This window comes from Streptomyces malaysiensis subsp. malaysiensis (assembly GCF_040653035.1).
Taxonomy (GTDB): domain Bacteria; phylum Actinomycetota; class Actinomycetes; order Streptomycetales; family Streptomycetaceae; genus Streptomyces; species Streptomyces malaysiensis.
Window position 1 is genome coordinate 345,095 of the sequence record NZ_JBEZNG010000007.1, and the last position, 57,671, is coordinate 402,765.

The window sequence follows — 57,671 nt, forward strand, 5'->3', positions numbered from 1 at the left end:
ATGTTCTCGCCGATGCCGCGGTGCGTGGCCCCGGCGGCCCGGGCCCGGTCCCAGGGCTGATGCCCCTCGGGGCCGGTGTGGGAGTAGAAGTCGCGCGCCACCATGTCGTCGCTGTGCGCCTGCGCGGCCGCCGCCAGCCGCGGGTCCGGGGCGAGGGGTGCGAGCCGGGCGGCGGCGCGCTCGGCGTTGGTGAGGGCGATGACCTCGGAGGTCAGGCGCAGCAGCCCGTCCGGGGTGAACGGCCGGGCCCACACCGCCGTCCAGTAGACGTCCCCGGTGGTGGGGCCGTCGGCGCGGCCGATCCCCAGGTGGACGAGGGCCGGGTCGTGGAACGGGCCCCGGCGCTCGGCGCCTTCGAGGCAGTAGTCCACGAACTCCCGCGGGGTGCGCGGCCCGGAGACGATGTGCTCGGCGACAGTCAGCGGGGTGTATCCGTGCGCGGCGATCCGGTGGAAGAGCGATGTCCCGTCCGGGCTCTCCAGCGCCAGTGCGCCATGGGCGGCCATGGCCCGGGCGTGCGCCTCGGCGGCCGCGGTCAGCCGTCCGTCGAGGGCCACGGGGGCGGCCCCGGCCCGTGCCCGCGCCGCGTTCACCACCTCGAGGGCCTGCCGGGCCGCCCCGTCGGCGGGTGCCGGGGCGGGAGGCGGGGGCGCGGCGGAGGCTCCGTCGTCGGTGACGTCGACGCCGAAGTCCCGGGCCACACCGGCGAGTCCATCGGCGTAGCCCTGGCCGATCGCCCGCACCTTCCAGCCGCCGCCCCGGCGGTAGATCTCGGCGAGCAGCAGCACCGTCTCCTGGGACGGGCCCGGAGGGGCGAACCGGGCCAGCGGCGCTCCCCTGTCGTCCAGGACGCTCAGCACGGGCGCCGGGAGCCGTCCGAGCGGGGTGCCCGGATCGGCGGGGCTGATGACGAGGGTGACCCGGGCGGCGCCGGGCCGCAGCCCCCGCGGCCGCAGGGTGACGGTGTCGCCGTCCAGCCGGGCGCCGGGCGCGGTGGGCTGGTTGAAGAAGACGAAGTCGCCGTCATCCGCGACCTTTCCGTCCTCGCCGGTGATCAGCGCGGACAGGTCGAACGGGCCGGGCACCCGGATGGTCAGCGCGCCGTCCGGCAGCGCCTGGTTCCCGCCGGGCACCAACTCGCCCATGTCCGCTCCTCACCGCCGCGTTCATGGAGACGAACGCGTCATGTGGGCAACGCCCGGGCTCCCCCGGCGGTTCCGCCGGTGCGCGGGCGCGGCCGTCAGACCGGCACCGCGACGTACTTGTACTCCAGGAACTCGTCGATGCCGACGCGGCCGCCCTCACGGCCGAGCCCGGACTGCTTGACGCCGCCGAAGGGGGCCGCGGGGTTGGAGACCAGACCGGTGTTGAGGCCGACCATGCCGACCTCGAGCCGCTCGCTCACCCGCAGCGAGCGGCCCAGGTCCTGGGTGAACACATAGCCCACCAGGCCCCATTCGGTGTGGTTGGCGGTGGCGACGACCTCGTCCTCGTCGTCGAAGGTGAGGACGGCCGCCACCGGTCCGAAGATCTCGGTCTCCATCAGCCGGCTGGCCGGGGAGACGCCGGTGAGCACTGTGGGCGGGTAGAAGCAGCCGGGGCCGTCGGGGGCGCTGCCGCCGACCAGGACCTCGGCGCCGCGCGCCACGGCGTCCGCGACCAGTTCCTCGACCTTGGTACGGCCGGCCCGGTCGATGAGCGGCCCCACGTCGACACCGGGCCGGCTGCCGGGGCCGACCTCCAGCGCGCCCATGCGGCGGGCGAGCCGGTCGGCGAACTCGGCCGCGACGGAGGAGTGGACGAAGAACCGGTTGGCCGCCGTGCACGCCTCGCCCATGTTGCGCATCTTGGCGGTCATGGCGCCCTCGACCGCGGTGTCGAGGTCCGCGTCCTCGAAGACGATGAAGGGGGCGTTGCCGCCCAGTTCCATGGAGGTGCGGACCACCGCGGGCGCGCACTGGGCCAGCAGCGTGCGGCCGACCTGGGTGGAGCCGGTGAAGGAGAGCTTGCGGACATGTCCGCCGGTCAGCAGCGGCTCGACGACCTCGCCCGCACGGGAGGTGGTGACCACGTTGAGCACCCCGGCCGGAAGCCCCGCTTCCGCCAGGATGCCGGCGAGCGCGAGGCTGGACAGCGGGGTCTGCGGGGCGGGCTTGAGCACCATGGTGCAGCCCGCGGCGATCGCCGGGCCGATCTTGCGGGTGCCCATGGCCAGCGGGAAGTTCCACGGCGTGATGAGCAGACAGGGGCCGACCGGGCGGCGCATCAGCAGCATGCGGTTCCGGCCGTCCGGCAGCGTGGCGAACCCGCCCTCGATGCGCACGGCCTCCTCGGAGAACCAGCGGAAGAACTCCGCGGCGTAGGCCGCCTCCCCCCTCGCCTCGGCCAGCGGCTTGCCCATCTCGGCCGTCATCAGCGCGGCGAGCGCGTCGGCCCGCTCCGTGATCAGCTCATAGGCGCGGCGCAGGATCTCGCTGCGTACGCGGGGCGCGGTGGCCGCCCACTTCTCCTGGGCGTCCTCGGCGGCGGCCAGGGCCCGCTGCCCGTCGGCCGGGGCGGCGTCGGCGACCTCGCACAGCACCTCACCGGTGGCCGGGTCGTCGACCGGCATGGTCCGGCCGCCGGCCGCGTCGGACCATGACCCGGCGATGTGGAGCTGCTTGGGCACCGCGGCGAGGACCTCGGCGGCCGAGGGGTACGAGGGGGTGGGCATAGGGGCAATCTCCTTCGTGACCGCCGCCGGTCCGAGCGGTTTCGGACCGGCGGGCGGATCGGGCTCCCGTGTGGGCGGATATGCGGTGCGCGTCAGGAGTCCGCTGTGCCGGCGGTGACGGCGGCGGACCAGGCGCGCAGACCCTCGTCGATCGCCGCTTCGTCGACGACGAGGGCGGGGATCATCCGGACCACATGGTTCCAGGCCCCGCACAGGAGCAGCAACAGCCCTTCGTCCACGGCGGCGCGCTGCACCCGGGCCGCGGTCGCCGGGTCCGGCTCGCCCTCCTCGGTGACGAACTCGCTGGCCAGCATGAGGCCGAGGCCGCGCACATCGCCGATGGCGGGGGTCTTGGCGGCCACCTCCTCCAGGCCGCCGCGCAGCCGCGCCCCCATGGCCTCGGCGTTGGCGACGAGGTTCTCCTCGCGGACCACGTCGAGGGTGGCGACGGCCGCCGCGCAGGCCACCGCGTTGGCGCCGTAGGTGCCGCCCTGGGAGCCGGGCCACGCCTTGCTCATCAGCTCCTCGGAGGCGGCGATGCCGGACAGCGGGAAGCCGCTGGCCAGCCCCTTGGCGGTGACCAGGATGTCGGGCTGGACGCCGAAGTGGTCATGGCCCCAGAACCGTCCGGTGCGGCCCACCCCGGTCTGCACCTCGTCCAGGATCAGCAGGAAGCCATGGCGGTCGGCCCGCTCCCGCAGACCCTGGAGGAAGCCCTCGGTGGCGGGCACATAGCCGCCCTCGCCGAGCACCGGTTCGACGATGATCGCGGCGGTGTCGTCGGGCGGGGAGATGGTCTGGAGGACGTAGTCCAACTCCCGCAGGGCGAACCGGGTCGCGGTCTCCTCGTCCCAGCCGTACCGGTAGGCCGTGGGGAACGGGGTCACCACGACACCGCTCATCAGCGGCGAGAAGCCGGAGCGGAAACGCGTTCCGGAGGTGGTCATGGAGGCGGCGGCCACGGTGCGGCCGTGGAATCCGCCGTGGCAGACCAGGACGTTGGGCCGGCCGGTGGCCTGGCGGGCCAGGCGCAGGGCCGACTCCACGGCCTCGCTGCCGGAGTTGGTGAAGAACAGACTGTCGAGGCCGGCGGGAAGCACCTCGCCCAGCTTCTCGACCAGCCGCCGCAGCGGCGGGTGCATGACGGTCGTGTACTGGCCGTGGATGAGGGTGCCCACCTGCTCCTGGGCGGCGGCTACGACCCGCGGATGGCAGTGCCCGGTGCTGGTGACGCCGATGCCCGCGGTGAAGTCGAGGTATCGCCGCCCGTCCTCGCCGTCGACATGGACGCCCTCTCCCCGGACGGCGACCACCGGAGTGGCCTGACGGAGCTGCGGCGACAGATTGGTCATGTTCTCTCCCACACCCACGGATCGGCGATGCGCTCGGACACTTCGAGGGTGATGGGGCGAACCCGGTCAGGACAATGATCACTGTGTCGCGGGGTGGTGATCGCTATGGACGATCTGTCAACGACGCCGGGCGCGGAGTGTGTCAAGAGGCCGGCCGGGATCGTGGTTGCGCACCGGGCGTCGGCTTGCCAGAGTGAGGCGTATGAACGGCTCCGGCGGCAATGCGTACGACGCTGCCGGGCGGCCGCCGGCCCGGCCCGCCGGGCCCCCGACGGCCCCTTCCCGGCCCGCCGGCCTCCCGCGGGTCCCGGGGCGGCCGCCGCTCAGCCTGGCCGAGGTGCTGCGGCTTCCGGTACTGGCCGCCGGGGCGCCGGAGGTGGTGTCCGGCCATGGGCAGCTGTCCCGGCCGGTCCGCTGGGTCCACATCACCGAACTGCTCGACCCGGCGTCCTTCCTCAAGGGCGGGGAGCTGGTGCTGACCACCGGGATGCCGCTGCCCGAGGACCCGTCGCTGGTCCGCCGGTATGTGGACGAGCTCGCGGACATCGGCGCCGCCGGGCTGGTCATCGAGCTGGTGCGGCGCTACCACCGGCCGCCGTCCGAGCTGGTACGAGCGTGTCTGGCACGGGACTTCCCGCTCGTCCTGCTCTCCCGGACCGTGAACTTCGTGGAGGTCACCCAGGTGCTCCACTCCCTGATCGTCGGCAGTCAGGTGGAGAGCCTGCGCCGGGCCCAGGACGTCCATGACACCTTCACCGCGCTGACCCTGCGCGGCGCCGGGCCCGACGAGGTGGTGGGCATGGCGGCCGAGCTGAGCGGGCACCCCGTGGTGCTGGAGAACCTGGTGCACCAGGCCGTGATCTGCGGTTCGCCGGGAGGCGGCGTGGAGGGGGCGCTGACCGGCTGGGAGCGGCGGTCGCGTGCCACGCCCTCCCCCGACCGGACCGGGCTGAGCGGTCCGGAGGACTGGCTGGTGGCCGCGGTGGAGTACCGGGGCGAGCGGTGGGGGCGGCTGCTGATGCTCCCGGACGGGGCCGGGGACCCGGCGGTCGGCCCGGAGGACGCGATGGTCCTGGAGCGTACCGCCACGGCCCTGACCATCGCCCGGCTCACCCATCACACCCGCTGGGAGCGGCGGGCCCAGCGCACCCTGCTGCTGGACCTGGTGGAGCAGCGCTGCCGCTCCAGGGGCGAGGCCCGGGCCAGGGCCGAGGCGCTGGGCGTGCCGGTGGCGGGCCGCCGGCTGATGGTGGTGCTGGTCAGCCCGGGACCCGGCGCCGGGGAGACGACCGAGCTCGAAGACCGGCTGACGGACGAGCTGGGGGCGGCCGGGGCCGCCGTACTGGTCGGCGCGTTGCCCGGTGACCACATAGGGGTGCTGCTGGCCCTGCCCGCCGCCACGGCCTGGCGGCCGCTGGTGGAGCGGCTGAGCCGGTCGGTGCGGGAGTCCCGGCCGGACGCCGTGATCAGCGTCGGCTCCGAGGTGTCGGATCTCTCCCAGACCGCCCGGTCGTTCCAGCAGGCCGCGCGGGTCGCGGACGCCGCCGTTCCGGGGACGCCGGACAAGGCGTTCCATGAGCTGTCCGATATCGGGCTGCGGCAGTTGCTGTACGCGCTGCGCGGCGATGTGCGGCTCCAGGAGTTCGTGGAGCGGCAGTTGGGGCGGCTGGTGGACTACGACGAGCGGCATGGCACCGATCTGCTGCCGGTGCTGCGCACCTTCCTGGACGCGGCGGGCAACAAGACGGTCGCCGCCAAGCGCGCGAATCTGTCCCGGCAGGCGTTCTACCAGCGGTTGCACTCGATAGAGCGGGTGCTCGGCTGCGATCTGGAGTCCGGTGAGCAGCGCACCCAGCTCCATGTGGCGCTCACCGCCTTCCATCTGCTGCGGCTGTCCCGGGGCCCGGCCCCCTCCTGACACGGCGACGCGCCACGGTCGGCCCGGGTCCGGGCCGGCCGTGGCGCGTCTGTCGACATCCGCGGCGCGGGCGTCATTTGATGAAGTCGTCGACGACTTTCGGCGGCCAGCAGCCGACGTTGAGCACGCCGATGGAGTAGGCGCGGGAGACGAGGGCCGCGCGGTTGGGGACCCTCAGCTTCCGCAGCAGTCGTGTCACGTGGTACTCGACACCCTGCCGGCTCAGGTACAGCCGGGAGGCCAGGGGGATGGTGGAGAGCCCGGCGGCGATCCCCTCCAGGATGCGCGCCTCGGTCTCGGTGAGGAGCTTCTTGCGGTTGGTGACCATCTCCACCTCCTCGCCACCCGCCGTGGGACGCAGCACCACCAGGATCGAGGCGACATGGGCGGTGCCCTCGCGCACGGCGACGGCCGTGAGCGCGCTGGTGAAGGCGATCCCCTCGGCCCCGACGGCCACCACATGGGTGGTGAACCGGTGGCGGGAGCCGTCGAGGAGCCGGGTGAACTGCCGTTTCAGCCCCTGCCGGACGCTGGGGTGGACAAGCTCACAGAAATCGCGGCCGCACACGTCCACGGAGGCATCGTCGAACTGCCGGAAGAATTCCCGGTTCGCCTGCTGGACGGTGAGCGACGGGTCGAGACAGACGACACATGCCCCTGGCTGGTCGAACTGGCGCAATAGATCCGTGTACTCGGTCTGCTCGCGTCCAAGCTCGTGGGGGGTTGGCCGAGCCGAATCCGCTAGTAAAGGCAATGCCAAGGGACTGCCATCCCTTCCTAATCCTCAGTATTCGGAATCGAATATCTATATTCAATTCCAAATGTTCATTTCAGAATTGAGACTAGGGATCTACGAGCACGGAAGTCAACGTCAACAGGGGTGTCACCACCCAATCCCGTGGTGGGGTCCGCCGAAGGTTCGGTCCGAACCCCACCTCTTCGGTGGGCCGGTACGGTGGGTTCACGAATCCTCGTCAAACACCGACCAATTATCGTCGTTAACTCTCCGTTCACAAATCCATGCGGGGCAGCAGCTCGATGAGCTCGCGCCGGCCCGAGACGCCCAGCTTGCGATAGGAACTGGTCAAGTGCTTCTCGATGGCGCGGGAGCTCACCCCCAGCTCAGCGGCGACCTCCTGGTTGGTGAGGCCGCGTCCGACGAGGGAGGCCACGGTGCGTTCGGTACGGGTGAGGGCGGCCTCGGGCGCGGCCGCGGACGCACCGCTGCCGTCCGCGGCGCGAATCCGCTCGACCAGCCGTGGCGCTCCGCACGCCGAGGCCAGGGCCGCGGCCTCCCGCAGGACCGACGCCGCCTCGCCGCCCGGTCTCAGCCGCTGGCCCAGCTGCACCAGGGTGCGGGCGAGTTCCAGTTCATTGGCCGAGGCCCGCAGCACATCGACCGATTCGCGCAGCAGCCGTACCGCCGGGTCGCCCTCCATCAGCCGGGCCTTCACCCGCAGCGCGCGGCCGAGCGCCACGGGGGCGCCCCACTCCTTCGCCCGCAGCAGCTCCTCCTCGGCCAGCGCCGCCGCCGCGCAGGGGTCGCCGACCCGCCGGTGGAGGTCGGCCGCCCAGGGCCGCCAGGAGAAGAGCACGGGGTTGCGCCAGCCCGACGCCTCCAGCTGCCGGCCGCAGGCCAGAAGGGTTTCCAGGGCGCTGGTCCAGCGGCCGTTCTCGGCGTCCTGCGCCGCCTTGACGAACTGGAGCGCCGAGGTCAGGGCCAGGCTCGAACTGCGGCGCCGCCCGGGGCCGTCCAGAATCCGCTCGATCAGCACCGAGTCCTGGAGGTCCAGGGCGACGCGGGTGAGGGCGAGGGTGGAGACGACCCCGGCCTCCTGCCAGTGCACCTCGGCCAGCCGCACGGCGCGCTCGGCGTACTCACGTGCCTGGGCGACGCGTCCGCGGGCGCTGAGCACCATCGCCTGCTGAACGTTGACGAGCGCGTCGACGGCCGTACCGCCCTGCCGCCGGGTCTGCTGCTCCATCGCCAGCCAGGAGCTGATCCCCCGTACCGAATCGGCGGCGACCAGCCCGATCACCACCAGCGGCAGCGGGGTGTGGACCTGTTCGGAGGTGGCCGGTTCGCGCTCCAGGATGCGGTTGGCCAGCCGGGAGACCCCGTCCGCGGGCCAACGGGCGGTCAGCACCGCCGCGTTGAGCAGCACCGAGGTCAGCTCGCGCTCGGCGGAGGTGATCAGCGCGGGCTCCTCCCCCAGCGCGGACAGCCGCTCCACCGCGGCGGCCAGCTCCGCCGGATCCTCGTGTCCGGCGTGCCGCAGCCGCGCCTCGAGCCGCAGCGCCACATCGCGCGCCGCACCCTCCAGCGAGTCCGCGGGCCCCAGGTCCTCGGCGACCTGGTGCAGCAGATCGCCGACGGACGGGGGCCCCAGGCCCACGATGGTCGGTGAGATCCGCAGGGCCGCGGCGGCGCGGAGCCTGGCCGTGGTCAGCAGCGGTATCGCCTGTGAGATATGGCGTTCGCAGGCGGCCGGGTCGAAGCCGCGCTCCGCGGTGGCCAGATCGATCAGCAGCCGGGCCCGGCCCTCCCCGCTCAGCGAGCCGTCCAGCAGGGCGCGGCGCAGATAGCGGGCGGCGGTTCGCGGCGCTCCGCGGCGCAGCGCGGTGTCCGCGGCGGCCCGCAGCACCTCCACCGCCCAGGGGTGGTCCGAGCCGGTGACGGCCAGGAGCTGGGCGGCGACCAGTTCGGCGGGGCGTCCGATGTGGTACAGCAGGCCCGCCGCGGCGTCGTGCAGCCGCTCCCGCTCGGCCACGGTCATCGAGGACTCGACCGCGTCCTGCACCGCCCGGTGGAGAAAACGCAGCTCCTGCTCGGTGGCGAGCAGCCCCAGCTGGTGGAGGTGGCGCAGCGCGGCCTGGAAGCCGATCGGGTCCAGCCCGGCCAGCCGGCCCAGGAGTTCCGGTTCCGCCTGGTCGCCGAGAACCGCGATGGCCGCGGCCAGGTCCCGCACCGGCCGCGGCTGGGCGCGCAGGGAGCTGGCCAGCCGCTCGCGCAGCTGGGCGGGGCGCATGGAGCGGGCCGCCTCGACATGTTCGGCGATGGGGCGGTGGCCGCTCATGGCCAGGCCCGCCAGCACCGACTTCAGGAACAGCGGATTGCCCACGGAGGTCTCGTGGCAGGCGCGGGCGAACTCCTCGTCCCCCGGCACGCCGAACTGCTCGTGGATCACTTCCTTGGTGGCGCCCAGGGACAGCGGCGCGGGGCGCAGCTCCCGCCGTGCCGCGTCGACCATCTCACGGAGCAGCGGGTCCCCGGGGCGCCGGTAGCCGTCCCGCAGGGTGCAGACGACCACGGCGCGCAGCCCGTGCAGCCGCTTGACGAGGAAGGCGAGCCAGCGCAGCGACGGGGTGTCCACCCACTGGAGGTCGTCCACGAGGATCAGCATCGGGCTCTCGGCGCTGACGGTGGCCAGCATCGAGCGCAGGCCGTACAGCGCCTGCTCGGGGATCGTGGGGGTCCCGTTCTCGTCCAGGAGCGGGGCGTCGTCGCAGAAGACCGTCCGGCAGACGTCGTCGTCCGCCTCCAGCCGGCGTCCGCGGGCCTCTTCCGGGGCACCGGTCAGCAGGCTGTCGAAGAGCTGGCGGACGACGCCGAAGGCGAAGTCCTGCTCCATCGGCGCGGCGTTGGCGCGCAGGACGCGGATCCCCTCGCCCTCGGCGAGCGTCGGCAGCTGGTGCAGCAGCGCGGTCCGGCCGACGCCCAGGGGGCCGGTGAGCAACAGCACTGATGAGCTGCCCTCCGCCGCGGCCCGCAGCGCCTCCGCGACCTGTGCCAGCTCGGTCTCCCGTTCAAGCAGCACCCGTGCCGCCTCCCTTCGTCGCCCGCAGCAACCCGATCAGCTCCGCGCGACCGCTGATCCCCAGCTTCCGGTACGCGCCACTGAGCCGTAGCTCCACGGTCCGTCTGGTAACAGAGAGGGTTTCGGCTATCTCCCGGTTGCCATGGCCGAGTCCGACGAGGACCGCGGTGCGCTGCTCGGGTTCGGTCAGGGTCTCCCACTCCGGGTGCGGGACGCGTCCGCCGGCGGCGGACGGCCCCGTACGCTCGGACAGCTCGCGCACCCGTGCGACCAGCTTGCTGGAGGACCGGTTGGCGATGACGAAGGAGAACAACTCGGCCACCAGGGGGCCCGCGGCCCGCGGGTTCCCCGCGTCGAACTCGGCCGTGGCCAGTTCCATCAGCGCCCCCGCGTAGGCGAGCCGGGCCGGGGTGCCGCGCAGGGTGGCCACCGCTTCGCGGAGACGGTCGACCCGTCCCTCGCGAACCACCCGTCCGACGCCCAGCTGAGCCCAGCCGATCGTGTTGGGGGCGCCCCATAAACGGGCCAGCGCGAGCTCCTCCTCGGTGAGCCGCCGTGCCTCCCCGTGGTCGCCGAGGGTGTCGTGGACCCGGGCGGCCATCGAACGCCATGGCATCAGGGCGGGGTTGATCCGGCCACGGCCCAACTGCCATCTGCCGGTGGCCCGGAACAGCTCCAGCGCCTCGGGTATCCGGTCCTGTTTGAGGGCCACCAGCGCCCTGGCGAAGAGCAGATAGCCCCAGGAGGCGCCCTCCCGCGACTCGGCGGGGGCGGACCCGGCCGCGAGCACACCGGCCTGGCCGAGATCGCCGTTCTCCAGCGCGATGAGGATCCGGGCGGCCATCAGATACGGGACGGTGTAGCGGTGCCAGAGGGAGCGGGGCAGCGACCGCTCCGCGGCGGCCACGTCCCGTTCGGCCATGTCGAGCCGGCCGCGCCGCAGGTTCAGCTCGCCGCGGACGGCCAGGACCTGGGCGGCGGCCGCGCGGGCGTGCCGTCTGCGCAGATCGGTGTGGAGCACGTCGAGCCGGACCTCGGCCTCGTCCAGGTCGTCGGTCAGCAGCAGGGTCCGGGCGGCGGTGAGCCGGGGCAGGATCAGGGCCCCCGCACTGCCGTCCACCGTGAAGACCCGCTGGGCCAGCGCTCGTGCGGTGGGCAGGTCGTCGCCGCGCAGGGCCAGCCGCCAGGCGCGCGCCGCGGCCTGCGCCGGGCAGATGGGATCGTCGGGCAGCGGCGGGATCCCGTCCGGGATCAGATCGGTGTCGTCCTGCCCGTCGGACTCGGTGAGCCAGAACAGCCCGGCCAGGGCGACCCGTTCCTCCCCGTAGGTCGAGGGCAGCACATCGGCGATCGCGCGGCGCAGGGCCTTGTCGTCGCCGCGGGAGAGCCCCAGGTCGGCGGCGCGTGCCCGGATCCGGCCGGGGCCGCCGTCGCCGGTACGGATGATCTCCGCCAGCCGGCGGCCCGCGGCCTCGGGGGCGGCGAGCACTTCGATGGCGGCGAGTTCGAGGCCCAGCTGGGCGCGCGGCGCCGGATCCAGCGGCTCCTCCAGCGCCCGCGACAGACAGGCGATCGCCTGGGCGGTCCGGCCCGCGCGCAGCGCGGCGGCGCAGGTGCGGCGCAGCACGGGGATCACCCACGGCTCGTCGACCGGGCCGGCGGCGAGCAGCAGCCGGGCGATGTCCTCGTCGGGTACGGCCGCGCGGTAGGCCAACTCGGCGGCACGGGCGTGCAGTTCGGCCCGCTCCTCGCCGGGCATCTCGGCGAGGATCCAGCTGCGCGCCTCGGGCCGGCTCAGCCGGAGCCCGGTTCCGGAGGCGGTGGCGAGCCCGCTTTCCTGGAGCGTCTCGGGCAGTCCTGGCTCGCTCGCGGCGCGCGGGCCGGCGAGCGCGTACAGCAGGGAAAGGTCCAGCAGATCGCCGCAGACGGCGAGGGCGCGGACGACGGCGACGGCCGTATCGGACAGCCCTCCGAGCACCCGGAGGACGTGTTCACCGCCCACGGCATCGGTGATCGCGCACAGTTCGGGCACCCGCCCGGCCACCGGTGCGTATCCGCGTTTGGTGAAGCGGCGCAGGGCCTCGGAGAGCACCTGGGGGTTGCCCGCGCTCGCCTCCAGGGCGGCCGAGGTGAAGGCGTTGTCGGCGGGGCGGCCGCAGATCAGGGCCACCGTGGCGGCCACGTCGCGCATGGCGAGCGGGGCCAGTTCGAGTTCGAGGGTGATCACCTGCTGCGGTGCGGTGGAGAGGGAGCACGCACCGGGGCGGAGCCGGCCGGTGCCGCTCACCAGCAGGACCATCCGCGCGTCGGAGAGCCGCCGTATCAGCGCCCCGAACCAGCGGTGCGAGGCCGGATCCAGCCATTCCACATCGTCGACGACCAGCAGGGTGGGGCGGTCACGGCCGGTCCGCAGCAGCTCCGTCAGGCCCGGTAAACGGCTCTCGGGCCCATGTCCGGTCAGGGCCTTCAGCGTGCCTTCGGTGAGTCCTTCCATCGGGGCCAGTAACTGGCCCACCACGCCGTAGCGCACATCGCGCTCGCCCGGGGTCGCCTTGGCGCGCAGCACACGGAAGCCCTGGTCCTCGGCCAGCCGGGCGGCGAGGTTCAGCAGACGGCTCTGCCCATAGCCGGGCCTGCCGATCAGCGTCACCACAGAGGAACGGCCCCGGCCGAGATCGGCGACGGTCTGGGCGAGCATGGCCTGCTCTCGTTCACGGCCGGGGAACGGGAGCCCGTGGAGCTGCATGGTGTGACTATATGCCTGGGCCGGGGCACAAACGCGTCACCGAGCCCCCCGCGTGTGCGTCAGCGTCGGCCGCGCGAGGCGGAGACCCACGCCGGGGCCTGTGGGTCGGGAAGGCGCGGGGTGCTGAGCACCGAGGCCAGCTCCCCGCGCTGACTGACGCTCAGCTTGCGGTAGACGCTGGTGAGATGGGTCTCGACGGTGCGTACGGTGACGAACAGCGACTCGGCGATCTCGCGGTTTCCCGCTCCGCTCGAGGCCATTTGGGCCACCTTGCGCTCGGTGCCGGTGAGCAGGTCGACCGGTGAGGCGGTGATCTCGCGCATCCGGCCGCCCGCGGCGACCAGCCGGTTGCGGGCGTCCTTGGCGAGGGCGAGCGCGCCGCAGCCCTGGGCGAGGTCCACGGCCGAGCGCAGCCGCTCCCGGGCGTCGCGCGGCCGTCCGATGTCCAGCAGCGCCCCGCCGAGCAGGAACTCGGCCCGGGCGTGCTCGGCGCGGGCGGGCGAACCGGAGAAGTGCTCGACCGCCTCGGTGAGTCGGGCGATGCCCGCCTCGCCGGGTGTGGTCACACCGCGGGCGAGTGCGGCGAGCCCGAAGGCGCGCGGGGTGCTCCAGCGGCGGGCCAGCTCGGCGCCATGCTCCACCAGGTCCCCCGCCTCGTCCGCCCGCTTCTCCGCCGCGAGCACACAGGCCGCCTCCGCCCACCAGGGCAGGAACGCCGGGTTGGCGAAGCCGGACTCCTCCAGGGAGGCGCCGCAGTCGAACAGCAGCCGCAGCGCGCCGGAGCTGTCGCCGAGCGCCCAGCGGGCCCGGGCGCGGGCCATGAGGTACCAGTGGTACTCCATGACGAACCCTTCCAGGTTCGGCCGGGTGACGGTGGCCAGCAGCTCCTCGGCCCGCTCCGGTTCGCCCCGGTCGATCAGGATCGTCGCAAGCGCCGTCTGGGGCATGGTCACATTGCCGCTCCAGCGCTCGTCGGCGATGATCTCGACGGCGGTCTGGGCGTCGGCGAGCGCGTCGGGGATCGCGCCGAAACCGTGCATCAGCAGGGCGCGGTAGGACAGGGTGATCACATACGACCACACCGCGGCGTTGTCCTGGCCCTGGCGCAGCGCGTGGTCCAGCGCGCCCATCGCCCCCTCGACCTCGTCGGCCAGCCCCAGGGTGAACGCGGAGAAGAGCAGCGACCAGTTGTCGAGCCGGTCCGAGGAGCTCAGCGCGCGGCGGGCCTGCCCCACCGCCCGTCGCACCGAGCGGCCCTCCATCGCGGACAGGACCGTCATCATGGCCAGCATCTGCCGCTGGGCGGGGGTGTCCCCGGCGGGTTCGGAAATCCGCGCGAAGCGCTCCCGGACCGTGTGGATCGTGGCCTTCTCATCGGATCCGCTGATCAGCAGCGTCGACTGGACCAGGGTGCGCAGCTCGCGGTCGCGTGGATCGGGGTCCGGCCCCAGCGCGGCCTCGAGCTCGTCGAGCACCTCGCTGAGCACCCGTACGGCGGCCGGCGACTGCTGGACGGTGAGGCAGGTGAGGCCGAACTGCACGGCGATGGGCGCCTTGGTGCGGATGTCGGTGGCCAGGCTGAGCGCGCGCCTGAGCAGCCGGATGGCCTCGGCGGGATTGATCTCCGCGAGCGCCTTGGCGAGCGGGACATGGGCCGACAGGCTGTCCGGCTCCGCCTCCAGGACCCGGTAGAGATAGCGGGCGGCGGCCTCCGGGGCGCCGCGGTGCTCGGCCTGGGCGGCGGCCTCCCGCAGCACCCAGCCCATCCACGGCTGGGGGGTGCCGGGCACCAGCAGGACCTGGTTGGCGACCTCCTCGGCGGGCCGTCCGGCGTCGCTCAGCAGCAGGGCGGCCCTGGCGCGCAGCTCGGCCAGCGGCTCCTCCCCGGTGGCGTCGAGCACCGCGGAGCGCACCACGTCATGGGCCAGGTCCGCCCGGTCCGGCGCCATCACCTCGACCCCGCGCAGCAGGTCCACGGCCTCCGCGACGCGGGCGGCGGGCACCCCGGCCAGCGCCCCGATGTGCTCCGGGTCCTCCTCCCCGAGCACCGCGATGGCGGTGGCCACGTCCCGGACCCAGCCGGGCCGGGCGTCGAAGAGGGCGCGCACGGACATGGCGACCACGTACTGCCCGACCTCGGCGATCTCGCGGATGCCGCTCTCGTCGGGCGATACGCCCTTGGCCCGCAGCTCGCGCAGCAGCCGGGTGACGGTCAGCGGGTTGCCGCGGCAGACGGCGGCGGCGCGTTCGGCGAAGGAGAGCGCGACGGGGGCCGCGAAGACCCGGCGGGCCATCTCGGCCACTTCGGTGCGGGTCAGCGGGTGGAGGCGGATCACCGAGGAGCGCGGCTGGGCGAGGATGTCCGCCAGGGCCGCGGGGGCGACCGGTTCCGCCTCGGTGCGCTGGGCGAGCACCACCAGCAGCGGCAGCTGGTCGGCCCGGCGCAGCAGGAAGTCGATCCAGCGCAGGGACCGCTCGTCGCACCAGTGGACATCGTCCAGGACGAGTACGAGCGGGCCCTGGGCCATCAGATTGGCCGCGAGCCAGTACAGGCCGTGCAGCACCGGGTAGACGGCGGTGGACGGCCCCTCCTCGCCCGGGTGCGGGCTCAGGGCGGGCAGCGCACGGCGGGCGCTGCCGCGCAGCAGCGGGGAGTCCTGGGCGTCCTCGGCGGAGAGGCCGAGTCCCCCGAAGAGGGCGCGCACCCCGCCGTATCCGGCGCCGGCCACCACCTCACCGCAGACACCGTGCAGAACGGTCATCTTCCGGCAGGCGTCACCGTCGAGAAAGGCGCGCAACAGGCTGGTCTTGCCGATTCCGGCCGGACCGGAGAGAACCACCACCCCGGATCGTCCGCGCTGGGCGGCCTCCGCGTGGGCGGTCAGTGCCTCGAGTTCGGCTACGCGCCCGACCAGCGCGCCGGGTAAACCGGAATCGGTTTTCCGGTCCACCACGCAGCCTCCTCAGAACCACAAAATGCGAAAACTTTCGGAAAAGTGTGCTGCTGCTGCGATCATCAGGCTACACGACCGCGATGACGACGATCAATCTTCACAATGAAGCCCGGAGACGGAAGGTGTGGTGAGGGCCTTCACCATTCCGTCCCCGGGCCGATCGGTATCACTGTGTGGGTACGAGGCGTGAAGTCGTCTATGGCATCTCCCTTCGTCGGCTCACGATCAGGGGGGTCGTTCGCGCTCCGTCCAGGGCGGCTTCCAGGGCGACGGCAGGCGGGTGGAGCTCGAACCAGACGACCTTGCCCGCCGCCGTACAGGTGGATCCCCAGCAGCGGGAGAGCATGTCCAGCAGATGGAGCCCGCGCCCGCCTTCGTCCTCGTCGCACGGCCGGCACACCCGGGGCTGCCCCGGGTCCTCGTCCGCCACCTCGCACCGGAAGGCGCGGTCGACGGAGCACCGGGAGAGCGTCAGACGGATCGGCCCGCCCGCATGCCGCAGGGCATTGGTCACCAGCTCGCTGACGAGCAGTTCGGCGTCGTCGGCGAACTCGTGCAGCGTCCACGCCGTCACCTGGGCGAGCGTCAGCCGCCGGGCCCTGGGCACCGAGGAGGGCTCGGAGGGCAGCAGCCATGACGTCCCGCCGGTGGTGGCGGGAGGCCCGGCCGCGGCGGGCCGGCGCTCGGTGCTCACCGGAGAGGTGTGCGAGTGGGTGAGGATGGCGGCGTTCATGCTGACTGGTCGGGACTGGTCCGGGGGGCGGGGATGGCACGCCCGTCGGGAAGGATTTCACCCGCGTCCGCGAAGATCACCACGCCATTGCAGAGCAGGCTCCATCCCTGCTCGGGGTGGGTGGCCACCAGGCGCGCCGAATCATGGTCCGATGCGTCGGCCGACGGACATGGGGGTTGGTGGAGGCACATGGTCCGAACCTTCGATCTTCCGCAATAGGGCGGCGGAACTCGTCACCGAGGTCACCATCCTGGGTCGGCGCGGCGGTGCGCGGCGAGGGGAGATATCCCCGCATGGGTACCTGAACCCGCCCCCGCCGCCACCGGGAGGTGGCGGCCGCTCACCCTCGGTGAATCCCCGCCCCGGCGGGTCGGGCCGCCCGGCGTGTGTGCGGTGGTTCCCGGCCCGGGCATAGCCTGGAAACAGGGCTTCGGGTCCGCGCGGGCAACGGCCCGGTCCACCCGAGGCCGGTGCGAGGCATCGATGGGTGCGGTGGCGACAGGCACCCCGACCGGGCGACAGACAGTGCGGCTGCCCGCCGAGGTGACCAGTTTCGTGGGACGTCGGCATGAGGCGGCCGAGGTCAAGCGGATGCTGTCCGCGTCCCGTCTGGTCACCCTCACCGGCGCCGGTGGGGTCGGCAAGACCCGGCTGGCGCTGCGGGTCGCGGACGAGGCGCGCCGGGCCTTCCCGGACGGCGTCTGGCTGGCCGAACTCGCCGAGCTGGACAACCCCTCGCTGCTCGCCCAGGGCGTCACCGAGGCGCTGGAGATACGGGACCACTCCTCCCGCCCGGCGATGGACGTCCTCGTCGACCATCTGCGGGACCGGCAGGCCCTGATCGTCCTCGACAACTGCGAACACCTCCTGGAGGAGTGCGCCCGGCTCGCCGACCGGCTGCTGCGCGCGGCCCCCCGGCTGCGGCTGTTGACCACCAGCCGTCAGGCGCTGGGCACCGCCGGTGAGCAGAGCTTGGCCGTCCCCACTCTGGGGCTGCCGGACCCCCGGGGGGCACGGCCCTCCCTCGCGACGCTCGCGCGGTACGACGCGATACGGCTGTTCGTCGAGCGGGCCGCGGCCATCGTGCCCGGCTTCGAGCTCGACGAGGACAACCGGGACGCGGTCGAGCTGATCTGCCGCCGGCTGGACGGCATCCCGCTGGGCATCGAGCTCGCGGCCGTACGGCTGCGCGTCCTGTCCGTACAGCAGCTGCTGGAGCGGCTGGACGACCGGTTCCGGCTGCTCACCACCGGCTCCCGGACGGTCCTCCCCCGCCATCGGACGCTGCGGGCGCTGATCGACTGGAGCTATGAGCTGTGCACCGAGCGGGAGCGGCTGCTGTGGGCCCGGGTCTCGGTGTTCGCCGGAAGCCTGGACCTGGACGCGGCCGAGGCGGTCTGCTCGGGCGAGGGCATCGAGCGCGAGGAGATCCTGGACCTGGTGGCCGAGCTGGTGGACAAGTCGGTGCTGCTCAGGGAGGAGCACCGGACGTCGGTGCGCTACCGGATGCTGGACACGCTGCGCGCGTACGGCCGTGAGCGGCTGGCGGCCTCCGAGGAGGAGGCCGTGCGGCTGCGGCGCCATCGCGACTACTACCGCGGGCTCGCCGCGGACGCGCGGGCCGCGCTCTTCGGACCGGCCCAGGTGCAGTGGTTCACCCGGCTCCATCTGGAGCACGCCAATCTGCGCACCGCCCTGGAGGGCTCCCTGGCCGACCCCGGGCAGGCCGTCCGCGGTCTGGACATGGCCGCCGACCTGCTCTACCACTGGATCACCAGCTACTACCTCGGCGAGGGCCGCCGCTGGCTGGACCAGGCCCTGGCGGTGTGCGCCGAACCCACCGCGGCACGGGCGCGGGCCCTGTGGACCGACAGCTGGCTGGCCGTCATCCAGTCCGACACCGACGCCGCCGCGGCCATGCTCGAGGAGAGCCGGTCCATCGGGACCCGGCTCGGCCTGGACCCGGTGCTCGCCTACACCGCGCTCTACTCCGGCATGGTCGCCATGTACCGGGGCGAGACCCGGTCGGCGATCGCGCTCTACGAGGAGGCCGTCTCCCGCCATCGCGCGATCGGCGACCCGGTGGGGCTGGCCCTGGCGCTCATCCGGCTCTCGCTCGCGCACTCCTTCATCGGCGACTCACCGGGCGCGATCGCGCTGGGCGAGGAGTCGCTGGCGGTGTGCGACGCGTACGGGGAGGGCTGGCACCGTGCCTACACGATGATGGCGCTCGGCGTGGACGTATGGCGCCAGGGCGACACCGCCAGGGCGGCCGCCCTGGAGAAGGAGAGCCTGTCGTTCAACCGCTCGCTGGACGATCCGCTGGGCATCGGGGTCAATCTGGAGGTACTGGCCTGGATCGCGGCCACCGACCGGGACTACACGCGGGCGGCCAGGCTGCTGGGCGCCCTGGGGATCATCTGGCACGCCATCGGCGCCCCGCTGTCCGGCTACGGGCATCTCGTCCATTACCACGAGGAGTGCGAGGCCGCGGCGCGGCGGGCGCTGGGCAAGCCGGCCTTCAACGCGGCGTCCAAACAGGGCGCCCGGCTGTCCTTCACCGAGGCGCTGGGGTACGCGCTCGAGGACGAACTGCCCAGCGAGGAGACGGCGGCGGGCGGGCGGCCGTCGCCGCTGACGCCCCGGGAGTCCGAAATCGCGCAACTGGTCGCGCGGGGGCTCAGCAACAAGGAGATCGCCTCGTCGCTGGTGATCGCCCAGCGCACCGCCGAGGGCCATATCGAGCACATTTTGAGCAAGCTGGGTTTCAACTCGCGTGCGCAGGTGGCGGTCTGGGTAGCGGAACAGCACCGCACCGCCGATGCCGAAGGTGAACACCCGCCGGAGGACACGGTCTGAAGGGGCCCGGATTCTCAAGGGGCAAGAGGCGGAATTCTATTCGACATCGGCGCATGTGTCCCCGAAATTCTCACAAGCCCCACGAAAATCCTCGCCCGGCCCGGCTTCGGGAGATCATGCGTCAGGCTCGAGGGACGAGCCGCAACGGCCGTGTCAGTGCGTCGACGTGGCCCACGCGACCGAGGAGGTCCCGCCGTGACTGTTGCCGCAGTCGGCAATTCCGGTGATGCCATGGAACTTTTCCGTGGCACCGCGCACAGCCCGTCGTTCTTCGCGCTCAACCGCGCCGGGGTCACGGGTGGCGGTCAGGAGCTCGTGGACTTCTGCATCCCCTGCAATCCGTACTTCCCCACTCCCGCGATGTTCGCCGTGATGGCGGTCAGGCTGCGGGACATCCTCACCTACTACCCGAGCCCCGCGGAGACCATCACCGCCGAACTGGCCGATGTGCTGGGACTTCAGCCGCAGACCATGGCGATGGGCAACGGCTCGACCGAGCTCATCACCTGGATCGACCATCTGCTGGTGAAGGAAAGCCTGGCGGTGCCGATTCCCACCTTCGGCCGCTGGACCGACCAGCCGATGGAGACCGGCAAACGGGTCGATATGTTCCAGCTTCCGGAAATGAGCGGATTCGCTCTCGACCCGAACGCCTTCGTCAACTTCGTACGCTCCCGGGGCTCCCGGGTCGCCGTGATCTGCAACCCGAACAACCCCGACGGGGGTCTGCTGCCCCGCCAGGCCCTCATCGGCATCATGGACGCCCTGGCCGACCTCGACCTGATCGTGATCGACGAGTCGTTCCTGGAGTTCGCGGACGCCGAGGCGTATCCGAGCGTCGTCGACGAGGCCGTCCTGCGCCCGAACGTGATCGTGCTGCGCAGCCTCGGCAAGAACTTCGGGCTGCACGGTGTGCGCTTCGGCTATCTGGTGGCCAATCCCTCGCTCGCCGTGAAGATCCGCTCCCGGCTGCCGAAGTGGAACCTCAACTCCTTCGCCGAGGTCATCGTCTTCATGCTGAAGCGGTACCGGCAGGAGTACGTGGAGAGCCTGCGCATGCTCAGCCGCGACCGGCAGCAGATGACCACCCAGCTGGCCGGGCTGCCCGGGATGACGGTCTACCCCTCCCAGGGCAACTTCGTCTTCGTCAAACTGCCGGCCGGAACGGACGGCGGCTGGGTCCGGGACCAGCTGCTGTCCCAGCACGGGGTGCTGGTGCGCGAATGCGGCAACAAGCTGGGCAGCAGCAGTCAGTTCATGCGGCTGGTGGTGCGTTCCCAGCCGGATGTGCAGCGGCTGCTGACCGGGCTGAGCACCGTGCTGTACGGGACGTCCTTCTACGCTCCCCAGGTCAGCTGGGAGCAGCAGCCGTCGGTGCCCTCGGGGTACGCGGACTCCTCCGGCTACCCGGGGTTCGCCTCCTCACCGGCGCCGTCGCTGGACTACTCCTTCCAGCAGCCGCCCCAGCTGACCGCGGCGCCGGTGGCGCAGGAGCCCCAGCCGATGTACGCCGCGGCCGCCGCCCTTCCGGGCCCGCAGGGCGTCTCCGGCGACCTGTACGGGCAAGCGTCGTCCCTCGCGACCTTCGCGGGCGCGGGCGCCGCGGGCGTCTCAACGGGGTACGTCCAGCAGCAGCCGCTCGCGGAGCTGTCGCCCGCGTATGTCGCCACGCCCCCGGTCCAGCCGCCCCTGTACCAGGCTCCGGCAGCGCTGCCGCAGCCCCAGATGGTCCAGGTGCCCCAGCCGCAGATCCCGCAGCAGGAACCGGCGCAGCAGTTCCAGGCCGGGCAGTTGCAGCCGGCCCAGGCGCCGTTGATGCGGATGGCGCCCCAGCCGCAGAGCGCGCAGTACCAGGGCGCCCAGGCGCAGACCTCCCAGATCCCGATCGTCCAGGCCCAGGACGCCCAGGGGCAGGGGGCGGCGGCCGCGTACCTCCGGTCCCGGCCCGAGGAGACCACGGTCGACCAGATCCCGGTCTACGGCCGGCGGGAGGCCGGTGTGCCCGAGCCGTCGCCGATGGATCAGACCCAGGCCATGACCTACGACCCCGCCGAGCTGAAGGCCGCGGCCGCGGCACCGGTGGTGCCCCTCAGCGAGACGGACGACGATCCGACCGGGCAGACTCCGGCGCTCCAGCGCTATCCGCGCCCCGCGGCCTACCTCCAGGACGACTCGATGGCATGACCGGCCCCGGGGTACCGATGGCGTGCCCGGCCGGGGTCATGAGCGCGGCAGCCGCTCGTCGCACGGCCAGGCCGGGGAGACCCCGGCCGCCGCGCAGACCGCGATATGCAGCAACAGGGGATGGGTGTACGGCTCTTCGTCGCCCGGCCAGTGCACCACACCGGGCTCCTCCGCCCCCGCGGGTCCGGTCGGCCGCCCGGGCGGGCCGGTCACCATGGCGCCGACCGCGTAGACGGCCGGTGCGGGCCAGCTGACCCCGACGTCCGACTGGGGCGGCACGATCCACCACCAGTGCCCGGCCCCGGCGAGGACACATCCCGCCCGGGGCAGCAGCGCCATCACCCCGGGGCCGTGCCGCTCGGCGATCCCCACCGCGTCGTAGGCCCGCTCCGTCCGCAGTGCCGGTGGCAGTTGAAGGCGGTGGCGGCCGGGCGCCGGGCGGAATCCATGCCGGCCGAACCGGCCGCGGACGAGGCCGGTCAGCGCACCGGCGAAGGCGTACGTCATCTAGGGGCACTTCACAAGAGTCGGGCCGCTTGCGCCTGCGGTCGCCGCGGCAGAACGCGGTAACGGGATCATGACGCAACTATGCGCACCGCCACGCACACTTGGCAAGGGGCACTCTGAAAAGTGCAGAGTTGTAAGTGCAATGTGTCCGTTCCGCACTGGCCATGGCACACTGCGCTCAGCAGCGTTGGGGAGGTCAGGGAGGGATTCAGGTGAGCGAACCGCGGTCGGCCCCGACCGTGGGTCAGGTCGTCCTCGGCAAGAGGCTCCAGGATCTGCGGGAGAAGGCGGGGTTCAAGCGGGACGAGGCGGCGAGAGTGTTGCGGGTGGCGCCCGCCACGGTCCGCCGCATGGAGACCGCCGAAGTCGCGCTGAAGGTTCCGTATGTCCAGATGCTGCTGGACGCCTACGGGATCACCGGCGAGGAACTGGACTCATTCATCACCCTGACCGAGGAGGCCAACAAGCCGGGCTGGTGGCAGCGGTTCCACGACATACTCCCGGACTGGTTCAGCGTCCACGTCAGCCTGGAGGGCGCGGCCGAGATGATCCGGGCGTACGAGCCGCATTTCGTGCCCGGACTGCTCCAGACCGAGGACTACGCCCGCGCGGTCATGCAGACCGGTGCGGTCGGCCAGTCCGGCACCCGGCAGGCGGAGCGCCATGTGGCGCTGCGCATGGAGCGGCAGACGCTGCTCACCCGGCGGGACCCGCCCCGTCTGTGGGTGGTGATGGACGAGACGGTGCTGCGCCGGCAGGTGGGCTCGGCGGCGGTGATGCGCCGCCAGATCGACCAGTTGCTGGAGTCGGTCGAGATGCCGCAGATCACCCTTCAGATCTCGGAGTTCTCCACCGGACACCATCCGGGCACCTATGGGCCCTTCGTCCTCTTCCGTTTCGCTGTTCCCGAACTGCCGGACATGGTCTACGTCGAGTACCTGACCGGCGCCGTCTACCTGGATGAGCGCATCGAGGTGGCCTCCCATCTGGAGGCCATGGACCGCATGGCGGCCCAGGCGGCAACCGCACGACGCACGAAGGAAATCCTCCGGGATTTCCGCAAGGAGCTCTGATCGGAATGGATCGCATTCACAACGGCATGCGCGCGAGCGACCTCGGCAGCGAGGGCTGGCAGAAGCCGTGGAGCGGTGGCAACGGCGGCAATTGCGTCGAAGCCATGAAGCTGGACGACGGACGGGTCGCGATCCGTCAGTCGACCGATCCGGACGGTCCGGCGCTGATCTACACCCGCACCGAGATCATGGCGTTCATCCAGGGCGCCAAGGCGGGCGAGGCCGACTTCCTCGTCTGCTGAGATGCCCCCGTACGACGCCGACGGCCGGCCGGCCGTCGGCGTCCCTGCCGATGCCGGATCCACCGCACAAGGCGTCCGCAGCCAGACAGACCGACGGTCAGCGCGGTGATCTGCGGAACGGCCTCGGCCAGCGCGTGGACGGCGCTCGCGCCCGCGAACGGGTCCAGCCGATTCCGGCGGAGCGCAGGCGGCCCCGGGGCCATCCAGGAAGTGGCCCCACGCGCGGCCCGGCGTCCCTCGGCGCGCCATGGCTCGATCGTGGCGGGCACCTCCTCGGTGATCCACCACGGGGTGTTCCGGGACGAGGACGGCCTGGCCGATCCACCCACCCTCGATCCGGTGAAGCCGCCCGGCATCACCGCCCGCGAGGTGTCGGTGAGCCTCGATGTGCCGCGCCGGCAGTGGATCGGCCGCGCGGGCGGAAGTCCGCTGGGCGCGGACCGATGAGTTCCGCGCGGTGCGCCGGTCTGATGGGTGACAACGGGTGGCAACACCTTCCCGCGCACCGAGGAGACACCATGAGCACCACCGAGATCACCATCACCCGGGACCTGGACGCGCCGCGCGAGACGGTGTGGCGGGTGTGGACCGAACCGGATTACTTCGCCCGCTGGTTCGGCGCCGCGCCCGAATCCGTCGCCCTCGACGTCCGGCCGGGTGGCGCCTGGAAGGCGACCGTCGCCACTCCCGGGGGCGAGATGCCGATGCGCGGCGTCTACCGCGAGGTGGTCGGCCAGGAGCGGCTGGTGTGGACCCTGGACCTGCCACAGGGGGCCATGGAGATGACGGCCACCCTCGCCGATCTTGGCGACGGCCGGACCCGGGTGGTGCTCCGGCAGCCGGCCCCGCCGCGGGAGCAGTGCGCCCAGGCCGAGGAGGGCGCCAACCGGCTCCTGGACAGCTTCGCCAAGGTGCTGGCGTCGGTCTGAGCGCTCCCGGTCACTCCCCCGGCGGCGGCCCGTCCCACTCGATGACGGACACCTCATCGCCCACGGCGAGTTTTCCGGTGCGGGTCACGGAGAACTGGCAGCCGAACAGGGTGGCGCCGCCGGGGCCGCGCCGGTAGCCGGCCAGGGTGCGCAGGGGCTCCGGGCCCGCCTTCACACCCCTGCTCTGGTCGACCGTCGGCACGGCACATCGGGCGGTGTGCTTGGCGAAGCCCAGCTCGACACCGCCGATGGCGATCCTGCGGACCCGGTCCTCCCGATGGGGTTCGTCCCATCCGCCGAGCACGATGCCGGGGCGGAAGCGGCTCATCGGCAGCGCCGCGCCACCGGCCTCGGCGATCCGCTGGTTCAGCCCGTCCAGGCTGGCCCGGGAGACGAGGTGCACCGCGCCACTGTCGGCGTAGCCACAGGTGCCGGGGATCCATCCTTCGGTCACCCGGTGGTGTTCCGGCGGCACCCGTACCAGCCTGCTCGGCGCGCCCAGTGTCCGCGAAAGCCACCTCGCGACGTCCTCGCCCTGGTCGATGCCGAGGTAGGGGTTGTCGAACACCTTGACCTCGCGCCGGGCGGATGTGGTGTCGACGTCGATGGCCACTTCGCCCTCGCCGGGGGCAGAGAGGGTGAGGCGTTCGCCGTCGGTGTCGATGGCGGGGCGGATGACGGCAAGCCGGGGATCCCGCCGCTGAGTGCGGCACGCCCCGTCCTCGCCGATGACCATGAAGCTGCGGTCGTGCCGCAGACCGGCCTGCGTAAGCAGCGTCTCGGACACGGGAACGCCCGCGCATCCCTTGACGGGATAGGAGGTCAGCTCGACAACGGTCGCCATCCGCGCACCTTATCCCAGGGGTGACGGCGGCCCTGATCGGCCGGTGTGGGGCGCTCCCGCGCCGCCGCCCGGTGCCCGACCGGCGGTTCTTGGCATGCACCGGTCCCGCCATGCGCCCCCGGCCCGGCGTCCAGCGGCAAGGCGTAGCGCGGAGTACGCCGAATGACCCACCGCGCATGGCCGGTGACCACCGGCACATGCCGTAGGCGCGCTGCGCCTTCCGCCGACCGGAACCCAAAACGGACCGTTTCCACGGAGCGGCGGACGAGGTCGCGGGAAAAGCGCGGCCCCCGCGTCGCCAGAGGTCCCGGTCAGGCGGGGTGAAGAGTGATTATTTCGGTACCACCCCTTCGGGCGGAGCCGAAGGGAGGAAGTCGATGTGAGCCAATGATATGCGCGGTGACGCGGTTCCCGCTATACACGGACGGCGTGATTCTCCGCCAGTTCCCCGCCGCCATCACGACCGGCCCTTTTCGGAGAACTGCCGCGGCGCACGGGCGGTCGTCGCGGCGATGCGCGACAAGAGATGCGGTGAACGCCGAGTCAAGTCCGTTCTGACGGCTATGAGTTGACCCAGGCGCCAAGCAGTTCGCCCTGTTCCGCGAGCCATACCGGATGCGAGAGAGCATAGGAGTCGAGTCGGGGTTCCGCACCCGGCGCCCTCGGTCACCTCTCCTTTCTCCTTCTCCCCGCCGCGCCGTCGCCCGGGGCCGCGCCCGCTCACGGTCGGCCCCGCCCCCGGAACGCGGCGGTCGGCGGCAGGCCCCCGTGGATGCGATGCGGTCTCGCGCCGCGCGCCGGGAGAAGCCGGCGGGCCCGACCGGCGCGTTCGCTCATGCGTCCCCCTCTTCCCCGCCCCACCGCAAGGCCGTCCTATTTCCCGCCCCTCCCACCGTCTCCCGCTCTCCCCTTCTCCCCTTGTCCCCTTCTCTCCTCCACTCCCCCCGCATTCCGCGGCTGCCGGGGAGTGGGCCGGAGCTGCTGGTTCCAGCGCGCTACCGCGCGGATACGGCCATCCGCCCGAGCCCGGCCGCCAAGCGGTCGATCTTGACCGGGCGGCGGCGCAATAGCGCCGGGGAAGATCCCGTGCCCGGTGCCGGGCCCGCACCAGGCGCCCTATTGAGCCGCCCGCCGCTCGTCCATCTCTCAACAACCCGTGCGGCGGCGGCAATTCACGCGGCCAGCCGCCCGAGATCGGTCACCGATCACCCGGATACCAATCCGGCGGAATAGCGTCCGTCCCATCCGGCGCGCCGGAGAATCATTTCCCGCCGTACGAGGGCGTCCGCAGGGTACGACCACCGGCTTCCGCCGCCGACCCGCCGGTGCCGACCCGCCGACGGCCGTGCGCCCCCGGCCCCCCGTGCGCCTCCCACCACTGAACTGACGGAGCGTCAGCTGATTCCGGGGTCGCACCGGGCGGCGCGCGGCGGTCCGTGAGGCCCCCTGCGCCTTGTGACCAGCGGGGCCGGGCTGCGGTACTCGTACAGCCCGCCGGGTCCTCCGGAGGGCACGTCGAGAGCCGTTGTGGAGAGGAACCAGCCTCATGGCCGTACGAGGAAGTCACCGACGCCCCGCATCGCCCAGCCGGGTCTCCCCGCTGTGCGCGGCCCTCACCGCCGGCGGTGTCGGCATCGTCCTGCCGTTCCTCGGCACCGGCGCCGCCCACGCGGCCTCGGTGGACACCTGGGACCGCGTCGCCAAGTGCGAGAGCGGCGGCAACTGGCACATCAACACCGGCAACGGCTACTACGGCGGGCTGCAATTCGCCCAGCACACCTGGGCGGCGTTCGGCGGCACCGCCTACGCCTCGCGGGCCGACCTGGCGTCCAAGGCCCAGCAGATCACCGTGGCGGAGGCGGTCCTGCGCAAACAGGGCCCCGGCGCATGGCCGGTCTGCTCCGTCCGGGGCCGGCTGACCCGCTCCGGCCCGCCCGCCGAGGTGGCGAGCCGCGACGCCGAACCCCACGTCAAGCAGCCGGCCAAGCCCGCCAAGAAGTCGCCCAAGTCCACCGCGAAGTCCCGGGCCCGGCAGCACACCGCCCGGCGCGCCGCGGCATCCGGCTCCTACTCGGTGGTGCGCGGCGACACACTGTCCCGCATCGCCACGCGTGCCTCCGTCCGCGGTGGCTGGAAGGCGCTGTACCACGCCAACCGGGGAACCGTCGGTCCCAACCCCCACCTCATCCACCCGGGGCAGCGGCTCGCACTGCCCGCGGGCTCCCACCACCCCCGCAAGGCGACGCCCCGGCACCGCGCCTCGACGATCTCGAGCCACACGGTGGTCCGCAAGACGGCCGCGCGCCCGCATACGGCCCCGGTCAGCGGGCCGGTCAGCGCGGCGTACGGCATCCGCGGCGCGCGGTGGGCGAGCGGCCATCACACCGGCGTGGACTTCGCGGTCCCCGTCGGCACCTCCGTACACGCGGCCGCCCCGGGCACCGTGGTGGCGGCGGGGTGGGGCGGCGCCTTCGGCTACCAGGTGATCGTCCGTCACGCCGACGGCCTCTACACCCACTACGGGCATCTGTCGGCGCTGACGGTCCGCACCGGGCAGTCGGTCGAGGCGGGCGTGCTGATCGCCCGGTCCGGCAGCACCGGCTACGCCACCGGACCGCATCTCCACTTCGAGGTCCGCACCGGCCCGCGCTTCGGATCCGATATCGACCCGCTCGCCTATCTGCGCTCACACGGCGTCGGGGTCTGACAGCTCACACCGGACGCCTGGCGTCCACACGGTCCATCTCCGAGGGGTGGGGGAAGGGGAGGCCGCCCGAGGCACGGCTCGGGCGGCCTCCCGCCATCCGTGCGGGGAATCCGTCAGTACCAGATCGCGACGGGCAGCCCGGCCGCCTTCTGCGGCGGGTCGGGCAGGCTCCGGGCGGTCCCCAGCGCGATGCGCCGGGCGCTCCAGGCCGCCGCCGCGGCGTCCAGCACATCGTCGGGCGGCACCCGCCCGGCCGGTCCGAGGTCGTCGGGCAGAACGATGCCCTGGCCCGCCAGCAACCGGCGGCGCACGGCCTGGCCGTTCCAGCTCTTCTTGCTCCAGGCCACGGGCCGCCCCTCGTCGATGGCGGCGAAGGAGACCTCGGGATGGACCTCGTACAGCCGGTGGTCGCCGCCGTCGCGGCACGCGTTGGCCTCGCGCAGCTTGGCCGCCAGCCCCCAGGACTGACGGCTCAGCCCCTGACCGGTCAGCTCCCGGCAACGGATATTGGCCCCGGCGTAGTCGTCCGCCTCCCAGACCCCGCGCGGCGGCACGGAGAAGACCCGGGAGCGGTGCGGGGCCACCTTCGCGACGGCCAGGCCGTCCGCCTCGCGCCATCCTTCCGCCAGCAGCCCCAGCGGCATATCGACCGCCACCACGGCGGCGTCCGGAATCCGGCCGAGCAGTTCGCCCAGCCCGCCTGCGGTGTCGGCCCCGGCGAAGCGGCCCTCCTCGTCCAGGGCGACGGCCACCCAGCCGGTGCGGCAGGCGTCCACCCCCACGACGGGTGATTCGGCGCATCCGGATGCGGAGGGGGTGTGAAAAGCATCGCGACGGGAACCCATGCGCCGTATCCGACCACACGCAGGAGCCGGGGCGGGGCCGAACGGCATGGAAGGACGGGCGATGGGCGTACGCACATGGATCCGGGAATGGCCTGTCTACCGGCAGCTGACCGGCGGCGACCCGCTCGGCCGGGGCGCGGCCGCCACCTCGGCCACCACCCGTGAGCTGCGCCCCCGCACCGAAACGGCCGACAAGGTGGTCAAGTCGGTGTGCCCCTACTGCGCGGTGGGGTGTGCCCAGAACGTCTATGTGAAGGACGGCCGGGTGGTGCAGATCGAGGGCGACCCCGACTCACCGGTCAGCCGCGGCCGGCTGTGCCCCAAGGGGTCGGCGTCCCTCCAGCTGACCACCGGCGAGTCCCGGCGCCACGAGGTGCTCTACCGCCGCCCGTACGGCACCGACTGGGAGCGGCTGGGCCTGGACACCGCGCTGGACATGGTCGTCGACCGGGTGATCCGCACCCGCCGTGAGAGCTGGCGGTGGGAGCAGGACGGGGTGAGTGTCAACCGCACCCTGGGGATCGCCAGCCTCGGCGGCGCCACCCTGGACAACGAGGAGAACTACCTCATCAAGAAGTTGTGGACCGGGCTCGGGGTGATCCAGGTGGAGAACCAGGCCCGGGTCTGCCACTCCGCCACGGTCGCCGGGCTCGGCACCTCCTTCGGCCGCGGTGGCGCCACCACCTTTCTCCAGGACCTCCAGAACGCGGACTGCATCGTGATCGAGGGTTCCAACTTCGCCGAGGCCCATCCGGTGGGCTTCCAGTGGGTGATGGAGGCCAAGGCGCGCGGTGCGAAGGTCATCCATGTCGATCCGCGGTTCAGCCGCACCAGCGCCCTGGCCGATCTGTACGTGCCGATCCGGGCCGGCACCGACATCGCCTTCCTCGGCGGCATCATCAACCACGTCCTGACCGGCGGCCACGACTTCCGCGACTACGTCCTGGAGTACACCAACGCCTCGACCATCGTCGGCGAGGATTTCGAGGACACCGAGGACCTGGCGGGGGTCTTCTCCGGTCTGAACCCGGAGACCGGCCACTACGACGTCTCCACCTGGGGCTATGAGGGCGCACAGGTCCAGGCGCCACAGGGCGCGGCCGACGAGCTGTACGAGGAGCGCACCCACCATGGCGCGTCCCTCTCGGCCGCCGCCGTCTCCGAATCCTATGGCTCCGGCGGCGCGCCCGTCCCCCCGAAGGTCTCCACCGACCGCACCCTGAAGCATCCGCGCTGCGTCTATCAGGTCCTCAAGCGCCACTTCGCCCGCTACACACCCGAGATGGTCGAGAGGACCTGCGGGATTCCCCGGGACACCTTCCTCGAGGTGTGCCGCGCGCTGGTGGAGAACTCCGGCCCGGACCGCACCTCGGAGTTCGTGTACGCCGTCGGCTGGACCCAGCACACGGTCGGCTCGCAGTACATCCGCACCGCGAGCATCCTCCAGCTGCTGCTCGGCAACATCGGCCGCCCCGGCGGCGGCATCCAGGCGCTGCGCGGCCACGCCAGCATCCAGGGCTCCAGCGACATCCCCACGCTGTTCAACGTGCTCCCCGGCTACATCCCGATGCCGCACGCCCACGCACACGAGGACCTGGACACCTTCATCAAGGCCATAAAGACCGAGAAGGGCTTCTGGGGCGAGATGCGCTCCTATGTCGTCAGCCTGCTCAAGGCGTACTTCGGCGACGCCGCACACGCGGACAACGACTACTGCTTCGGCCATCTGCCCCGGCTGACCGGCTCCCACAGCACGTACCACACCGTGAAGGAGATGCTGGACGGAGTCTGCAAGGGCTACTTCCTGATGGGTGAGAACCCCGCCGTGGGCTCGGCCAACACCAAGATGCAGCGGCTGGGCATGGCCAACCTGGACTGGCTGGTGGTCCGTGACTTCTCCCTCATCGAGTCAGCCACCTGGTGGCAGGACGGGCCGGAGATCGAGACCGGCGAGCTGCGCACCGAGGACATCGCCACCGAGGTGTTCTTCTTCCCCGCCGCCGCCCACACCGAGAAGTCCGGCTCCTTCACCAACACCAACCGCATGCTCCAGTGGCATTTCGCCGCCAAGGAGCCGGACGGCGACGCGCGCAGCGATCTGTGGTTCATGTACCACCTGGGGCGGCGGATCAAGGAGCGGCTGAAGGACTCCACCGACCCCATGGACCGGGCCGTCCAGGATCTTGCCTGGTCCTACCCCACCGAGGGGCCGCACGCCGAGCCCAGTGCCGAGGCGGTCCTGGCCGAGATCAACGGCCGGGACGCGCGGGGCGAGCCGCTCAGCGCGTACACCCAGCTGAAGGACGACGGTTCCACCTCCTGCGGCTGCTGGATCTACTGCGGGGTGTACGCCGACGGCGTCAACCAGGCCGCCCGCCGCACCCCGCACACCGAGCAGAACTGGATCGCCGCCGAATGGGCCTGGGCCTGGCCCGCCAACCGCCGTGTCCTCTACAACCGCGCCTCGGCCGACCCCTCCGGCCGGCCGTGGAGCGAGCGCAAGGCGCTGGTGTGGTGGGACGCGGACCAGGGACGGTGGACCGGCCATGACATCCCGGACTTCATCCCCGACCGGGCGCCCTCCTACCGGCCGACCGAGGACGCCCGGGGCCCGGACGCGCTCAGCGGAGTGGATCCGTTCATCATGCAGGCCGATGGCAAGGGCTGGCTGTACGCCCCGGCGGGGCTGGTGGACGGCCCGCTGCCGACGCACTACGAACCGCAGGACTCGCCGGTGCGCAATCCCCTCTACCCGGAGCAGCAGCGCAACCCGGTCCGGGTGGTGATCCCCGATGAGCACAACGCCTTCCACCCCAGCGGGGGTGAACCGGGCAGCGAGGTGTTCCCGTACATGGTCACCACCTACCGGCTCACCGAGCACTTCACGGCGGGCGGGATGAGCCGCTGGACACCGTATCTGGCCGAGCTCCAGCCGGAGTTCTTCTGCGAGGTCTCCCCCGAACTGGCCGGTGAGCGGCGTCTGGAACACACCGGCTGGGCGACGCTGATCAGCGCGCGCGGGGCGATCGAGGCCCGGGTGCTGGTCACCGAGCGGATGTCCCCGATCAGGGCCGATGGCCGCACGGTGCATCAGATCGGGCTGCCGTACCACTGGGGACCCAATGGCTACACCCGCGGGGACGCCGCCAATGAACTGGCCGCCATCGCCCTCGATCCGAATGTCCACATCCAGGAGGTGAAGGCGCTGAGCGCCGACATCCGTCCCGGCCGCCGCCCCCGCGGCCCGGAGCTGACGGCCCTGCTCGAAGACTATCGGCGGCGTGCCGGAATCACGGCGCGGACCGGAACGGAGGTGCGGGGATGACCGGCACCTCCGAACGCCCGTCGCTGATCGGCCGCAATCTGCTGGCCGGAGCCGAACCTGATGTCGCCGGGGACGCCGGACACGAGGGGCATCCGCCCCGGGTCGGCTTCTTCACCGACACCTCGGTATGCATCGGCTGCAAGGCGTGCGAGGTGGCGTGCAAGGAGTGGAACGCCGTCCCGGAGGACGGGCTGGACTTCACCGGCATGTCCTTCGACAACTCCCAGGGCCTCGGCGCCTCCACCTGGCGCCATGTGGCCTTCATCGAGCAGAGCAAACCGCTGGGCCGGGCCGAGGCGGCGGTCGACCACAGCGATGTCGATGTGCTGGCCCTCGCCTCGCGGGGCTCCGGGACCCCGGTCGAGGAGGCTGCGATCACCCCGACCTCCCCGGCGTCCCCCTCCCCCGACGGGCAGACCGGGCTTCGGTGGCTGATGGCCTCGGACGTGTGCAAGCACTGCACCCACGCGGCCTGCTTGGACGTCTGCCCGACCGGCGCGCTGTTCCGTACCGAGTTCGGCACCGTGGTGGTCCAGGACGACATCTGCAACGGCTGCGGCTACTGCGTACCCGCCTGTCCGTACGGAGTCATCGATGTACGGCCCGGGGATGGCGGCGCCCATAAGTGCACCCTGTGCTACGACCGGCTGGGCGCCGGTCAGGAACCCGCGTGCGCCAAGGCGTGCCCCACCGACTCCATCCAGTTCGGCCCCCTGGACGAGCTGCGCGAACGCGCCGCGGCCCGGGTCGAGGAGCTGCACCGGGTGGGGGTCGAGGACGCCCGGCTGTACGGGCACGACCCGGAGGACGGCGTCGGTGGCGACGGCGCCTTCTTCCTGCTGCTGGACGAGCCGGAGGTGTACGGGCTGCCGCCGGACCCGGTCGTCACCACCCGGGATCTGCCCTCGATGTGGCGGCACGCGGGTGCCGCGGCACTGACCCTGCTCGGTGGCGTGGCCGCCGTGTTCGCGGCCCAGGGCGTGAGCGGACGCCGTACCGGAAGGAGGCGCTGATGAGCGAGTCGGAGGTCACCCGTGACGGCATCCGCGGCGCCCGGCCGGACCGCCATGCGCTGGTCGGCAAGGGGATGTGGAACGGCGAGCGGCCCGGCCGCAAGGCCCGTAAGGGCGGTAAGGGCCGCAAGGGCGATCAGCCGATGGTCCCCCGGGCGGAGTTCACCTCCTACTACGGCCGGCCGGTGCTCAACCCGCCCACCTGGCACCCCCGGGACGTCGCGGGCTACTTCTTCCTCGGCGGGCTCGCGGGCGCCGGTTCGGTGCTCGCGGCGGGCGCCGAGCTGACCGGCCGTCCGGTCATGGCCCGCGCGCTGAAGGTGTCCTCGCTGGCCGCCCTGACCGGCTCCGCCGCGGCCCTGATCAACGACCTCGGGCGCCCTGAGCGGTTCGTCAATATGCTGCGGGTCTTCAAGCCCACCTCGCCGATGAGCGTCGGCTCATGGGTGCTGGCGGCCTACGGCCCGATGGCCGGGGCCGCCGTCGCCTCGGACCTGGCCGGGCGGCTGCCGCGCACCGGCCGGGCGGCCACGGTGGCGGCGGCGCTGCTGGGCCCGGCGGTGGCCTCGTACACGGCGGTGCTGGCCGCCGACACGGCCGTTCCGGCGTGGCACGACGGCTACCGCGAACTGCCTTTCGTCTTCGTCGGCTCGGCCGCCGCGGCGGCGGGTGGTATGGCCCTGCTGGCCTCGCCGGTCGCCGAGAACGCCCCGGCGCGCGGGGTGGCGCTGCTGGGCACGGCCGTGGAGACCGCCGCCGCCAAGGCCATGGAGCGACGGCTCGGTGTGGTGGCCGAAACCTACCGCGAGGGCCGGGCGGGCCGGCTGATGCGCGCGGCCGAGGCGCTTTCGGCGGCGGGTGCGCTCGGCGGCGCCCTCCTCGGCCGCCGCAGCCGCACCGCCGCGGCCGTCAGCGGCGCGGCCCTGCTGGCGGCCTCCGCCTGCACCCGGTTCGGGGTGTTCTACGCCGGGATGCGGTCGGCGGAGGATCCGAAGTACACGGTGCTGCCCCAGCGGGAACGGCTCGACGCGCGGCGGGAGGGGTCGCGGGAGGGCTGACCCGGCCGCGGCGTGAGGAGGTTGACCCGGTCGCGGCGTAGAGGGCTGGCCGTGACACGCCGTACGGCCGCCCCCACCGCGGCGTAGGACCGTCCCGCAACGGCGTACCGCTGTTGGGGGCGCGGCCGAACGCGGCTGCCCGAAAGGGCAGTTCGTGCTGCCCCTCCCCGGCGGGCCCTGGCCTGGACGGGGCGGCGTCCGCCCCGCGACGCTGGCTGGAGGCGGACATCCGGTGTGGGGAGGCAGTCCCCGGGGAGCGGCAGATGAACGCATACGAGCATGACCACGGACATGAGCACGATGAGTCCCTCGCCTCGCCGAAGCGGCCGGGCCCCCACGAGGAGGCGGAACTTCCGCATCTGCTGAAGGCCGCCGCCACGGGCCGTACGGAGGTGCTCGGCCCGTCCGGGATGGGCACCCTCCAGCGCACGGTCGGCAACTCGGCCGTCCGGGCGGCGCTCCAGCGCGACGCCGAACAGGGCGAGGAGGGCGAGCGGCGGTCGAGCGTCCATGACGTCATCTCCTCCGGTGGCGGGGAGCCCCTGGACACCGGCACCCGGGGAGATATGGAGGCCCGGCTCGGCGCCGACTTCGGGGACGTACGCGTGCACACCGGCTCCTCGGCGCACGAGTCGGCGAAGGAGGTCGGCGCCCACGCCTACACGGTCGGGAACGACGTGGTCTTCCAGCGGGACGCCTATGACCCGTCCTCGCAGCAGGGCCGCACCACGATCGCCCATGAGCTGACCCATGTCATCCAGCAGCGCGGCGGCCCGGTCGACGGTACGGAGGCCCCGGGCGGGATCCGGGTGAGCGATCCGTCCGACCGCTTCGAGCGGGAGGCGTCGGCCAACGCCGAGCGGGTGATGGCCGGGCCGTCGCCCGCCCCGGAGCCCGCCGCCGCCTCCGCCCCCGCCCCCGCGTCCGCCGCGCCGCCGGTGCAGCGCCAGGAGGCGGACGAGGACGAGGAGCCGGCGGACGTCCAGGGGTCGTTCGTCCAGCGGGCCGCCGAGGCGGGGGCCGAGGACGAGGAGGAGACCCCACCCGAGGGGTAGCCCGGCTCGCCGGACAGCCCTTCCCCGTCAGCCGTCGGCCTTCGTCGCCGAGATCTTGCCGCCCAGGAACAGCGACTCCGAGCACTGGGACGGCGCCGGGGCCTTCACCGGCCTACCCACCTCACGGCAGCTGACCGAGATCGTGACCTTGCCCTTGGCCGGCACCTGGATGGGGGTCACGAAGTGGTAGTCGGAGTCGCGGAAGTTCTCCAGTGCCAGATTGAGCAGTTGTCCGTCGTCGCTGGAGATGACCAGCGTCCCGGCGTCGCCCTGCGGATTCTGCACCACGATGTCCGTGAGTTCGAAGATCTTCCCCTCGGGGACGGTGTACGCGGTGCGCTCGGCGGCACCGCCGCCCACCGTGTCGCGCACCTGCACCCGTGCGCTGGTCGGGGCCGCGGGCCCGCCCGGCTCACCGGGCCCGGCGCTCGAACCGTCGGACGGACCACGGGACTTGTCGCCACCAGGACCGGCCGAGCCGCCATCCTGGCCGCCGTCCTGACCCCCGCCGCCCGACGCCCCCTGGCGGCCGCCCTGCTGTCCGTCCTGACCGCCGCTGCTCTCCTTGTCCCCTTGTTTCACGGCGGATTCGACCGCCTGCGGGGTGATCGCCTCCCGGGCGGCCGAGCGAACGGTGGGGCGCAGCAGCGCGTACCAGAAGCCGACCAGGAGCGCGGCCACCAGGACGGCGGCGGCGAGGGCCCGGGGCAGCCAGCGCGGCAGGATGGCCTGCTGCTCGTAGGAACCATCCAGGACCACCGGCTCGTACGGGTCCTGGCCGTCCCCCATCCGCGGTGTCACCACCGCCTGGAACGGATGGGTGACCGGGGTGCCGCGCCACAGCCGCTTGGCGGGGCGCACCTTGAGCGTGGCGAACTTGGCCTCGCCGGGCGGGATGGTCAGTTCGGCGGGCTCGAAAGCCGTTTTGGCCCGCTCGGTGGCCCCGCGTGCGCTGAGCGCCACCGTGAGGGGTGTGTTGCCGCGGTTGTCCACCGCGACCTTGTGACGGCCGCGCCAGGCGCTGTTGGAGCCACGGGGCACCAGTTCCGAGGTGACCTCGGTGAAGGGCCGTACCGTCACCCCGCGTTCGAGGACGGTGGTCTCGCTGTGTTCGCTGGTGGGCACCACGCGCAGCCCGAGCGGTATCTCCCCGGGAGCCGTTTCCGGGCTGCGGGGCGGGCGCAGCCGCAGGACGGCGGCGCCCGTCGCGCCCGGGTAGAGCGACAGGGTCTCCGGTTCCACGGTGGTCCAGGCGGCACAGGGCCCGACCACCTCGAAGCGGCACTCCTCCACGGTTGTTCCCGAGTTGAGCACCTGTACGGGGAGTTCGGCCTCGCCGCCGGGCTCGACGACGACGGAGGACTCGTCCAGGCTCGCCGAAACACTCATGCCGCGCACCGTATTCTCCGCTCCTCGGCGTCGGCAGCGGCCGCGCAGTCACACTTTCGGGCAATTGCGGTGCCCGGTGAGTCACGCTCATTTCCTTGGAGAACTAGGGGGATTACTGTGGTTGCCCGTTACGGGGAGGTGGGCGTGGATGAAATGTGGAGATGACATGGACACGCCATCCACATTCTTCATCATGTCCCCTCCCTCAGTCGCCCGAGGGGAGAGAGCGACGTGCAACAGACGACGGGAGATCGCGTTACGGTGGCGCTGCGCGCCGGGGACCCGGTGTCGCAGGCCGGAGTCGCCAGCCAGCTGCGCACCCGGCCCGAGGTCAAAGTCATCGACTGGGACGAACCCGACTCACCACAGGTCGTGGTCGTCGTCCTGGACGTTCTCGATGACGGCGCGCTACGCGTGTTGCGCCAAATTCAGCGGACCAGCACCGCGCGGGGGGTTCTGGTCACCACCCACATCGACGAACAGCAATTGGTGAACGCCGCGGAGTGCGGCTTCGTCGGGGTCGTCCGCCGCGCCGAGGCGACCCCGGAACGATTAGTGCGGGTGATCGGCGCGGTGGCGAAGGGCGAGGGGCGGGTCCCGCCGGATCTGCTGGGCAGCCTGCTCGAGCAGGTGGGCCGGCTCCAGGGGCAAGTGCTGGCACCGAACGGGCTCAATTTCACCGGTCTGGCCGCCCGCGAGATCGAAGTGCTGCGGCTGGTCGCCGAGGGCTATGACACCGCGGATATCGCCATGAAACTTTCCTACTCCGAACGCACGATCAAAAACGTGCTGCACGCCGTCATGACGCGGCTGAATCTCCGTAACCGCAGCCATGCCGTGGCATACGCGCTCCGGCAGGGATTGATATGAGCGTTTGCCTCAAGGGGCAGCCGGCCCTTCCCTAAGGGCTGGCTCACGCCCCGGTGCGCCGCTCCCCGGTGAACCGCCATCGTGGAGCCCGGCGCGCCGATCTCGAGTGGGGTGTTCTGTGCGTTCTGTGCGGGGGTTCCAGCGCTTTCGACCGCTTGCCGGGATACGTGACGACGTGCGCGCTCGCGCCTTTCGCGTCGGCACGCTGACCGCCGTTCTGCTACTGGTGATCAGCGTTGTCCCGGGCGCGGCCGCGGGCAAGCGCGCGGCCGCGGCACGGCCGGCGGTCACCCCGGCCGTGGTGGACGAACCGCTGGACCCGGGTGACGCGCTGACCGTGGACAAGAAGGTGCGCACCCCCGTGGTGCCGCCCCGGCCGGATGTGGTGCTGCTGGTCGACGGCACGGGCAGCATGCAGCCCACCATCGACAACGTTCAGGCCAATCTGGAGCAGATCACCAGCAGAGTGCGCGAGCAGCAGCCCGACTCCCGCTTCGCCGTCGCCACCTACGGGGACCAACAGGTCGACGGCGAGCGGGTGTTCACGGTGCTCCAGACGCTGACGGACAACCTGGAGGACGTACAGAAGGGCGTCGACCAGCTCACCGATGACCGCGGCTCGTACAGCCCCGGTCCCGCCGAGGACTGGATCAACGGTCTGTGGCAGATCGCCAACGGGGCGGGCGGCGCCTTCCGGGAGGGCGCGAGCCCCGTCGTCGTCCTCGTCGGCGACGCTTCAAGCCACGACCCCAGCAAGGGGCATTCGCTCACCGATGGCATCAACGCGCTCAAGGACGCGGGCGTCCGCGTCCTCGCCGTGGATGTGGCGACCGAGCTCGGCGACGGCCTGAACGGCAACGGCGACAACGGCAACGGCCCGGGCCAGAATCAGGAGCCGACACACGATCCGGACCAGGCGACCAAGGTCGTCCAGGCCACGGGCGGAAGGCTCTTCCAGGACATCGACTCCGGCGAGGTGGCCGACACGGTGGCGGAGGGGCTGACCAATCTGCCCACCACCGTCAGCTATCAGACCTTCGGCTGCGACCCCGCACTCTCGGTCACGCTGGATCCGGCCACCCGGCAGGTGACCAGCGGTGAGGTGGCAACGTTCACCGAGACCATCACGGTGGCGGACGACGCGCCGCAGGGGGCCACGGTCCACTGCGGTGTGCAGTTCCTGCTCGACGGCAAGCCACCGAGCGGGCAGATGCCCGACGATGTGGTGCCCGCCCGGGAATTCCGTGGTGGTGGGCGGGGGAATGGGAACGACACCGGTGGGAGCGGCACCGACGACCCCGGTTCCGGCCCCGGTTCCGACCCCGGCTCTGACTCCAGCTCCGGGTCCAGCTCCGATGGCGGCGGGGGATCCATCGCGGGGGCCATCGGCGGCGCGGTGGGCGGCACCGACGGCGGCGGGAACGGCGGTCTCATCGGCGGCGCAGCCGGTGGTGTGTCGAGCGGATCCGACAGCTGCGGCGGCGGTTCGATCGCCGGTCTGGCGGTGGGCGGCGCCGGAGGCTGGGACGGCGGAGGCGACGGCGGTGTGATCGCCGGGGTGCTGGGCGGGCTCATCGGAGGCTCCGGCGGCGACTGCGGCGGAACGGCGAACGGCGGCTCCGGAGCCGGGGGCAGCGGCTCGGACGGCGGCTCCGTGGCCGGGGCCATCGGCGGTGTGATCGGCGGGGCCGACGGTGGCCAGAACGCGGGTGCCATCGGCGGACTGCTCGGCGGAGCCACCAGCGGAAGCGGCGGCGAGATCGGCGGCCAGAACGGCGGCGGCCAGCAGAATGGAGGGCAGAACGGGGGCGACCAGAACGGCGGGGATCAAAACGGGGGCCAGCAAAACGGCGGCCAAAACGGCGGAGACCAAAACGGCGGCCAACAGAACGGCGGTCAGAACGGCGGAGACCAAAACGGCGGTCAGCAAAACGGCGGCCAGAACGGCGGCCCCGGCGGCGGAGACGGTGGCGACGAACCCACCCCCGAGGACTACCAGCAGCGCATCAGCATCACCGTCAACGATGTGACCGCCCCCGTCGTCACCGTGGACGACCGCACCATCGAGGCCACCGACGACAACGGCACCGAGGTCGACTTCACCGCCACCGCCCAGGACGCGGTCGACGGCGATCTGCCGGTCAGCTGCGATCCGCCTCCGGGTTCGCGCTTCCCCGTCGGCAGGACCCGGGTCAGCTGCACCGCCACCGACTCCTCCGGCAACACCGGCACCGACACCGCGACCTTCACCGTGCGCCCGGCCCCCGTGCCGGACGAGGCGGATCTCGCCGTCACCACCGCCGTCGGCCCCACGCCCGCCTACACCGGGCAGCGGACCGGGGCCCGCCTCACCCTCACCAACGCAGGCCCGAAGACGGCCAGGAACGTCGTGGTCACCACCACCTGGCCCCGCACCAAGGACACGGGCGACCGCGACCTCTCCGGGCTGTCGCGCTGCACCCGGGCCACCCCGTGCACCATCGCGCCGGGCGGACGGATCACGGTGACCCAGACGGCCGAATACCGCACCGCGATCCGCGGTGAGCTGAAGGTCTCCGTCAGCGGTTCGCCACGCGATCCCCGGCGTGCCGACAACACCGACACGGCCCGCGTCCGGGTGCTCAAGCCCAAGCTGACGGTCACCCCCGAGGTCGCCCGCCCCGGCGATGTGACCATCGCCCGCGGCAAGGACTTCCCGCCCGGCGTCACGGTCGCGCTCAGCTGGGATCCGGGCGTCACCGCGGCCCGGTCGACCGTACGGGTGGGACGCGGCGGCACCTTCGAGGCCCAGATGCTGGTGTTGCCCAAGGACCGGCTCGGCCCCCGTGAGCTCCGCGCCACGGTGACGGGGCTCGAGCGGCTGGATGAGCCCGTGCTCGTCGTACGGCGCAACCTTCAGCCGCCCGACTTCGCCGGCCGGGGGTGAGCATCCGTGATCCACGAGGTCGACGAGGCGCTACGCGCCATCTTCCGGGCCGATGTCGTGGCGGGCGGCCAGGTGGTCGTGGTCTTCGACGCCCCCACCCGTGACTGGGCCGCCAAGGTCAACGCCCCCACCGTCAATCTCTATCTGTACGACATCCGCGAGGACATGCGCCGCCGGGAGCGCGGTCTGCTCAATGAGTACGACGAGCAGGGCGCCATCGTGGCCCGGCGCCGCCCGCCCCGCTACTTCAAGCTCTCGTATCTCATCACCGCGTGGACCAAGCGCCCCGAGGACGAGCACCGGCTGCTGTCCTCGCTGCTGTCCTGTCTGCTGCGGTACGAGGCCCTGCCCGCCGAACGGCTCACCGGCACGCTCGCCGAACTCGGCGTGTCCGTCCCCATGACGGTCGCGCTGCCGCCGCCCGAGGACCGGTCGTTCGCCGATGTGTGGAGCGCGCTCGGGGGCGAGCTCAAGCCCTCGCTCGACCTGGTAGTGAGCGTGCCGGTCACCGAGTCGCCCGTCTATCCGGCCGGTCCGCAGGTGGGCGAGGAGGGGGTGCGCCTGGGCTTCTCCGACTCCTCACGGGAGGCGCCCGCGCCTGCGGCGCCCACGCAGCCGATGCCGGGTGGCGCCAACCTGCCGCTGTACGGGGCCCGCCGCACCGGTATCGCCTCCCAGGTGGCGGAGGAGCGGGCCGAATGACGAGCCCGGCGGACGCGGAGACCGAAGAGCCGGATCCGAGCCTGCGCCATCTTCTCGACCGCGCGACCCTCGTCGAACAGCGGATACGGCGCACCGTCCACACCCGTCAGCTCACCGACCCCAACCCCGACGACGCCTTCCGCGGCCTCTACCTCAGCGACGAGACCATCCACCGGCTTCTCGACTCCGGACGCCCCCACGACTCCACCGTCCCCGACGACGCCGACTCCGCCCTCCTGGCCGAGGCCGAGGCGCGCGCCGACGCCGCGGCCCGCGCGGGCAGTCCGACCCGACTGCGCACCCTCGCCCATGACTTCGGCCTCTCCGCGCTCGATGTGGAGATCCTGCTGATCGCGCTGGTCCCGGATCTGGACGACCGCTTCGAGCGGTTCTACGGCTATCTCAACGACGATGTCACCCGCCGCCGGCCCTCCATCGGTCTCGCCCTCGGCCTGTGCGGACTCTCCGCGGCCGACGCGGCCGCACGGGCCCGGCTGTCGCCGCGGGCTCCGCTGTGCGCGGGCGGTCTGCTGCTGGTCGAGGAGCCGGACCGCCCGTTCCTGGCGCGTGCGCTCCGCGTCCCCGACCGGGTCACGGCGCATCTCCTCGGCGATGACACCCCCGATCCGCGCATCGTCGATCTGCTCGCCCCGTGGCAGGACGTGTCCGGTGTCGGCGATCCGGTCCCGCTCGCCCGTGCCCTCACCGCCGAAGAGCCCCTGGCGTATCTGCGGGAGGACCAGGGCGGTGCGGGCACCGCGCTGGGGGCCTCCGCCCTCTCCCGGGCGGGGCACGGTGTCCTCGGCCTCGATCTGGAGCGCCTCGCCCGGGACCCCCAGCCCGCCGAGGCGGTGCGGATCCTCGCCAGGGAGGCCCGGCTCACCTCCGCCGGTCTGGTGTGCGGTCCGATCGACGCCCTCATCGGCGACAAACCCGAGGTCATCCGGCTGGTGGCGGACACCCCGCTGCCCGTCGTGCTGGCCGGCCGCGCGCCCTGGGACGCCGCGTGGTCCTCGCGTCCGCCGCTGCTGCTGCACGCCCCGCGGGTGGAACCGACCGCACGGGCGGCGCTCTGGTCCGACGCCTATGGCACCACGGTCCCCGCGGGCCTGAACCTCACCCGCCTTCTCTCCCCGTTCCTCCTCACCCCCGATCAGATCACCCGGGCCGCCCGGGGCGCCGCCCAGAGCGCGGCGCTGGACGGCGGCGCCCTCCGCCCGGACCACATCCGCGCCGGGGCCCGCGCCCAGAACGCGGCGGGGCTCGACCGTCTCGCCCGCCGTATCGAACCGGCCGTGGACTGGTCCGACCTCGTACTCCCCCCGGGCCCCCTCGCCCAGCTCCGCGAACTCACCGCCCGCGCCCGCCACCGCGACCGGGTCCTGGGCGAATGGGGCATGCGGCCGGGCGGTGGCCGGGGGCGCGGTGTCACGGCCCTCTTCGCCGGGGACTCCGGTACCGGCAAGACGATGTCGGCCGAGGTGATCGCCGCCGATCTGGGCCTGGATCTCTATACGGTCGATCTGGCCACCGTCATCGACAAGTACGTGGGCGAGACCGAGAAGAACCTGGAGCGCATCTTCACCGAGGCCGCCGGAATCAACGGCGTTCTGCTCTTCGACGAGGCCGACGCCATCTTCGGCAAACGCTCGGAGGTCAAGGACGCGCATGACCGCTACGCCAACGTCGAGAGCGCGTACCTCCTCCAGCGCATGGAGACGTTCGACGGGCTGGCCATCCTCGCCACCAACCTCCGTGCCAACCTGGACGACGCCTTCACCCGCCGGCTCGATCTCGTCGTGGACTTCCCCCTCCCCGACGCGGGCCACCGCCGCCGGCTGTGGGACCGCTCGCTGGGCACCGCACTCCCCCGCGCCACCGATCTGGACCTGGACTTCTGCGCCGAGTCCTTCGAACTGGCCGGCGGCAACATCCGCTCGGTGGCCGTCACCGCCGCCTATCTCGCGGCCGAGTCCGGCAGTCCGGTGACGATGCCCGACCTCATCCACGCATTGCAGCGCGAATACCAGAAGCTGGGCCGGCTGACCCTGGCCTCGGAGTTCGGCCCGTATATGTCCTTGCTGACGGACTGACGGACTGACGGACTGACGGACTGAGGGGGCTGACAGGGCTGACGGGATTGACGGGATTGACGGACCCGGCGGCGGACCGGGAGAACCCCATGACGCGTCCGCGCGCCCAGGCCCGTCGAGGGCTATGGCTTCGACGACCCTCCGGGTGCGGGCTTCGGCGAGGACGACGGCTGGGAGGGGGCCGTGTCGCCACCGGGGGTCGGCCCGTAGGCGTCCAGGAAGCGGTCGCGGAAGGAGCTCATCTTCCACACCGGGGCCTTGTCGCCCGGCATCAGACCGTCCTGCCAGCCCCAGTGGGAGATCCGGTCCAGCACCGCCTTGTCGTGCGCGACGATCGCCACGGGTACGTCCCGGCTGGCGTTGTCGCCGCTGACCCGGGCCAGGGGCTGGTGGTCGCCGAGGAAGACCAGCACCGTGTTCTTGTTTCCGTACTTCAGCACATAGTCGATGAGGCTGTTCACCGAGTACTGGACGGACCTTCCGTACTCGGTCTTCACCTTGTCGGGGTCGGTGAACACGTCCGCGGGCTTCTTGCCGGCCTTCTGGATGGCCTTGTAGACCGAGCCGTCGCCGACCTCGCTCCACGGGATCGTCTTGGGGATGGGCGCCCAGGGCTGGTGGCTGGAGGTCAGGATGATCTCCGACATCAGCGGCTTGTCGCGCTTCTTGCCGTGCTCCAGACGCTCGAACGCCTTCAGGGCGTACTGGTCGGGCATGGTCGACCAGCTGAACTTCGGGCCCTTGTAGCCGAGGTCGCGGGAGTCGTAGACATGGTCGAGGCCGTAGAACTTGCCCTCCGGCCAAGCCTTCTGCACCCCCGGCATGATGCCGACGGTCCGCCAGGCGCCGGTGCGCTGGAAGGCCCGGGTGATGGACATGTGGTCGCCCGCGGTGACGGTGCGGTAGCGGTTCTGGTTGTCGATCCACAGGCCGGTGAGGAAGGTGGAGTGCCCCAGCCAGCTGCTGCCGCCGTACGTGGCCGAGGTGAGCCAGCCGCTCTTGGAGGCGAACCCGGCCTCGTTCAGCCGCTTGGTGGCGTTCTTGAGCGTCTTGTCCACACCGGGTGCGATCGCCGGGTCCTCGATGGCCGCGCGGCCGTAGCTCTCGATGAAGGTGAAGATCATGTCCTTGCCGCGCAACCCGGTCAACAGTTGATCGCCGGGGGTGTCGCCGTAGGTGTCGACGGCGGCCACCTTGGCGAACTCCCGCTCGTCCTTGAGGGTCTTGCGCACCCGCTCCGCCCGGTCCTGGACCAGCGCGGTGGTGCTCCGGGACGCGAACGGCGCCCCGGCCACCTGCACACCGAGCGCCGCGCACATGACCCAGACGGTGCCCAGCACCAGGGTGGTACGGGTCGCCACGGCGCTGTTCCTCGCCATCACGTTGCCGATCCGCAGCACGGCGAGCGCCATCAGGACGAGCACGGCGACGGCGAGGACCACGACACCGATCACGGCGACGGTCGCGGCCGTCCCGCCGAGCGAGTCCTTCACGTACGCCTCGGCGTCGTCCAGGAGTATCCAGTCGAGCACCACGTTGAACCCGCGGCCGAGGAACTCGTTGAAGCCGATGTCGAGGAGGTTCAAGATGGTCAGCGCCCCGAGGACCGCCCCGGCGACCACCGCCACCACCCGCCGCGCCATCGACGGCAGCATGAGCAGCAGCGTGGCCCCGAATATCCCCTCCACCGGGATGCGCAGGAAGGCGCTGGGTTCGAGGAGGGTGAGCTTGGTCGGCAGGCTGAGGGCGAGGAACACGAAGGCGAAGGACAGCCCCGTGACCGTCCATGCCACCGTGCGCGCCGCGACGGGGTACTTGGCCCGCCACCCCTCACGGACGGCGGCCACGCCGGGGACGGTGCCCACCTCCTGTTCGGGGTCCGCGTCCCGCTCCCCGGCGTCCTCCCGCCGCTGGGCCGGGATATCCGGCGTGCGCTGTGGAGGACCCTCCGGCGCCGGGCCCTCCGTCGGGCCCTCCTCCGTGGTTCCCTTGTCCGTTTCCGACCGCTGATGAGAGCTCGATTGGCGCGACAACCCGAAGGTCCTTCCCTGCGAAGCCCGGTGGTGGCACGGCGGGCCCGGCTCGGGTGGTCGGGCCCGCCGTTATCCGTACGGCGTGCCGGGGGCCCGCGTTCAATCACCTGGCACTTTTCCCGGCGCGTTCCGCCCCCTCGCGAGCGCGCCCGCCCCACGATACGCTGCGTCCTTCACATGGATGTGAAGGATGCGAGGGTGGAAGGAAGGGGCACATGCGCATCGGAGAGCTGTCGGAGCGCACCGGCACACCGCGCCGGCTGCTGCGCTACTACGAGGAGCAGGGGCTGATCCTGCCCGACCGCTGCGCGAACGGCTACCGCGCGTACGACGAGCGACTCGTCGACCGGGTGCTCCAGATCAGGGGGCTGCTCGACGCCGGCCTTCCGACCCGGATCATCAAGCAGATCCTGCCGTGCCTGGACAAACCCCGGCTCATCCACTTCTCCGACGCCACACCGGAGATGATCGCCACGCTGGAGGACGAGCGGGACCGCATGACCCGCCGCATCGAGTGTCTGACCCACAACCGGGACGCGATCTCCGAGTATCTTGACGCCGTGCTAGAACACAACGCCACCGCCACCGCCACCAGTTGACTCACGCCCCGGGAGGCTCGCGATGACCGTCCGCCGTGTCGTACCCAACGTCCGGTCCGAAGCGATGCGGGAGAACCGGGAGTTCTACGGTCTCCTCGGCTTCGAGGAGGCGATGAACCAGGGCTGGATCATGACACTCGCCTCCACCACCAACCCCACCGCCCAGATCAGTGTGATGACCCACGACGAGACCGCCCCGGTGGTCCCCGATGTGAGCGTCGAGGTGGACGACGTGGACGCGGCCTACGCGGCGATGCGCGACAGCGGCGCCGAGATCGTGCACTCCCTGCGGGACGAGGCATGGGGCGTCCGCCGCTTCTTCGTCCGCGACCCCAACGGCCGCGTAATCAATGTACTGAGCCACCGCCACTGACCCGGTACGTACCGCCCCCGCACTCGACTGGCGTCGCTGCCATGACGAGACGACGCCACCGCGCATCCGCCCTCCCCGCAACGGCGATGAGCGCACCCAACTGCTGGGCTGGCTCGATACGCAGCGCGCCATCATCGCGTGGAAATGCGATGGCCTGTCCGAGGCGGACGCCCACCGCTCTCTCCTCCCGACCTCACCGCTGATGACCCTGGCCGGGATCGTCTCCCATATGCGCTGGGTGGAGCACCTATGGTTCGAGATCGTCCTGCTTGGTCGCCCTGCCCGGGGATCCCAGTTCGACGTTGACGTCGAGGACGCAGACATGAGGGTCGAGGGCATCCCGCTCGCACAGCTCCTCAAGGACTACGCCCAGCAGTGCGGGGTGTCCGACGAGATCACCGCGACCCACGCCCTGGACGACACCGGCCACCACCCGGACTTCAACGCCAAAGGCAGCCCACGCACCATTGGCAAAGGAAAGCACCGGGCCACTGGGAGCCTTGGAGTCCCGCACTCAGCCGGACCACCCCAGTTGCTTGCAGGCCCGGGGGTGGTCCGGCGTCGTATATGTGGTTGTCGCGAGTGCGGCTCGCCCGGCTGGGGCAGACCTCAGTACCGCTGTCGGCCGCCTGGATAGTGGATCGGCTCTCGACACTCCGGCGCGTCAGCAGGCGCAGGCTCAGCGCCCAGCGCGTAGCACAGGGCCGCATGCAGTTGCTCCGCCTCGGCCACCGTCAGCAGCAGCGAGGCAAGGGCGACGTGCTGCCCGGAGCGGACGACCTGAAGCGGCAGCGCCAGGTGTCCATCCCGCTCACGGCGCAGACCGCGCCCCGGGACAGGCCCGACCTGCCACCCCTCTGACGCACCTGATCGGGCTCGGCTCATTCGTACGCTCCCCGCTCAGACTCCGGAGCGTCGTCCAGGCTCTCGTGCGGCTCGCTGTCGGCACAGACAGGCAGCCGCCCGCCCCGACTCTCGGCGACCCGAAGCGCGTCGCTCAGCGCCTCGCGCAGGCACTTGACGAGGAACCTCAACTCCCCCTTGCTCACCTTATGAGCGCGCAGCATCTCGCCAGCGTGGCCGAGGAGTTCGGCGCCGACTGTCAGCTGCGTGGCCTCCATCTCATCAGCGAGCCTCGACAGACGACTATCGCCGTCGTCCGTCACGAGATAGCAGCGCTTCCCAGCCGAGTCCGGCCACGGCAGCAGACGAGGCCGCGTACTCATGTCGCCACCGCCTTTGCCTGATGTCCGACGGCACCGCCCCGCCACTGGCGCTCATGCGCGACCACATGCGGCCGGACAAGCCCTATACCCGGGACGTCTGCACCACGCGGCAGCCATACGTGACCCAAGGGGACACGCGACAGACGGGCTATCGGCGTATTCAGGCGCCGGACGTCTGGCCGGATTCCAACGGCCCGATGCCGCTCTGGAGCAGGCCGCAGCAGCTGTAACAGCCATTCCGCGAATCGGGCGGTAGTCTTCCGCACTGTTGACGCTCCTTTGCAGCGTTGACCACGCCCCCGGACGCAGCCACGTCGCGGGGGTCTCTTGCGTCTGCCAACTGTCCTGCGGAATGACCGTGCTGACTTCCCGCCCGTGGCTATCCCCATGATGGGTAGGCTGAAGGTCACGACTTTGCGACATACTGTCACCAGCAGGCGCAACGGGGCACACGATGACCGATTACCAACCGCCGACTGCACTACCGCGAGAACTTCTCAACCACGCAGAGATGCGCGCCGCGATCGTGGCCCACGACTTCGGCACCGTCTTCTCCCTTGCCCGAGACTTAGCCAAGATCAGTTACTCGAAGATCGCCGCCGAGTGTGACATCAAGCCCGAACGAGTCGGCTCCCTGGCGCGTGGCCAGGGCCGCATCACGTCGTTCGACAAAATCGCGACGATCGCCGACGCACTACGCATCCCCGGCCATCTACTCGGCCTCGCACGCCGCGACTGGGAATCGGCTACCGCACCCGGTCACACCCCGACCGCTTCAGCACACATCACATCCACGACCCGAGGGGGAAGCGAAACAGTGCTGCGCAGGGAATTCTTCCGAGCCTCGGCCGGGGCGGGTCTGGTCCTCGGCCTACCCGAGCTGGCCCAGATCGAGGCGGGCCGACAGATCGGTCGAGACGTGCCCGAACAGTTGCGACATCGCACGGCGCGGCTGCGGCGGCTCGATGACATCCTGGGCGGAGGAGACACCTATCGCGTCTACCTCGGCGAGTACCAAGCGACCAAGACGATGCTTCGAGAGGGCAGCTACACGGAGGAGACAGCCCGCGGGCTCCTATCCATCCTCTCCGAGCAGGCTCAGCAAGCAGGATGGGCCGCATTCGACGCCGGCAAGCACGCCGACGCCAGCAGCCTCTACGAGGCCAGCCACCAGGCCGCCACCGAAGCGAAAGACACCGCCCTTGCCGGAAACGCCCTCGCGTTCCTCGCCTACCAGAAGGTCAACGCGGACCGTGCTGGCGGAATAGAGACCGCCGCCCAGGCATGCCGAACCGCAGGCCCCGACGCCCCGTCCAGCGTGCGCGCACTGCTGTACGAACGCCTTGCTTGGACTCACGCCGTCGCCGGGCACGCCACCGAGACCGAACGCGCGCTCACTACCGCGGGATCGGCCCTCAGCGAGTGCGACGGAACCCCCCAACCCGACTGGGCGGCGTGGGTCGACCACAACGAACTCCAGATCATGACCGGCCGATGCTGGACCGAACTACGCCGACCGCTCCGCGCCGTCCCCGTTTTGGAGAAAGTACTCACCCGGTATGACGACGCCCACGCACGGGACAAGAGCCTCTACCTCTCGTGGCTCGCTGACTCTTACCTTGCCGCCGGAGAGATCGAGCAGGCTACGACCATCACGGGCCGCGTTCTGGAACTCTCGGCCGGAGTGGCCTCCGTCCGCCCGCGCCAGCGCCTTACCCCGATCCTCCAACAGCTCACCGCCCACCGCGAGCTTCCGACCGTAGCCGAAGTCCTGGAGAAGGCCAGGACCTGAAGCATCAGCTCGCAGGGTCCGGATCAGTGGTCCGATCCACCCACCGCAGGTAGGCACCCGACCCCGCGACGATCGGTACGGCCGACACCTCGGGGTTCTTCCACGGATGATGCTCCAAGAGGTGCGCCTCAAGATCGGCGTAACGGTCGGCACGGGTCTTGAACAAGAGCTGCCACTCTTCCCCCGTACCGAACTCATCCTGATGCCAGAAGACGGAAACCACCGGCCCGACGATCTGCGCACCGGCCGCGAGCCGAGCCGTCACCACCGACCCCGCCAGCTTCTCGGCTTCCTCACGGGTCTCCGTCGCCGTCGCCACCTGAAGGAAATCAGTCATACCGCGAGCCTAGCTTCGAACCGTCGGACGCTTGGGGGTGGAAGTTGTCGAGGCGGAAACGCGAAAGTGCCTTCCTGCCCTGGGACGACGAACGTTGCTGAGAGGTTCTGTCAGTCCAAGCAGAGGGCCCTTTCTACGTGCAGGCTATCTTGCGTGCCCGGGGTCACGTCAGTACTGATTGGTTCGGGTGTGGTCGGTCATGCCGGGACATGGTTGCTGGCGGATCTTGCGGATGCCACCGGGCTGACCGGCGCATATTCCACCGCGTTGCGCTCGCTTCGCCCGCGCGAGACCGGACTTGATCCGGGCAGGATCGCCACCGATCTCGCGGTAATACTCGCCGAGGGCGGCCAGACCATCACAGATCTGGCCGTACTGCATGACTAAGCCGAGGTGTTCGGCCCCGTCGCCTCGACACCGACGGCTTGGCGGCTGCTCGCCGACGTTGGTCAACGGGCGCTAGCCGAGCCTGCGCTCGGCCCGAGCCCAGGCTCGGCTAGTCGCCTGGCCGCAGGCCACGGAAAGAGGCGAGGGCATACCCGCAGACCGGTCCGCGGGACCCATACAGCCCGGCCTTGTCCCGGACCTCGACGCCGCCCTGGTCACCTGCCACTCCGAGAAAGACCAGGCAACACCCACCTACAAGGCCGGCTTCGGCTACCACCCGCCGCTGTGCTTCTTGGCCAACACCGGAGAGGCACTTTATCTGGACGATTTTCCGTGTGCGGGCGCCGGTGAGAACAGTGTCACCAGTCGCAAACGGCGGTGGACTTCCGGCCCTCGGACCGATGACCCATCATGCTCGGCGCCGACCACACCCTCCCGGGCCTGCGCTCCTGCGGCATCGCTTACACCCTGACCACCAAGCTGGACGGCACACACCTCCGCCTCCCCGACGACCCCGCCGCGACCGCGATTGACCAGGTGAGCGAGTCCCCGCCGCGGCCGGGCGAGGTCGCACAGATCCCCGGCGATTGCCCGGACGGTCACGCCTGCAAGGGTGCACCATCCGTCGAAGCTGTGCGTGCCTGCTTCGACAGCATTCCTTCTTCGCGCTCCGGTTGATTAAAGCGGCACCAACGGTCCCGATAAAGGCAAGGCTGCCTGATGCGATGCCGCCTATGACGACGGGGTCCATCGTGTTCTCCCTTCGTTTGCGTGGAAGTGCAATGTTGACACAGCGAAGGAAGGGGGGGGCCGACCACCTCCGCCCCCGTGAACTGCACGTTTTCCGATAGAAGCAGCCCCGTTTCTCAACACGAGGGGTGGCGAAAACCCATAGGAACGAACCCGAATCCTGATAGAAGTGGACGCAGAACCTGACAGAAATTAGGCCTCAGCCCGGATTTCCAGTTGGTGACCTGCAACGACTCGCGAAATACCTCGGGGGCAACTCTGTTTTTTGGAAAGAGTTTCCTGGTGTGTCAAATCTGGTATCGACTCGAGTACATCTCATAGAAAACTCGACACCGACGTTCACTCGTATGGGTGAACCGCAGGGGGTTATGGGGTGCTTGGTGGGGTGTGATGGCGAGCTGGGCGAAGGAATCGCCGACCCGCTCGGGACCCCCGACAGGCCGGCACCCCAGCAAAGCCCTGATCACCCACGACCCGAAAGACCTTGGAGGACACAACCCCGCGCCGGGACTCCGCCATGCCCAAACAACGAAACCACCCCGCCCATCCAGCCGATGGCGATCAGCGACGCCTCATCGCAGCAAGCGAAAAGGCGGCGCTAGTCAATCCACCGGGCGGCGCGAAATATATTCAAGGCCCTGTTCGCGCCAGCTTCTCCCGCATAGGGAGACCATTCCCTCATAATTTCTTCTGCTGATTCAATCTGATCAGCCGCGAAACGCCCTAAAACACTCCCCGGAAAACGGTGAACGACGAACGGATCAATTGGCAAAAGCGAGCCATCCCGGACATGTGAGATAAAATCTGACCAAGATGTGGTTGCGAGATGCCGAGCAGCACTGACACACAGGCTGGTATTTACTTCAGAATCCCCGATCACCATCTCGTGCATTGGTTCGCGTAACTGCCCTGGCAGCAGGTTACCGTCATCACTCACTTCCCAGCACACCGAAGTGATTGCTCCTGCAGTGAGTTCGCTGAGCTTGGCAGCAAAGAAACTCTCCTGGTTGTCGCATTGCATGGCGATGAACGGTGGTGCATGACCGGGGCGGGCGCCCTGATTCCATTCGGAAAGGTGCCTGCTGACTCGCGATGCGGCAGTCGCAGCAAGCCATTGCCGCACTTGCATGAAATCGCGAATCGGGGCTTCCAAGATAACTTCCAGGCAAACCCGCAGCGTCCCTTTCAGGGGGTCGAATTTTGTCGACATGGCGGAATTTCTGTAGGTGATCAGGGTGTTACTCTCTCCTGCGCGCGTCACTCCTTGGAAGTAAAGGATGTCAAAAGTCTGGTCCGTACCGTTCGGGAGTTGTTCGGTAGACCAGCCTTCAGCCACAATAATAAGAGCAAGCACATCAGGTGCGACCGTCAAGTCCAGTAGTTGAAGCTCCATATGTACATCACCCCCCAGCTCCTGGAGCTTCTCCAAAAGGTAAGTACCACCCTCTGTCTCTACTACGATCGGGTAGCTCTCGCTTTTGATTTTCCTAGCGTGATTCACTGCATAGACTACTGGCTGTCGACCCCACTCTCCGGTTTCGAAAAATCGAGGTAGAGCGCTGAGCAGTTGTGTCAACATGGCACCTCACACGGACCACGCGGATAAATACGAGCTACTGTTCCCTCAAGTTATTCCAAGCTCTTTCTTTACCAAATCGATTGATTCACTCAGCGGAGTATTCCACTGTTTTTTGTATTTTTCTTCATATTCTGATGTGGTCACTTTTCCGTCTGGCATGGTTGATTTATGTAGAATCCAGTCCCGGACATCCTCCATCGAAGGATCACTCATGTCCAGCACCTCGACCGACACACCTCTTCCCATCAGGATGCGCAAACCGTTCTCACCGGTCTCCCTCCCTCGCAACTCGTCGAAATCCCCCATATAGAGACGCGTCGCGAGCACGGAAACGATCGGCGTCCAGCCTTCTTCTCTCGCCTTGTCCAGTAACTGTGCGACCTGATGCGCACAGCCGGGGCAGCAGCTTCGATTAACACGTAAATCGACCCTCAGGTTGGGCTTCTGCCCTGCTATCCCACTCTTTTGCGGTGGGGGTATGTTGGAACCCCAGTTGTTTTGCAGTTCTCGCGTCAGCAATTCCTCTGCGTGAACACTGCGTTCCTTTGAGGTTTCTTCCAGCGTGACCGTTGGGATATTTCCTTGGCCGGTTGGTGACGGCACCTGCGTGCCGTAGCGAACCTTCGTTTTGACCCTGTCTTTCTTTCCGACGTAGCCACTGCGCATCTTGTCGTACTGTTCCTGCCCCTGTATTGTTTCATCCAAATGATGAAAAGTGATAGTAGCCTTCGCGTGTGTTGGGATCTGGTTCTGTAGCTCCATTTCTTTTGGCGTAAATCGCGGAATTTTTGCCGAGGTGATTCTCCTGAGAGGATTTACCTTGGCAATCAGGGCAAAAGCCCCTGACTGCCCGGACGGCTTGAATACTAGATCTTTGAGTCCGATGCTGCGGTTCTTGGCCAGTACCTGATCGACTACCTGTCTTAGTTCTGTCGCCGCAATTGGCTTACCGAACCGCGAATTTATATCTTTCTTTGTCTGGTTGAAGATGTCCTCATGCCTGGATTGTGCGCTTTTCGATCCACCTCCCTCGATTTTTCCTTCATTCTCTTTATTCCTATTCTTAACCTTGGACCAGAGCTTCTTCGCGGCCTGGGCAATTTTGGTGACGATTTTGTCTATGGCTCGGTTGACCGGGCGGGACACTTTTTGGAAGACCTGCTTGATTTTGTTGGCCAAGCCGCCGATGCCGAGCAGGGACGCGAGGAGGCCGATGAGGAGGGGGATGCTGGCGGCCAGGGCGGTTTCGATTGTTTTGGGGACGCCGGCTGCGCCGCCGTTGGCTATGGCTATGACCGCGTCCAGGACCGCGTTGACGAAGTCGACGATCTGGGCGCCCTGGTTCACGACGAAGGAGACGATGTCGATGATGGCCTTGGCCGCGCGGACGAAGGCGGAGGCGGGGTTGAGGAGGGAGAGGATCCAGGTGATGCCCGCGATGATGACCGTGGGGATCAGGTAGGACTTGAGCTCTTCGAGGATGGTGGACTTCAGGTCGCCGGTTTCGGCGGTGATTTCCTTGGCGGCGCCTGCCGGGCCCTCCGTCGCCAGCGCCTTCGCGACCGGGACGGATTGTTCGGCCTTGCTCATGGCCTGGTCGGGGACGCCCTTGCGGGTGATGCGGGCGCGGATGTTCGCCCAGGTCAGGCCCAGCAAGGAGGCGATCAGCTGGATTATGCCTTTTAGGTCGAACTTTGCGGGGATCTCGATTCCGGCTTTGACGCTCGTGCCCAACAGCCACGACACCAGGCCCGTTTGGAGGTGGGTGCCGATGTTGGACATGAACTGCTGGAGGCCGGCGCCGACGGAGCGGACCAGGTTGCCCAGGAAGCCGATGGGGTCCTTGATGATCTTCATGATGGCGCTGGCCGCCTTGGCCAGGATGCCCATCAGGAGGTTCTTGAGATCGTTGATCGTCTTGATGACACCGACGACCGCGTCCACGGCCTTCTGGACCAGGCCCTTGTTCGCCTCCTGGAGTTTCTTGATCTCCTCGTCGACCGCGTTGAGGGCCTGGGTGTACTTCTGGGCCAGGGTCTGGACCAGTTCCTTTGATTTGTCGTTGACCTCCGATTCGAGGTCGTCGAACTTGCCAGCGAAGTCCTTTGCCGCGTCCTGGCCGTACTTCTTCAGGTCGGCGGGGAGCTTGTCCACCTCCGCCTTCAGTTCGGCGCGCCCCTTGGCGATACGGGTTTTCGCCTTGCCCAGTTCGGTGCCGATCGTGTCGGCGATGGAGGAGATGACGCCCTGCATCTGGTTGACGTAGAGCTTGCGGGACTCCTGGAAAAGGCGGTTGGCCTCCTCCGGCATGCCGGCGATTTTATCTTTGGCCCATTTGGCCGGGCCCCAGAAGCCGCCGTAGCGCTTGTCCTTGTACTCCTTCATCCGGCGCTTCTGGTCCTTGTTGAAGGCGTCCCGGGCCTTCTTCTCGCCCTCCTCGAACTGTTTGTCGACCTTGCCGTCGAGACCCTCGAGGATGCCCTCGACGTCCTTCTTCGCGGCGTCGAAGACCTTTTGGAGCTTTGCGGTGACCTCCTCCCGCTTCTGCTCATCCTTCGACTTGGTCTCGCCCTTGCCGCCGTCGACCTGCTTGCCCGCGCCCGCGCGGGCGGCGGTCAGGGCGGACATGGCCTGGGTGCCGGCCCCGGCAGCGTGGGACTTCGCGGTGGCGAGCTGCTGTTTCTCGGCCGCGCGGGCCTGCCCGGGGGCCGTCTCGGAGTGCTGTTCGGCCTTCTTCTTCTCGCCGAGGGCGGCCGTGAACTCCGGTTCGTTGCTCTTGGCCAGCTGCTCCTCGGTGACCTCCGCGTCCGCCATCTGCTTGTCGGTCTTCTTCGGGCCCTCGGAGAAGTCCGTGACCTCGGGCGGCTGTTGCTGCGGGGTCGCGTCCGCCGCGTTCGGCGCGCCCGGGTTGGCCGGAGGCTGGTCCGGCTTCATCGGGGTGACTTCTTTTTCCTTGGCCTGCGAGGTGTCCGGGGCGGCTTTGGTGGTGGTCTCGATGTCCTTCGACGACGCGTTCTTGCCGTCGGTGACCTTGCCGTCGACCTCGCCCTTGATCTTGTCGGCCTTGCCGGAGTCGGCGAACTTGTCGGCCTCGTCAAGGTTCTTGGGCGCCTGCGCGGCGATCGCCTCGTTCACCGCCGCGATAAAGCCCGCCTTGTCGAACTCCCCCGGTTTGGCGGCGTTCATCTTCTCCGCGTTGGCCGCCTTGCCCTGTGCCTCCTTGTCGTCCGGCGGGGCCACCGCCGCGTCCTGGGCGGACCGGGACTCCGCGGCCGCGGGGTTGTGCTGGGCCAGCTTCCGCTTCTTCGCCGCGACGTCCGACTGGACCTTGCGGAAGCCGGGGGCCTGGGACGGTGGGGGCTTCACCGGCGCCGCGTAGCGCTGGGCGACCAGACGCGAGACCGCCGAGTTCCCGGCCGCGGCCTGTAGGCGCTGGAGGTGACGCGAGGCCAGACCGGGAACGGTGGATGGAGAAACCGGGGCGGGGGTGGGCGCGGGGGCAGCCGTCTGCTCCAAGGACAAGGCCGAGGCCAAGGTCGAGGACGAAGCCGAGGCCGGGTCCGCCACCGGGGCCACGCCCGGAGGCGGCGCCGAGCGCTCCTTCGGCCCGGCCCTCGCGGCCGCGGCCGGCTTCCCTGACCTCTCCTGGGCAGACTTCATCGCATCATCCGGCACCGGCCGTCCGGCGATACGTCCGCGACATGTCTGTCAGGGTGCTGGGTCGGCCCGCTCCGGGCCCGGGGAAACCCGGGTAGTGATGGGGGCAAGAAGGTCTGCCCGATAGGGAAAGGAAATCCGCTGCCTCTCGGGCAGGGCGCTCTGTACGCGGGGGCGGCCGAAAGCCCGTTCCCGTTGATCCTTTTCCCGGGAACAATCGATCTCGTTTCCCCGGTCGAGGAGAGTGGCATGCCGTCGTACTTGTCCCCGGGTGTCTACGTCGAAGAGGTGGAATCCGGGTCGCGGCCGATCGAAGGGGTCGGGACCTCGGTCGCCGCCTTCATCGGGTTCGCGCAGAAGGGACCGTTCCACGAGCCGACGCTCATCACCAACTGGACGCAGTTCACCACCGTTTTCGGGGACTTCGTCGAGGGCACCTACCTCGCCTCCTCCGTCTATGGCTTCTTCGCCAACGGTGGTGGCATCTGCTACGTCGTGCGCATCGGCGACGCGGAGGAGGCGGAGCCGGGCGAGGGGCGCGCGGGCACGGCGAAGGAGGTCGCCGCGGGGCCTTCGGCCCAGCTCGGGCCGTATGTCGTACGCACCCTGCCGGGTGTCACCGGGGAGATCACCGTCGAGGTGGCCGACCCCGAGGGCGACGACCCGCCGCAGGACGTCTTCGCGCTGGTGGTCAAGCGGGACGGAGTGGTCGCGGAGACCTACCCGGCCGTGACCACCAAGCGCAGCAAGGAGAACGTGGCCACGCAGGTCAGGGCCCGCTCCCAGCTGATCAGGCTGGAGGAGCCGGGTAAGGGCGCGGCGCCCGCGCGGCCCGAGGCTCAGGTGGTGACGCTCGCCGCCTCACCCGGGGCCGGCCCGGGGGCCGCGGTGGTGCCGGACACGCTGTCTGCCGATTCCTACGTGGGAGATCCCGACCGGCGGACCGGATTCGGCGGTCTGGAGGCGGTCGAGGAGGTCACCATGGTGGCCGCGCCGGACCTGATGAGCGCCTACCAGCGGGGTGCGGTGGACCTCGAGACGGTGATCACGGTGCAACGCGGGCTGATCACCCACTGCGAGGCGATGGGCGACCGGATCGCCATCCTCGATCCGCCGCCCGCCCTGAGCCCGCGCCAGGTCAAGACCTGGCGGGAGGAGACGACCGGATTCGACTCCAAGTACGCCACCCTCTACTACCCGTGGATCAAGGTGTTCGACCCGGCCGTGGGCCGGGACGCCTTTATGCCTCCGAGCGGGCATATCGCGGGGGTGTGGGCGCGGAACGACGAGACCCGCGGGGTGCACAAGGCCCCGGCGAACGAGGTGGTACGGGGCGCCGTCGCGCTCCAGACGCAGATCACCAAGGGTGAGCACGACCTCCTCAACCCCATCGGGCTCAACTGCATCCGTGCCTTCCCCGGCCGCGGCATCCGGGTATGGGGCGCACGTACGCTTGCCGATGACACGTCCTGGCGCTATCTCAATGTGCGGCGGCTCTTCAACTATCTGGAGGAGTCGATCCTTGCGGGCACCCAGTGGGTGGTCTTCGAGCCCAACGACGACGCCCTGTGGGCCCGTATCCGGCGCACCATCTCGGCGTTCCTGGTCAATGAATGGCGCAAGGGCGCACTCTTCGGGCTGACCCCCGACGAAGCCTTCTATGTGAAATGCGACCGCGAGACCAATCCACCGGAGTCCATCGACGCCGGGCAGGTCATCTGTGAGGTCGGGGTGGCTCCGGTGAAGCCCGCGGAGTTCGTGGTGTTCCGGCTCGCCCAGCTCTCCGCGGGCACGGGAGCGGTTGACGAGTGATGACCACCACGACGGACCGATCCTAGGAGGCTGGTATGCCGCTCCCCGAACTCGACAGTTCCGTAGGGCATTCCTTCGGGCTGGAATTCGACAGTGTGCTCATCAGGCAGATCACCGAGGTCAGTGGTCTGAAGATGGAGCAGGACGTGATCGAGCTGAAGCAGAACACCGCCGATGGAAAGTATGCGATCAAGAAGCTGCCGGGCCGTCCCAAGGCCGGTGAGGTCACCGTCTCCCGCGGTCTGACCGAGGACAACAGCTTCGAGCAGTG

General features: G+C 70.5%; 41 protein-coding genes and 2 pseudogenes (2 of these 43 running past the window's edge). 25 read left to right on the plus strand and 18 right to left on the minus strand.

Annotated elements, in window-relative coordinates:
* From AB0E24_RS17505 to AB0E24_RS17515, 3 genes are all read right to left on the minus strand, one after another.
* On the minus strand, window positions 1-1,145 hold the 5' portion of the coding sequence (locus tag AB0E24_RS17505) for a CAP domain-containing protein (protein ID WP_359377953.1). 163 nt of this gene lie to the left of the window's left edge; only the first 1,145 of its 1,308 coding nucleotides appear in the window; the start codon lies at window positions 1,143-1,145; its stop codon lies beyond the left edge, outside the window.
* A gap of 95 nt (window positions 1,146-1,240) precedes the next feature.
* Window positions 1,241-2,713 (minus strand): NAD-dependent succinate-semialdehyde dehydrogenase, encoded by a 1,473-nt coding sequence (locus AB0E24_RS17510; protein WP_069860656.1) that lies wholly within the window; start codon window positions 2,711-2,713, stop codon window positions 1,241-1,243.
* Between the two features lie 92 nt (window positions 2,714-2,805).
* Window positions 2,806-4,065: an aspartate aminotransferase family protein gene (locus AB0E24_RS17515; RefSeq protein ID WP_069860655.1), complete on the minus strand. Its 1,260-nt coding sequence runs from the start codon at window positions 4,063-4,065 to the stop codon at window positions 2,806-2,808.
* Window positions 4,066-4,267: 202 nt separating this feature from the next.
* On the opposite strand from AB0E24_RS17515, the gene AB0E24_RS17520 reads away from it, so the two are divergent.
* On the plus strand, window positions 4,268-5,983 hold the full coding sequence (locus AB0E24_RS17520) for a PucR family transcriptional regulator (RefSeq protein WP_069860654.1): 1,716 nt from the start codon (window positions 4,268-4,270) through the stop codon (window positions 5,981-5,983).
* A gap of 73 nt (window positions 5,984-6,056) precedes the next feature.
* On the opposite strand, the gene AB0E24_RS17525 is transcribed toward AB0E24_RS17520, so the two are convergent.
* The 6 genes from AB0E24_RS17525 to AB0E24_RS17550 form a co-directional block, all read right to left on the minus strand.
* Window positions 6,057-6,662: a response regulator transcription factor gene (locus AB0E24_RS17525; protein ID WP_069860653.1), complete on the minus strand. Its 606-nt coding sequence runs from the start codon at window positions 6,660-6,662 to the stop codon at window positions 6,057-6,059.
* 331 nt (window positions 6,663-6,993) lie between these two features.
* The gene (locus tag AB0E24_RS17530; protein ID WP_069860652.1) at window positions 6,994-9,801 is read right to left on the minus strand and encodes an AAA family ATPase; all 2,808 of its coding nucleotides are present in this window, start codon (window positions 9,799-9,801) and stop codon (window positions 6,994-6,996) included.
* A complete protein-coding gene (locus AB0E24_RS17535; protein WP_206334050.1) occupies window positions 9,791-12,547 on the minus strand; it encodes a helix-turn-helix transcriptional regulator in 2,757 nt (918 codons plus the stop codon). The genes AB0E24_RS17530 and AB0E24_RS17535 overlap by 11 nt, the downstream gene beginning before the upstream one ends.
* A 59-nt stretch (window positions 12,548-12,606) precedes the next feature.
* Window positions 12,607-15,501, minus strand: coding sequence for a helix-turn-helix transcriptional regulator (locus tag AB0E24_RS17540; protein WP_069860650.1), 2,895 nt, complete (start codon window positions 15,499-15,501; stop codon window positions 12,607-12,609).
* 196 nt (window positions 15,502-15,697) lie between these two features.
* On the minus strand, window positions 15,698-16,234 hold the full coding sequence (locus AB0E24_RS17545) for an ATP-binding protein (protein ID WP_359377961.1): 537 nt from the start codon (window positions 16,232-16,234) through the stop codon (window positions 15,698-15,700).
* Entirely contained in the window at window positions 16,231-16,425 is a 195-nt protein-coding gene (locus AB0E24_RS17550) for a DUF5999 family protein (protein ID WP_079152775.1), read from the minus strand. Before AB0E24_RS17550 ends, AB0E24_RS17545 begins: the two co-directional genes overlap by 4 nt.
* A gap of 364 nt (window positions 16,426-16,789) precedes the next feature.
* Here AB0E24_RS17550 and AB0E24_RS17555 point away from each other — a divergent pair, with 364 nt between their 5' ends.
* Both AB0E24_RS17555 and AB0E24_RS17560 read left to right on the plus strand, forming a co-directional pair.
* A complete protein-coding gene (locus AB0E24_RS17555) occupies window positions 16,790-19,093 on the plus strand; it encodes an ATP-binding protein (protein WP_359377964.1) in 2,304 nt (767 codons plus the stop codon).
* A gap of 231 nt (window positions 19,094-19,324) precedes the next feature.
* Window positions 19,325-21,277, plus strand: a complete 1,953-nt coding sequence (locus AB0E24_RS17560) for a pyridoxal phosphate-dependent aminotransferase (protein WP_359378065.1) — start codon at window positions 19,325-19,327, stop codon at window positions 21,275-21,277.
* 36 nt (window positions 21,278-21,313) lie between these two features.
* Here the strand turns inward: AB0E24_RS17560 and AB0E24_RS17565 are convergent, their stop codons facing one another.
* Entirely contained in the window at window positions 21,314-21,784 is a 471-nt protein-coding gene (locus tag AB0E24_RS17565; RefSeq protein ID WP_079152774.1) for a hypothetical protein, read from the minus strand.
* A gap of 212 nt (window positions 21,785-21,996) precedes the next feature.
* Between AB0E24_RS17565 and AB0E24_RS17570 the strand changes: the two genes are divergently transcribed.
* The 4 genes from AB0E24_RS17570 (at window position 21,997) to AB0E24_RS17585 (ending at window position 24,028) form a co-directional block, all read left to right on the plus strand.
* Entirely contained in the window at window positions 21,997-22,857 is an 861-nt protein-coding gene (locus AB0E24_RS17570; RefSeq protein ID WP_069860646.1) for a Sco1979 family transcriptional regulator, read from the plus strand.
* 5 nt (window positions 22,858-22,862) lie between these two features.
* Window positions 22,863-23,099 carry a DUF397 domain-containing protein gene (locus AB0E24_RS17575; protein WP_069860645.1) on the plus strand — a complete coding sequence of 79 codons (237 nt, stop codon included), beginning with the start codon at window positions 22,863-22,865 and terminating at the stop codon, window positions 23,097-23,099.
* A gap of 210 nt (window positions 23,100-23,309) precedes the next feature.
* Window positions 23,310-23,546 (plus strand): hypothetical protein, encoded by a 237-nt coding sequence (locus tag AB0E24_RS17580; RefSeq protein ID WP_359377968.1) that lies wholly within the window; start codon window positions 23,310-23,312, stop codon window positions 23,544-23,546.
* A 71-nt stretch (window positions 23,547-23,617) separates the two neighbouring features.
* Complete coding sequence (locus tag AB0E24_RS17585) at window positions 23,618-24,028, plus strand: SRPBCC family protein (RefSeq protein ID WP_359377971.1); 411 nt, start codon at window positions 23,618-23,620, stop codon at window positions 24,026-24,028.
* 10 nt (window positions 24,029-24,038) lie between these two features.
* On the opposite strand, the gene AB0E24_RS17590 is transcribed toward AB0E24_RS17585, so the two are convergent.
* Window positions 24,039-24,872, minus strand: coding sequence for an MOSC domain-containing protein (locus tag AB0E24_RS17590; RefSeq protein WP_359377974.1), 834 nt, complete (start codon window positions 24,870-24,872; stop codon window positions 24,039-24,041).
* Between the two features lie 1,546 nt (window positions 24,873-26,418).
* On the opposite strand from AB0E24_RS17590, the gene AB0E24_RS17595 reads away from it, so the two are divergent.
* Entirely contained in the window at window positions 26,419-27,579 is a 1,161-nt protein-coding gene (locus tag AB0E24_RS17595) for a transglycosylase family protein (RefSeq protein WP_093707634.1), read from the plus strand.
* Between the two features lie 113 nt (window positions 27,580-27,692).
* On the opposite strand, the gene AB0E24_RS17600 is transcribed toward AB0E24_RS17595, so the two are convergent.
* Window positions 27,693-28,424: a DUF429 domain-containing protein gene (locus AB0E24_RS17600; RefSeq protein WP_359377977.1), complete on the minus strand. Its 732-nt coding sequence runs from the start codon at window positions 28,422-28,424 to the stop codon at window positions 27,693-27,695.
* 61 nt (window positions 28,425-28,485) lie between these two features.
* Between AB0E24_RS17600 and fdh the strand changes: the two genes are divergently transcribed.
* The 4 genes from fdh to AB0E24_RS17620 all read left to right on the plus strand — a co-directional run bounded on the left by fdh (window position 28,486) and on the right by AB0E24_RS17620 (window position 34,875).
* The gene (gene fdh, locus AB0E24_RS17605) at window positions 28,486-31,749 is read left to right on the plus strand and encodes a formate dehydrogenase (RefSeq protein ID WP_359377980.1); all 3,264 of its coding nucleotides are present in this window, start codon (window positions 28,486-28,488) and stop codon (window positions 31,747-31,749) included.
* Window positions 31,746-32,762, plus strand: a complete 1,017-nt coding sequence (locus tag AB0E24_RS17610; protein WP_359377982.1) for a 4Fe-4S dicluster domain-containing protein — start codon at window positions 31,746-31,748, stop codon at window positions 32,760-32,762. Before fdh ends, AB0E24_RS17610 begins: the two co-directional genes overlap by 4 nt.
* A complete protein-coding gene (gene nrfD, locus AB0E24_RS17615) occupies window positions 32,762-33,820 on the plus strand; it encodes an NrfD/PsrC family molybdoenzyme membrane anchor subunit (RefSeq protein ID WP_359377985.1) in 1,059 nt (352 codons plus the stop codon). Before AB0E24_RS17610 ends, nrfD begins: the two co-directional genes overlap by 1 nt.
* 263 nt (window positions 33,821-34,083) lie before the next feature.
* A complete protein-coding gene (locus AB0E24_RS17620) occupies window positions 34,084-34,875 on the plus strand; it encodes an eCIS core domain-containing protein (RefSeq protein ID WP_359377988.1) in 792 nt (263 codons plus the stop codon).
* A gap of 27 nt (window positions 34,876-34,902) precedes the next feature.
* Here AB0E24_RS17620 and AB0E24_RS17625 read toward each other — a convergent pair whose 3' ends face one another.
* Window positions 34,903-36,264, minus strand: coding sequence for a COG1470 family protein (locus tag AB0E24_RS17625; RefSeq protein WP_193525027.1), 1,362 nt, complete (start codon window positions 36,262-36,264; stop codon window positions 34,903-34,905).
* 231 nt (window positions 36,265-36,495) lie between these two features.
* Between AB0E24_RS17625 and AB0E24_RS17630 the strand changes: the two genes are divergently transcribed.
* The 4 genes from AB0E24_RS17630 (at window position 36,496) to AB0E24_RS17645 (ending at window position 42,855) form a co-directional block, all read left to right on the plus strand.
* The gene (locus AB0E24_RS17630; RefSeq protein ID WP_069860635.1) at window positions 36,496-37,134 is read left to right on the plus strand and encodes a helix-turn-helix transcriptional regulator; all 639 of its coding nucleotides are present in this window, start codon (window positions 36,496-36,498) and stop codon (window positions 37,132-37,134) included.
* Window positions 37,135-37,309: 175 nt separating this feature from the next.
* On the plus strand, window positions 37,310-40,060 hold the full coding sequence (locus tag AB0E24_RS17635; protein WP_359377993.1) for a VWA domain-containing protein: 2,751 nt from the start codon (window positions 37,310-37,312) through the stop codon (window positions 40,058-40,060).
* Window positions 40,061-40,066: 6 nt separating this feature from the next.
* On the plus strand, window positions 40,067-40,762 hold the full coding sequence (locus tag AB0E24_RS17640; RefSeq protein WP_069860633.1) for a Pvc16 family protein: 696 nt from the start codon (window positions 40,067-40,069) through the stop codon (window positions 40,760-40,762).
* Window positions 40,759-42,855, plus strand: a complete 2,097-nt coding sequence (locus AB0E24_RS17645; protein ID WP_359377996.1) for an ATP-binding protein — start codon at window positions 40,759-40,761, stop codon at window positions 42,853-42,855. The genes AB0E24_RS17640 and AB0E24_RS17645 overlap by 4 nt, the downstream gene beginning before the upstream one ends.
* Before the next feature lie 122 nt (window positions 42,856-42,977).
* Here the strand turns inward: AB0E24_RS17645 and AB0E24_RS17650 are convergent, their stop codons facing one another.
* Window positions 42,978-44,888 (minus strand): sulfatase-like hydrolase/transferase, encoded by a 1,911-nt coding sequence (locus tag AB0E24_RS17650; RefSeq protein ID WP_174883357.1) that lies wholly within the window; start codon window positions 44,886-44,888, stop codon window positions 42,978-42,980.
* Between the two features lie 215 nt (window positions 44,889-45,103).
* On the opposite strand from AB0E24_RS17650, the gene AB0E24_RS17655 reads away from it, so the two are divergent.
* The 4 genes and pseudogenes from AB0E24_RS17655 to AB0E24_RS17670 all read left to right on the plus strand — a co-directional run bounded on the left by AB0E24_RS17655 (window position 45,104) and on the right by AB0E24_RS17670 (window position 46,721).
* A complete protein-coding gene (locus tag AB0E24_RS17655) occupies window positions 45,104-45,487 on the plus strand; it encodes a MerR family transcriptional regulator (protein WP_079260111.1) in 384 nt (127 codons plus the stop codon).
* 22 nt (window positions 45,488-45,509) lie between these two features.
* Window positions 45,510-45,860: a VOC family protein gene (locus tag AB0E24_RS17660; RefSeq protein ID WP_359378000.1), complete on the plus strand. Its 351-nt coding sequence runs from the start codon at window positions 45,510-45,512 to the stop codon at window positions 45,858-45,860.
* 154 nt (window positions 45,861-46,014) lie between these two features.
* Window positions 46,015-46,245, plus strand: a pseudogene (locus tag AB0E24_RS17665) (mycothiol transferase); the annotation flags it as partial.
* Window positions 46,246-46,568: 323 nt separating this feature from the next.
* Entirely contained in the window at window positions 46,569-46,721 is a 153-nt protein-coding gene (locus AB0E24_RS17670) for a hypothetical protein (RefSeq protein WP_174883354.1), read from the plus strand.
* Between the two features lie 20 nt (window positions 46,722-46,741).
* Here the strand turns inward: AB0E24_RS17670 and AB0E24_RS17675 are convergent, their stop codons facing one another.
* Window positions 46,742-47,086: a hypothetical protein gene (locus AB0E24_RS17675; protein ID WP_079260107.1), complete on the minus strand. Its 345-nt coding sequence runs from the start codon at window positions 47,084-47,086 to the stop codon at window positions 46,742-46,744.
* Between the two features lie 454 nt (window positions 47,087-47,540).
* Here AB0E24_RS17675 and AB0E24_RS17680 point away from each other — a divergent pair, with 454 nt between their 5' ends.
* Complete coding sequence (locus tag AB0E24_RS17680; protein WP_359378003.1) at window positions 47,541-48,878, plus strand: NsdA family TPR-like regulatory protein; 1,338 nt, start codon at window positions 47,541-47,543, stop codon at window positions 48,876-48,878.
* Between the two features lie 4 nt (window positions 48,879-48,882).
* Here AB0E24_RS17680 and cutA read toward each other — a convergent pair whose 3' ends face one another.
* Window positions 48,883-49,215, minus strand: coding sequence for a divalent-cation tolerance protein CutA (gene cutA, locus AB0E24_RS17685; protein WP_347235940.1), 333 nt, complete (start codon window positions 49,213-49,215; stop codon window positions 48,883-48,885).
* A gap of 180 nt (window positions 49,216-49,395) precedes the next feature.
* Between cutA and AB0E24_RS17690 the strand changes: the two are divergent.
* Together AB0E24_RS17690 and AB0E24_RS17695 are read left to right on the plus strand one after the other, a co-directional pair.
* Window positions 49,396-49,918: pseudogene (locus AB0E24_RS17690) on the plus strand (transposase family protein); the annotation flags it as partial.
* A gap of 95 nt (window positions 49,919-50,013) precedes the next feature.
* Window positions 50,014-50,280, plus strand: a complete 267-nt coding sequence (locus AB0E24_RS17695; RefSeq protein WP_347235951.1) for a hypothetical protein — start codon at window positions 50,014-50,016, stop codon at window positions 50,278-50,280.
* Window positions 50,281-50,950: 670 nt separating this feature from the next.
* Here AB0E24_RS17695 and AB0E24_RS17700 read toward each other — a convergent pair.
* Window positions 50,951-51,931 carry a hypothetical protein gene (locus AB0E24_RS17700; RefSeq protein WP_283882281.1) on the minus strand — a complete coding sequence of 327 codons (981 nt, stop codon included), beginning with the start codon at window positions 51,929-51,931 and terminating at the stop codon, window positions 50,951-50,953.
* A 45-nt stretch (window positions 51,932-51,976) separates the two neighbouring features.
* Window positions 51,977-55,591, minus strand: a complete 3,615-nt coding sequence (locus AB0E24_RS17705; RefSeq protein WP_359378006.1) for a hypothetical protein — start codon at window positions 55,589-55,591, stop codon at window positions 51,977-51,979.
* 246 nt (window positions 55,592-55,837) lie between these two features.
* On the opposite strand from AB0E24_RS17705, the gene AB0E24_RS17710 reads away from it, so the two are divergent.
* A complete protein-coding gene (locus AB0E24_RS17710; RefSeq protein ID WP_359378008.1) occupies window positions 55,838-57,400 on the plus strand; it encodes a phage tail sheath family protein in 1,563 nt (520 codons plus the stop codon).
* A gap of 35 nt (window positions 57,401-57,435) precedes the next feature.
* Window positions 57,436-57,671: the 5' portion of a phage tail protein gene (locus AB0E24_RS17715; RefSeq protein ID WP_069860626.1), read on the plus strand. 208 nt of this gene lie beyond the right edge of the window; the window shows 236 of its 444 coding nt (coding positions 1-236); it begins with the start codon at window positions 57,436-57,438; its stop codon lies beyond the right edge, outside the window.

Bases quoted from the DNA above. Each gene is read 5' to 3' on its own strand.
- AB0E24_RS17600 (WP_359377977.1), bottom strand. From the start codon at position 28,424: ATGGGTTCCCGTCGCGATGCTTTTCACACCCCCTCCGCATCCGGATGC.
- AB0E24_RS17680 (WP_359378003.1), top strand. From the start codon at position 47,541: ATGACCGATTACCAACCGCCGACTGCACTACCGCGAGAACTTCTCAAC.
- AB0E24_RS17700 (WP_283882281.1), bottom strand. From the start codon at position 51,931: ATGTTGACACAACTGCTCAGCGCTCTACCTCGATTTTTCGAAACCGGA.
- AB0E24_RS17515 (WP_069860655.1), bottom strand. From the start codon at position 4,065: ATGACCAATCTGTCGCCGCAGCTCCGTCAGGCCACTCCGGTGGTCGCC.
- AB0E24_RS17610 (WP_359377982.1), top strand. From the start codon at position 31,746: ATGACCGGCACCTCCGAACGCCCGTCGCTGATCGGCCGCAATCTGCTG.
- AB0E24_RS17660 (WP_359378000.1), top strand. From the start codon at position 45,510: ATGACCGTCCGCCGTGTCGTACCCAACGTCCGGTCCGAAGCGATGCGG.
- AB0E24_RS17670 (WP_174883354.1), top strand. From the start codon at position 46,569: ATGCAGTTGCTCCGCCTCGGCCACCGTCAGCAGCAGCGAGGCAAGGGC.
- AB0E24_RS17655 (WP_079260111.1), top strand. From the start codon at position 45,104: ATGCGCATCGGAGAGCTGTCGGAGCGCACCGGCACACCGCGCCGGCTG.
- AB0E24_RS17520 (WP_069860654.1), top strand. From the start codon at position 4,268: ATGAACGGCTCCGGCGGCAATGCGTACGACGCTGCCGGGCGGCCGCCG.
- AB0E24_RS17595 (WP_093707634.1), top strand. From the start codon at position 26,419: ATGGCCGTACGAGGAAGTCACCGACGCCCCGCATCGCCCAGCCGGGTC.
- AB0E24_RS17565 (WP_079152774.1), bottom strand. From the start codon at position 21,784: ATGACGTACGCCTTCGCCGGTGCGCTGACCGGCCTCGTCCGCGGCCGG.
- AB0E24_RS17535 (WP_206334050.1), bottom strand. From the start codon at position 12,547: ATGCAGCTCCACGGGCTCCCGTTCCCCGGCCGTGAACGAGAGCAGGCC.
- nrfD (WP_359377985.1), top strand. From the start codon at position 32,762: ATGAGCGAGTCGGAGGTCACCCGTGACGGCATCCGCGGCGCCCGGCCG.
- AB0E24_RS17575 (WP_069860645.1), top strand. From the start codon at position 22,863: ATGGATCGCATTCACAACGGCATGCGCGCGAGCGACCTCGGCAGCGAG.
- fdh (WP_359377980.1), top strand. From the start codon at position 28,486: ATGGGCGTACGCACATGGATCCGGGAATGGCCTGTCTACCGGCAGCTG.
- AB0E24_RS17625 (WP_193525027.1), bottom strand. From the start codon at position 36,264: ATGAGTGTTTCGGCGAGCCTGGACGAGTCCTCCGTCGTCGTCGAGCCC.
- AB0E24_RS17545 (WP_359377961.1), bottom strand. From the start codon at position 16,234: ATGAACGCCGCCATCCTCACCCACTCGCACACCTCTCCGGTGAGCACC.
- AB0E24_RS17705 (WP_359378006.1), bottom strand. From the start codon at position 55,591: ATGAAGTCTGCCCAGGAGAGGTCAGGGAAGCCGGCCGCGGCCGCGAGG.
- AB0E24_RS17510 (WP_069860656.1), bottom strand. From the start codon at position 2,713: ATGCCCACCCCCTCGTACCCCTCGGCCGCCGAGGTCCTCGCCGCGGTG.
- AB0E24_RS17620 (WP_359377988.1), top strand. From the start codon at position 34,084: ATGAACGCATACGAGCATGACCACGGACATGAGCACGATGAGTCCCTC.
- AB0E24_RS17675 (WP_079260107.1), bottom strand. From the start codon at position 47,086: ATGAGTACGCGGCCTCGTCTGCTGCCGTGGCCGGACTCGGCTGGGAAG.
- AB0E24_RS17585 (WP_359377971.1), top strand. From the start codon at position 23,618: ATGAGCACCACCGAGATCACCATCACCCGGGACCTGGACGCGCCGCGC.
- AB0E24_RS17560 (WP_359378065.1), top strand. From the start codon at position 19,325: ATGGAACTTTTCCGTGGCACCGCGCACAGCCCGTCGTTCTTCGCGCTC.
- AB0E24_RS17590 (WP_359377974.1), bottom strand. From the start codon at position 24,872: ATGGCGACCGTTGTCGAGCTGACCTCCTATCCCGTCAAGGGATGCGCG.
- AB0E24_RS17695 (WP_347235951.1), top strand. From the start codon at position 50,014: ATGCTCGGCGCCGACCACACCCTCCCGGGCCTGCGCTCCTGCGGCATC.
- cutA (WP_347235940.1), bottom strand. From the start codon at position 49,215: ATGACTGATTTCCTTCAGGTGGCGACGGCGACGGAGACCCGTGAGGAA.
- AB0E24_RS17550 (WP_079152775.1), bottom strand. From the start codon at position 16,425: ATGTGCCTCCACCAACCCCCATGTCCGTCGGCCGACGCATCGGACCAT.
- AB0E24_RS17710 (WP_359378008.1), top strand. From the start codon at position 55,838: ATGCCGTCGTACTTGTCCCCGGGTGTCTACGTCGAAGAGGTGGAATCC.
- AB0E24_RS17645 (WP_359377996.1), top strand. From the start codon at position 40,759: ATGACGAGCCCGGCGGACGCGGAGACCGAAGAGCCGGATCCGAGCCTG.